Consider the following 55128-nt stretch of genomic DNA (forward strand, 5'->3'; position numbering starts at 1 on the left):
GCGTCGGCCGCCCCCTCGACGCTGTCGGCGCGTACGTATGCGAAGGGCTTCATGGGATCACGTCCTCGACGGCTTCCACGATGTTCGGGTAGGCGCCGCAACGGCAGAGGTTGCCGCTGAGCCGCTCGCGGATCTCGTCCCGGCTCAGTGTTACGGGTGGCCCGGAGGGGGCGCCCGGATCGGTGACGTGGGAGGGATGACCTGCCTCGGCCTCGGCGATCGCGCCGACGGCGCTGCAGATCTGCCCCGGGGTGCAGTAGCCGCACTGAAAGGCGTCGCGGTCCAGGAAGGCGCGCTGGAGTGGATGGAGTCCCTCGCCGTCCCCGCCGAGTCCCTCGACGGTCGTGATGTCGCCGCCGTCGAGGGCGACGGCGGGCAGCAGACAGCTGTTGGCACGGCGGCCGTCGACCAGGACCGTGCAGGCGCCGCACTGGCCATGGTCACAGCCCTTCTTGGCACCGATGAGGTCGAGGTCCTCGCGGAGCACGTCCAGAAGCACCGAACGATGGTCGACGGTGAGCGTGTGCGGTTTGTCGTTCACCCGCAGAGTGACCTCCGAGTGGTACCGGTCGCGCCGGGCGGAAGTGCCGCGCGCGGGGTCGTCATGCATGGAAGACCTCCGGTGGATGTGGGTACAGGCCGGTGGACGGGGCGTTCGGGGAGGCAAGTCAGCAGCGCTACGGGGATACGTCGTCGTCCTCGTCCGGGATTCGATGGACGGCCGCCTCTTCCGCGGAGGCCGCGCCACCGTCGATGCCCACATCGCGGGCGAGCAGGCCGCTCTCGGTGTCCTCGTGTGCGCCCTCGTCCGGGGAAACCAGCCGGCCCGCCCGGTCCGCCCCCACCTCGCTGTCCAGTGGCTCGCCGGCCCCGCCTGCGAGGTCCCCCGTGGCGTCGTCCGCGCCCGGCTCTTCCAGCGCCGGATCCGCAAGCTCCTCAGTCAGCCTCTCGTCCAGGCTCTCGCCCTCGCGCTGCTCACGCGGGGTCGTGCCCTGGTGCTCCACCCCGAGCGGACGCTCGGGCGGTGACCAGCCTTCCTCGTAGGGGTCGCTGCCCCGGTCGGTGAGCGTGTCCTCCGGATCGAGGATGCCCTCGTCCTCACGGTCCTCGGGGCCTTCGGGCTGGTAGACCTCGTCACCCGCGACTTCCTTGTAATTCCCACTTCCCATGATGCGTGTACCTTTCGGATGGATTTAGGTGCCTTAAGTCCGCGTATCCAGGTCGGCCCGGTCCACACCTCTCGGCCTGCCGGAGCGTGGAGTGTGTGCGGGAGGCGAGGCGGGTACCCGGCTGTTCCCAGGGGGGAGGCCTGGACACCAAGGAGGCTCGTATGACCAGCACCACCGAAAGCGGCGGCCTCACGGGTACGCCGGACAAGGATTACAACCTGGTCTGGTACGTGGAGGCGTGCTTGAACAACGCGCTGCGTCTGGAGAAGTACATCGCGGATGCGGAGCGCGACAAGGACGCCGAGGTCGTGGATCTGTTCCGCAAGGCCCAGGCGGACAGCCGCAAGGGGGCCGAAATCGGCAACCGGCTGTTGCGTTCGCGGCTGGAAGGCGTCTGAGGAGTCCACGCGGCAAATTGACGGGCGGGGCGCGGCTCTTGCTTGTCCTTAGCCGACCGGGTCCGGCCATGAAACCGGTTGCCGATAAGGGTCGACTTCCTGATGCCGGGCGCGGCCCTGGGATGAGCCCATTCGGCTGTGGAGACTCTGACGCTGGAACCAGACCGGGCGGATGTGGCCCCCTTCCCGCTTGTTGAAGCCGATGGTGCCGCCGGAGCATGTCCCGCCCAGCTGAAATCGCCGCCGTCCAACGTGACAACGGGGAGCCGGGGGAGCGCCGCACAAAGCCCGATCGCCCTCGCCCAGTGTCCTTCTCGGACGCCGTGGCGGCGACGAGCGCGCCCGCACAGACCCGGCCGGGCAGTAAAGCCATCTGCTCCGTCCGCGACAGGGCCACGAGGACTGCCGGGGGAGCGCGTGCTGGGTGGCGGCGTAGGCGATGAAGCCCGGCCGCGCTCGGCGTCCTGCTCGGAGTCGGGGGCGTCGGCAGAGCGCGTCTGCCGCTGCCTTCCGCCCATCGACATCGAAATCGCACTCACCACCGAATGCTTGGCCCAGGCGCCTCGGAGGTGGTGCGGAGCGCGCTGTGGCCGTCGTGCCAGGCCCGAAGGAGTTCCGTGCTGAGCCGGTCCTCCAGCAGACTGGTCGCCTGGACGCCGAAGACGATGTCGGGCTCGAGGCGGGGCTCGCTCTCCAGGAGTCCGCCGATCACGTCGTGGCGTACGACTTGCTCGTGGACGGCGTCCGCCTCGACGTGTTCGTCGTAGAACCGTTCGGCGGCGGGGCCCGCGCCCAGGCGGCGCATGGCCTTGGCCAGTCGGCGTGAGCCCGGTGAGGACGTCACCTCGACGGTGGCGAAGTGCCCGACGAGCGCGCCGCGCAGAGCCCGGTGCAGCCCGAGCAGGGACATCAGATTGACGGTCGCGAGTGCCTCGGCGGGGGCTGCGTCGAGGTAATGGCCGTAGGCGGTCTCCAGACCGAGGTCTTCCATGAGGTCGGCGAAGAGCCGGGCATGGATGTCGTCCGATCGCCCGGCGCCGAACTCGTCGAACTCGACCGCTACCATCGCCGCTTTGGCACGGCCGTACAGGCGGGGGATGACCCAGGCGTGCGGATCCGCCTCCTTGAGGTGGTAGAGCGAGCGCAGCGCCGCATACTCCCTGAGCTGGCGCAGTCCGCCCTCGCGCTGCAAGTAGTGCGTGACACTCGTGCCGGGGTCGCCGACGGGCTCGACCAGCAGTTCGTCGAGGGCCTGCCGTGCCGGCATCGGGCCCGGGACGTCGGCGCGCAGGGCGGTGAGGAAGCGTTGTTCGAGTGTGCGGCGCAAGGTCAGGAGGTCCGGGTCCCACTCGCGGCTGTCGTGGACGCCGTCGAAGCCCTGGTAGTGGAGTTCGTACAGGACGTAGAGGGCGAGCTGTACGTCGTCCCCGTAGGGATCGGCACTCGCTGTCTCCTGCGGCGGCGGCGCGTCTCCATTGCGCAGTGCGGAGACGACAGCGGAGGAGAGCACGCCGCGCGGCGAGGGCAGGGGCGGGCTCTTGAGCCGGGACTCCTGGTGGGCGGACATCACACGGTTCCTTTCGCCACGGGCCCTGTTTCCTCGGCGGCGGTCTGTGCGGCGACGGCCGGAGAGTGGCACGTCCCGCCGCCGGGCTCCTGGCTGTCCGGCTCCCGACCGCCCGGCTTCTCGCGTCGGCGGTGACTGGTGTCGCACCAGGGGTAGGTGCGGCTGCGTCGGCAGGTGCAGACCGCCACGGTGAACCGTCGTGAGACGGTGACGCTGCCGTCGTCCGCGACCACCTCGACCGGCCCCTCCACGAGCAGCGGCCCGTCGGGGTCGACCCTGACGCGGCGCGGACGCTCAGGCGTGTTCGGCACGGATGACCACCACTTCTTCCAGGTCTTCGTCGGTCAGTAGCCCTTCGCGGCGCAGCCAGGGCAGCCGGGACCGTAGGACCGGTCCGAACGGGATCAGCGCGCGATCGGTGACCGTCGCCGCCATCCCGGCCTTCGCGAGCCGTTCGAGAGTGGCTTCGGCGTCGCAGAGGCCCGAGTGCACGACGAGCAGGACACCGGAGCGCCGCAGCGCCGAGGGCGCTGCGTCACAGATCCGGTTAACAAGCGCGCGGCCGTCGCGCCCCGCGTCCCAGGAGCGCGCCGCGCCCCGTCGGGGCAGACGGTCGAGCGGGGAGGGGACGTACGGGGGATTGCTCACGATCACATCGAAGGAGTGGCCCGGGACGGCGGCCGTCAGATCGCCGCGCCGTACGGCGACGCGCTGCCGGGAGAGCGTCGCGTTCACGCGTGTTGTCAGCACCGCGCGCCAGGAGATGTCCACGGCCGTCACCCGCGCTCCCCGTCGCGCCGCCGCCACGGCGAGGGCCCCGGTCCCTGTTCCCAGATCCAGTACCTCCGATCCGGGCGGCAGGCCCTCCCGGTACAGTGCCCGCACCAGGAGCCGGGTGTCGTGCTGGGGCCGGTACACGCCGGGCGGCGCGATCAGACGGGCCGGGGCAGGGAGCGGGAGCGTTTCGGCGGTCATGCGCACCTCCGTGTGTGAGCACCTCGTGTGACGACTCGCTTCACTCCTGTCCCACCCTTCGCTCATCAGGAGCCCTCACCATTCGGTCCGTGGCGTCGGGTGATCAGGCGGAGACAATCAGGAGCGGGCGACGAGGCAGTGGCCGTGGTGATGCGTTACGCGTAGAGGGCTTCGGCGTCGCAGGCATCCCGTGAGCAACTCGGATCTCCTTCCGCACCAGTGTCTGGTGTGCTCCGAGTGCCCTGAAGCCGGTGATCCAATCGGTGATCCACCCCTTGTCCGGACCACAGCGGGGGTGGGCGCGCGAGGACAGGGGGAGCGACGCCGCTGTTTGCAACGCCCTCTGTCCGGTCGCGCACCTATGACGCCTTCTGTGCCGCGATCCTCCACGGCGAGGTTCTGGAGTGGGCTTCGGCCCGGTTCGGGCGCTGCGAAGACCAGCGCGTCGGGCGGGAGGCCGTACTGCGGAGCCGGGGAGACGGTGGCGTCGTCCCCGGCCCTGCGATCGGGGCACCACGGTGATTCGCCGGTCGTGCCCTCGCTGCCTGACATGGCGCTGAAGCCGCGGGACGGGCGTGACATGGATTCTGTCCCTGTGGGAACTCGGAAACCTCCGAAGCCATGACGCATCAATAGGCCCGTCGGCCGGTGTAGGCGCTGCACCGCGGTGGCCTTGAGCACCGCACCTCTTCTTCGAAGGGCACGTCGAGATGCACTCGTCCACGGATCGGTCGCGAGCCGCCGTGATCGACGGTCTCCCGAAGAGCCGGTTCATGCCCGAGAAGGGGGTCGGCGGTCCAGCGAAGAACGAGAAAGGCAATGCCCATGACGGACACCGGTCACCAGAACCCTGTCGAGCGTCATCCTCGGCCGGACTTCCCGTCGCAGGACCAGCAGCATCCGGGGTGGACCGGCCCGATGGATCCGCCGCCGGACCACGGCGAGGACTCCTATCAGGGCAGCGGGCAGCTGGCGGACCGGAAGGCCGTCCTGACCGGCGGCGATTCGGGCATAGGGCGGGCCGTCGCCCTCGCCTACGCACGCGAGGGCGCGGACGTCTTGTTCACCTACCTGCCCGAGGAAGCCGAGGAGGCCCGCCAGACCGCTCGCCTCGTTGAGGAGGCAGGCCGTAAGGCGATCGCGGTGCCCTGCGACATCCGGGAGGAGGAGGAGTGCCGCCAGCTTGTCGAACGCGCGGTGGCGGAGTTCGGGCACATCGACATTCTGGTCAACAACGCCGCGTACCAGATGTCGCAGTCCGAGGGCATCGGCGCCATCTCCACCGAGCAGTTCGAGCGGGTGGTGCGAACGAATCTCTACGGCATGTTCTGGCTGTGCAAGCTGGCCCTGCCGCACATCCCCGCGGGCGGCTCGGTCATCAACACCACGTCGGTGCAGGCCTATAAGCCGAGCCCGCACCTCCTCGACTACGCAATGACCAAGGGTGCGATTGTGACGTTCACTCAGGGCTTGGCGCAGATGGTCGCCTCCGACGGGATCCGCGTGAACGCGGTGGCCCCCGGCCCGGTCTGGACACCGCTGATTCCCGCGACCATGCCTGACACCACCGAGTTCGGGAAGCAGGCGCCGCTGGGTCGGCCTGCCCAGCCCGCCGAAATGGCCCCCGCCTATGTCTTCCTCGCCTCCCAGCGAGCGAGCTTCATCACCGCGGAGATCATGAACGCCACTGGGGGCACGCCCCTGCCCTGACGCCACCGGCGGCACGTCCCTGCCCCGCCCGCAGACGGACACTCTGACGGCGGCCATCCCCCGCCTCAAGAAGGCCGACCGGACGCTGCGTTCGCAACACGCGGCCGAGCGACAGGAGGCGCGCGCAACCTTCGCCGCCTACGCCAACCCCATCCAGACTCTGAGCCTGCGAAACGCCGAACTCGAAGCGGAAAATGCCCATTCCGGCGGCGGCATTCGAGGCGTCACGGGGAGAGAGGCCACGAAGCCGCCGTGGTGGAGAGCTTCGCGCAGGGTTGAACTCGGGCGCCTGATCGGGGTGCCAGTCGGGCGCGAGGACGGTGGTGTAACGGCCGGTGCTGCCACGGCAAGCGCGGACAGATCATGCAATGAGCGTCGCAGCTTCCGGGGCGGGTGTCCGTCTGGGGTGCAGGGCCGGCGATCTGCGGCTGCGCCATATGGGCGGGCATGACCGGAAGCGATGCCGCGTGCAGGCAGCGGCGGGGATCGAGGGCCCCGGTTGCGTGCCCGCCGGGATGGTGTGTCAGAGCACGGCGAGTCGGTCCACCAGGAGCTCCACCCTCTGTTCGGTGTCCTCCGGCGGGAGCCGTCCCGCCCGGGTCAGGGTCGCAAGACCGTGCAGGGACGCCCAGAACACCTCGGTGAACAGCCCCGGGTGGACGCCGTCCCCGGCGACCTCGCCCAGGCTCTCCAGCAGCGCGGCGAAGGCGTCCTTGAGAGGTTCCGGGGTGTCCTCGTCCGCGAACGCCAGGCCGCCGTCGAGCTGGAACATGGCGTCGTAGACCGCCGGATGCCGCTCGGCGAAGTCGAGGTAGGCGCGGGCGAGGGCGTACACCCGGGCGCGCGGGCCGTCGGCGGCGGCGGTCGCGGCCCGCACCGCCGCGGCCATCTCGGTGGCGCCCTCTAGGGCAACGGCGCCGATGATCTCCCGTTTGCCGCGGAAGTGGCTGTAGAGGACGGGCTGGCTGTACTCGATGCGCTCGGCGAGCCGGCGAGTGGTGACCGCTTCCCAGCCCTTCTGCTCGGCGAGTTCGCGGGCCGTCGCCACGATGAGGCGCTCGCGGTCCGCCCGTTCGCGCTGCTTGCGTTCCTGTACCGACATAACCCGATCCTAGCATCGCTAGACAATCGAGCGGCAGTAGTACTAGCGTAGCCTCGTCAGCTAGCAGCGCTAGATCCTGGAGGGGTCGGCATGCTCAACGCATTCGAGGTCTTCACCACCGTGGTCGTCGGCCTGATGGTGGGGGTCGAGTTCTCCGTCGCCTTCGTCATCAACCGGATCCTCGACGCCCTCCCCGAGGACAGTGGCCAGCTCGGCCGCGCCCACGGGGGCCGGATGCTCGGCGCCCTGATGCCGGTCTGGTACATCGGCTCGCTCGTCCTCGTCGCGCTCTGGGCCGTCGCCGGAGGGGACCGCCACGGCGCCGGCCTAGTCGTCACCGCCGGCGCGCTTCTGATCCTCAGCGTGATCATGTCGCTCCTGCTGCTCGTCCCGATCAACAACCGGAACAAGACGTGGACCCCCGAGAACCGGCCCGCCGACTGGAAGCAGCAGATGAACCGCTGGGACCGCTTCCACTACGTCCGCGTCGCCGTCATCATCGCCGCCTTCGCCCTGCTCGTCGCCGCCCTCGCCTGAGCCCGTGGGATCAGACGCCCAGTGCTTCGGTGCCCGCGACACCCACTGACCGATAGCGAGAGGAAGTACCGAAAATGGCCAAGCTGCAGAGTCTCGACCCGCACACGCCGATGTTCGCGCAGTTCAAGGAAAAGACCGGGCCCGTTGTCCTGGCCAACACCTTCTTCGTCCCGAAGGAGAGGACCGAATCGTTCCTGGCCCTCTTCCGGAGGCAGGCCGAGTTCATGAAGGCTCAGCCGGGATTCGTCTCCCTGGAGATGCACAAGGGAACGGCGGACAGTCAGCTGCTGATGAACGTCGCGGTCTGGGAGTCGACCGAGGCGCTCGCCACGGCGTTCGGCAGCCCGGAGTTCCAGCGCATGGCGGCCGAGTTCCCCGACGACATCGTGTCGTACCCGCACATCTTCGAGCAGATCGACGCGTGAGACGGCAGCTGTAGCCGGGGGAGGGCAGCCGGAGAAGCCCCTGCCCTCCCCCGGGCAGTCACGCATCCGCACCCTGCCGGGTTGCCAAGACCGCCGACCAACCCGCCGCATACGGCATGTCCCCGACAAGGAGTTCCTATGGCCGTGGAACTGAATCACACCGTCATCCCAGCCCTTGACCCGCAAGCCTCGGCGCAGTTCCTGGCGGGCATCCTCGGCCTGAGTGTCGATCCGCCGGTGGCGCACTTCACGCCGGTCACGCTGGCCAACCAGGTCAGCCTGGACTACGACCAGCTGGACGACTTCGAGCCACACCACTACGCGTTCATGGTCAGCGAGGAAGAGTTCGACGCCGCCCTCGCCCGTATCCAGGACGGTGGAATCACCCACTACGCCGATCCCGCATGCCAAGAGGACGGGCAGATCTACCGCGGCGAGCGCACCGAAGGCCGCAGGGGAACCTACTTTCGCGACCCCGACGGACATCTCATGGAAATCCTCACCCCGGGCGGTGCCAGGTCGTGAGGCCGGTGGCGGCTCAGCGGATCACGCCCTCGTTGGTGATGGCGGTATTGCGTTCGCAGCCGCGGTGATGCGGCGATGCCGGTCAGCCACGTCAGTGTCCGTTCTCCCCGTCTCCAGGGCAGCGCTGCGAAGCGCTTCTGGTGTGCGGGTCTACGGATGCCCCCGAGTGTGGCGGTTTTGTCCGGCCAGCCCGCACCGGTCCGCGTCATCTGGCACGTCACGGGCCGCCCCAGCCACGCCCGCCACATCCGCCACATCCGCCGCGTCCGCGGCTGAACCCCGCCCCACCGAGCCCCAACGTCCAAGGAGAAGAACCATGTCGCTGAAGAACGTCAACACCGTGCTGGCCACCGCCATCACCCTGTTCGTCCTCTATCTCGGGCTGTCCTTCATCCTGACCCCCGAGACTTCCACTCCGGGCGTCGGCCTACCGGACTGGCCCGCCGGCGACGGCGGCGGCTTCCTTGTCATGAAGGGCATCCGCGAATTCGCGATGGGCCTGGTCATCGCCATCCTGCTGGTGACGGGCCACCGCCGCGCCCTGGGCTGGGTCCTGCTGATGGAGGCCGTCGCCCCGTTCGGCGACATGATCAACGTCCTGGCCCACCACGGCTCCATCGCCGCCGCGTTCGGCATACACGGCCTGACCTCGGCGCTGATCGCGATCACCGGCCTGCTGACCCTCCGCGAGACCCGCAAGGCCGACAAGGCCCCCACCCCAGCGCCCGCCGCGCAGCCCGCCTGACAGTTGCATGCCCAACGGGGGTGGCCCGGTCTCATGGCCTGGCCGCCCCTTATCTGTCAGCGCCCGCGGGGAAAGGCCAGGCAGACGATCCTCTTCCAGTAAGCGACGGCCTGACGGCTGAGGCGGCCTGTCCCAAGGTGCCCCGGCTCGCCAAGCTCCTGCGCGTGACCGCCCCCGCCGCCTGCGGGCCCTGCCAGCCGTGGCGCTCCGGCACCCCGGTTCCGCTCGTGCTGGAGACCGTGTACTGGGACGCTGGCACGGCCCGTCTGCTGCCGAGACAGCTCAAGGCCGCGCCCGAGGCCCGGTGTTCGTCGCCCGCCGCCGCCCAGGTCCCGGCAAAGTGGTCGGCCCGCGCGACGTCTGCCCGTACACCGGCCTTGTCCGGCTCTCCTACGGGCAGGTCCGCACTGCTGGACGAGCACACCGCGGTCCACGAGCCCGGGACGGGCTGGGACCTGCACGAGTGGCGCCACTCCGGGCTGACGCACCTCGCGAAGCCGGGGCGAGCCTGCTGATACTGATGGCCAAGTCGAGGCACAAGAAGACGAAGAACGTCCGCCGCTACTGCTCGCACCTGGCACCAGCGTCCGCTGAGCGCAGGGGACGGCTTCGTGGGTCCGACGCCCGGCACCCCGGATCATCCGACGATGTCGCGGAGGATCGCTGACTTTCGGTGCTGTCCGCCGCGCGTCCTGCTCAGCTGGTCACAGGCCGTTGGTGGCCGCCAGGGCGAGGACGGCGGGCAGGTCGTGGGCGGGGCGGCGGGCGGCGATGTAGCCGTCGGGGCGGATGAGGACGAGTTCGTCGCCGGTGACCCGGTAGGCGTGGTGGGCGAGGTCGTCGGTGTCGATGACGGTGTCGGCGCCGGTGGCGGTCGGGTCGGTGGTCACTCGGAAGGTGCGCGGGCTGTCCGGGGTCTGCTGGACGGTGGTGCTTCCGAAGGAGAGCAGGGTCCACTGGGGGCCGCGCAGCAGGTCGAACAGGCGGGTGGGGCGGCCGGTGTCGGCGTTGCGGCAGGGTGCGTCGGGGGATCGGACTCCGGCTCCGGGGCCGTGGGTGAGCGGGCTGTCGGCGTAGGCGATGCCCAGGCCGGTGGTGTGCTCGTCGGTGAGTCCCTGCTGGGCGGAGGGGCCGTGGTTCTCGCCTGCCGCGCGCATCACGTTGCCGAGGCGGGTGGTGCTGTCGTCCAGGACGTTGCGGGCGACGGGGCGGCGCTCGTGCTCGTAGGTGTCGAGCAGGGCCGGGTCGGCGCCGTCGAGGAGGGCGGCGAGCTTCCAGCCGAGGTTGTAGGCGTCCTGGATGCCGGTGTTCATGCCCTGACCGCCCGCCGGGGAGTGGATGTGGGCGGCGTCGCCGGCCAGGAGGATCCGCCCGGAGCGGTAGTGGCCGGCCAGGACCACGTTGATCCGGTAGAGGGAGAGCCAGGCGACGTCCTGGATGACCACGCCGGGTACTGCGGCGCGCTCGGCGAAGATGCGGCGGAACAGCTCCAGGGACGGCTCCTCGGGCTCGGCCCGGTCGGCGGGGATGGACGCCTGGAACTGCCACAGGTCGGTGCCGGGCAGGGGGAACAGGGACAGCAGGCCGTTCTCCTTGCTGGTCCACAGGTGCTGGCAGTGGCGGGAGAGGCCGGTGACGCGGACGTCGCCCAGATGCCAGCGCTGGTCGGTCAGGGAGGTGCCGTGCAGTTCGATGCCGGCCAGTGTGCGGACGGTGCTGCGTCCGCCGTCGGCGCCGACGGCGTAGCGGGCGTGGACGGTGCGGCCGCCCGCGTCGGGCTCGGCTGTGGTCTCGATGGTGGCGGTGACGCCGTCGTCGTCCTGCTGGAGGTCGGTGACCTCACTGCCCCAGTGGATGGTTCCGCCGAGCTCGGTGAGGCGGTCGCGCAGGATCTGCTCGAACCGCGGCTGGGAGAGCCAGACCGGCGGGTAGGGGGCATCCGTGGTGTGCACCCCTCCGGCGAGCTCCACCGCCTCGGAGACCACCAGGTCGCGGTCGTAGCGACGGGTGGGGACGTTCACCCGGCCCTCGGTCAAGACGCGCACGGCCACGCCGAGGTCGTCGGCGACCTCCATGGTGCGGGGCTGGATGGTCTTGGCGCGGGAGGCGGTGCTGGGCGTGGTGGAGCGTTCCAGGAGGAGGAAGCTGACGCCGCGTCGGGCCAGGTCGCAGGCCAGGGTCAGGCCTGTGGGGCCAGCGCCGATGATCAGGACGTCGGTCGTGGTCACGTTCGCGGTGGTGGGAGTGGCCTCGTTCATGGCGTTGATTACCTACCTTAGGTATCATGTTTGACGACAGCCCGATCTCCTGCGAGGTCGGCTTCCGGGAGAGATAATATACCTACGTTAGGTATCTATCAAAGGAGTGCGGACATGGATCCGCTCAGCGATGCGACCACCGGGCTGCTGCCGCACCTGCTCCAGCTGCGGACCCTGCTCAACCGCGGGCAGCTCTACGAGCAGGCCGTTCAGGACGCGGGAGTGGCACTGGACCGGCCCGCCATGACGATCCTGGTCATCCTGGACGCCGCCGAACGCCCGCTGCGGGTCGGCGAGATCGCCACCCGCATGCAGGTCGTCGGGCCCCACGTCACCCGCCACCTCAACAGTCTGGGAAAGCGGGCGATCATCAAGCGCGTCCCCGACCCCGAGGACCAAAGGGCCCGCTTGGTCGCCCTGACGCCCTCCGGGCAGCGGATCGTCCAGCGGTACACCACCGTCGTCAACGGCTGGTTCACCGCGGCGCTCGCCCAGTGGCCCGACCAGGACCGCAGCGACCTCATGCGCCTGCTCGCCCGCCTGACCGGTGACCTGACCACCCAGTTCGACGCCGTCGCCGCGGGCAGCACCCCGACCGAGGGCGAAGGCTGACCTGTGCGATATCCCGTGGGTTCGCCGGGCTGCTTACCTTCGAATTGGCTGCGTTGCCCCAGGTCGGCATGGCACTACGGCGCGGATGGCCCACATGGATCATGCCGGTTCTTCGTGATTCCTGAAGAACCGGCATGATCCACATGCTGTGGCGCGGGGACCGGTGACCGCGAAACGCTCTTCCCTCAGGACGAGTTGCACCCCAGTCAGGATGAACCGCCGGTACTGTCACAGGGCACCCCACGTCCAGCATGTCCTGACCGCCATGGCCTGCAACCTCACCCGAATCGCGGACTGGATCGCCGAGCCGACGACCACCCACCGCCGGCCAACCCGCTTCCATGCCCTCTGCACCGCGGCCGCCTAACCCCAGAAGATCACCAGCAGAGTCACGGCATTGAGACTAGATTTTGATCGAGTACCGCCGCACGGGACCGTGTTCGGTGTTCCGGACGCCCTCGAAAACGCCGCCCTGGTGCTCGATCGTCTTCACCGAGGCAAGGTTGTCGGCTTCGCAGACGATCAGCACCCGGTCCAGGTCGAGCGTCCGCGCCTCGTCGAGTATCCGGCCCAGCGCCCAGGTGGCGAGCCCGCGCCGCCGTGAGGACGGCCGGATACCGTAGCCGATGTGGCCAAACTGCAGCACGTAGTCGTTGAGTCCGTGCCGTAGCGCGATCCCGCCGTGCACCCGGTCGCCCTCGACGATCCATCGGTACGTACAACCCCGGCCGGTCTCCACCGCTTTCGGACCCGACTCATCAGCCAGCAGCATCACCCAGGCCGCGAACCCGTCTGGGGAGTCGACCTCGTCGGACGGCCCCAGCCCGAATCCGTCCTCGTGGAGGCCAGGACCCCACTCATCACGCGCCTCGCGCCAGCCGGCATGTAGACGGACGGTGGGCGCGATCAGTTCAGGCATACGGAAACGATACTGATCCAGACCATCACGATCTACGGCTGGAGTACGAGCGGCCGTCGACGCACGGGTGCCTCCCCTTCGGTGCGGTGATCACCAGCTCGACCAGGGCCCACCGCTCGTCGGAAAAGTGCGTCGGCTGCCGCTTGCGCTCACTCACCCGCTCAGCCTGGCATTCCCAGCGTCGGAGACCGGCCGAATCCGACCGACCCCGAACCATCAAGTGACGACGAACAGTCGTGACATGAGGTTGACGAACTGACGTCGCTGGGCGGCCGTCAAGGGTGCCAACACAGCCTCTTGGACCTCGTCGATCATGGCGTCGAGGTCAAGGAGGACGTCGAAGCCTTGGGGCGTAATCGTCACGATGTTTCGACGCTTGTGATCGGGGTTGACCCTGCGTTCGATGAGGCCGCGGGATTCGAGCTCGGCGAGTGCCGCGGTGACGTCGCTTCGGTCGATCCCGGTATCGCGGCCGAGATCGGCTTGGCTCGCGGGCCCCCACTGTTCGAGTGCGGCGAGCAGCCGGTAGTGGTACCCGCGCAGGCCGTTGCCCTTGGCTTCGAATCCGGCGGCGAGCAATGCCGCGGAGTGCGCATAGGCCTGGCTGATGAGCCAGGTTGGGCGGTCCTTGAGCCGGTCCGCCGTACGGCCGGGCTGAACGGGATGCGCAGGCATGCCTTCAGATTACCAATTGTGGGGACGGCCAACATTCACTATGTTGGACATGCCAACATTGGCTGAGCCAACATAGAAGTCGGCGCAGCACGCATCCACCACCTACTCGCCACGTTCCCGTCACCGGCGGCTACGAACAGGTGGCCGGCCTACACCTCGACCAGCCACGGCTCGTGGCCGGTTTTGAATCCATCATCGAGGAGATCTGACGATGAACACCACGCCCACCAACGAACCCGGTCGGATCCTCGTGGTCGGCCGCAGCCCCAGCGTCCTTGTCGCCACAGTCGACATCTTGCGCGCCAAGGGCTACACCGCCGATGCGACCAACCAGTTCGACCGTGTTCTCGACGACTACGACGTCACCGCCCTCGACGTACTGGTCTTCGGCGGGATGGTCCCGGCCGACACCAAGCAGTACATCCGCGAGGAAGTCTCCAAGCGCAACCGGCAGGTGAGCTTCGTCCAGGGACTCGCCGGCATCGCCGGCGTCATCGCCGCCCAGGTCGAGGCCGTCAACTCCGACGAGCGACGAGGCCCGGACGGCGTCGAGATTGCCTACGACGTCGTCCGCCGGTGCGTACAGCTGACGCTGAGGGAACCCGCGCACGTCAGCGTCGAAGCTCTATGGGTCACCTCATTCATGCCTCCCGAGCCCGAGAGCACCTCGATATGGGTCTTCGAGGGCAATCCCGAGGCCGGGTTCCACGTGATCCCGCTGCCCGACCGGGTGCCGTTCGAAGCCTCCTTCATCACTGTCGCCGTCGACGACCTGGTTCGTGTGTTCACCGTCGGCGCGATGCCCAACGCGGTCACACGGATGGTCCCTACCTCGGCGAACGACAAGCGACTCCCCGAAGTCGGCAAGGTCACCACGAGCAGCAATGACCACTGACGCAGGTGTGGGCAGTTCAGGCTCCCGGCCCGAGCCGCGGGCCCGGACGATGCCAGGACAGCGCCTGGTGAACCTACTGGTCCGAGGCCTACTGCGAACGCCAGGCCTGTCGCGGATCATCGGCACTCGACTGGTCACTCTCTACGTTGTCGGTCGCAAGTCGCGACAGCGCTATGCGATCCCAGTCGCCTACATGGCTCAAGGTGACGATCTCCTGATCGGCACCTCCTTTGGATGGGGACGCAACCTGCGTACCGGCGAGCCAGTCGCGATCCGGCACAGAGGCAAGCGTTGCTGGGCCGATGTGCAGATCTATAGCGAAGAGCCTGAAGTCGTCTCGGCCTACGCCCACATGGCGCGGGTCAACCCGACCTTCGCCAGGTTCAACAGCATCCGCCTCGGCGAGAACGGCGAGCCAGACCGGGACGATCTCCGGCTGGTCTGGCAAAGCGGGGCGCGAGCGCTCAGACTGACCCCGCGATGACAGCAGCCAAGACTCAACAGCACCAACTGCCTTACTAAGACGGTGTCCTACGTGGTGAGACGGACGAACCGTTTGTAGTAGCAGAGGGCGGCGGCGAGTCCGAGGAGGGCCAGGTAGTTGCGGGGATGGCGCTCATAACGGGGTCTGAGTCTGCGGTAGCCGGACAGCCACGACATCGTCCGTTCGATCACCCACCTGAGGCGGCCCAACCGTTAACTGGACTGGAGGGCTTTGCGGGCGATGCGTACGCCGATGCGCTTGCCGCGTAACCATTTTCGCAGGTGGGGAATGTCGTAGGCCTTGTCGGCGTGCAGGTGCTGCGGCTTGAAGTAGCGGCCTCGGTGGGGGTCGTGTCTCCTTACGTTGTTCCTGGGGTTGATTCCGGTCACTCGTAGGATCGGAAGGCCCAGGGATGCTGGGTGTGGCTGCGTGTCTCCAGCCCGGTGGTGGCTTCAAACGATTCGCCGCCCGGCATCCCGCGACGACTCGGCCACTCATTGGGATGCGCGGCAAAAGATCGCTTGGTAAGGACACGCTGGCGAGGTCGTCTGCTGGGACGGATTAAGGAACGACTTCGGAGGCGGCCGTGCCCCAACTGTGGGCTGGTGTGGATGCAGGCAAGGCCGAGCACCACTGCGTGGTCCTCCGTGCTGACGGCAGGCGGAAGCTGTCGCAGCGTGTGGTCAACGACGAGAATGCATTGCTCAAACTGATCAGCGATGTGCTGGAGTTGAGCGACGGTGAGGCGGTGACGTGGGCGATCGACCTCAACGCCGGCGGAGCTGCCCTGATGATCGCGCTGCTCACCGACAACGGGCAAAGGTCCTCTACATCCCCGGCCGCACCGTCCATCACGCCTTCGGCTCCTACCAGGGCGATGGGAAGACGGACGCGAAGGATGTCTTCGTCATTGCGGGGGATGACCAGCGCGACTCCGGCGGGGCGTTTCCAGCGGAAGGGCTCCTCTTCCCGTACGCAGTGCAGGCCATCGAGGTCAAGCGCCGCCGCACCGCCCGCACGACGTACTAGACCACCATCAAGACGATCTACGCGGTCACCAGCCTCGCTCCCGAGCAGGCCACCCCGCAGCGGATCGCCGAACTGATCCGCGGACACTGGCAGGTCGAGGCCCTGCACCGATATTGAAGCCTGAGAACACATCAACCCCGCTGGTGCGACCTCTACCGCCCACCTACTGGGTTCCAGTAGGTGTGGATGCAGGACGGCCGTTCGCACAGTGGCTACTGCTGCTCCCACTGTTCCTTGGTGATCTCGTACCGCACGCCCCCGTGCTCGGAGCCCTCGACCATCTCCATGTCGGGGGGAGTGGGGATGGTGTCCGCGAGCGTCATTTCGAGCTTCTCCATGATGTTGCGCGAACCGTGGTTCACGGCCATTGTCTCAGCCCAGACCATGCGCACACTGAGCTCTGTGAACGCCTTGCTCAGCAAAGCCCGCGAGCCTTCGGTGGCAAAACCCTTACCCCAAGCCGCCTGCCGCAGCCGGTAGCCAAGTTCGGCCTCATCCAGGCGGCCCTGCGGCTCGGGACGCAGGCAGAACCAGCCGATGAACGCACCGCCGTCCTTCTCGTGCGCGGCGAAGAGTCCAAGATCGCCGCCCCACCTCTCGTAGCCGGCGATGATGTTTGGCAGGTGGCGTTCCCGGACAATCTCCGGGGCGGTCGGATTGCCCCCGGTCAGATAGCGCATCACCGCGGCGTCGCTGTCCAACTCGATCAGCAAGTCCGCGTCGTCGGTAGTGAAACGGCGCAAGGTCAGGCGCTCGGTCTCCAGGTAGGTGTCCACAGAGTGGATCATGCCTAAGCGCGGCGGACAGTTCAAAAGGCTTTTTCAGCGAGATGGCCGGTGCCCTGCTGCTGGCACGCGCCGTCGCCGATGCAGCCCTCGCCCTCGCCCTCGCCGACGAAAACCTCGACAGCACGCGCGCCGACCTGCGCAGCCGTACCAATACCGCGTAGGGCCGTGATCCGTGGTCTTCTCTCGGTGTTTCTGGCCCTCAGCGAGGGCTTTGGCGTCTCAGCGGATTACTGCCCGGCGTCGACCAGTTCTTGGTGCTTGACTGCTGCGTCGAACAGCGCCGCGGCTGCTGCGCGGGCGGTCGTCGCTGCGGACGGGTCGCGGTCCATGCGCGCCGAGACTCCCGCGCCGTCGTACAGCAGGTGCAGTTGCCGTGCCAGGTCTTCGGGGGCGGCGACGCCGGCTTCCCGCGCCAGATCCGTGAACAGCGTCCGCACCCAGAGCCGGTAGCGGTCGGCGGCGCCCTCGACCGGACTGCCGTGCCGCACCTCGGCGCTGGCCGTCATGTGCGCACAGCCGTTGAAGTCGGGCTCGGTGAACAGCTGGCCCTGCGCATCGAAAACCCCCAGCAGCCGCTCACGCGGCGTCCGGAACCGAGTCAGGACCCGCTCGACCTGCTCACGGGTATTGACGCGGCGGGCGTCGAGATAGGCCTCGACCAGCTGCTCTTTGCTGCCGAACAGGTTGTAGAGCGACGCCTTGGCCACGCCGGCCTTCTGCACGATGCGGTCGATGCCGACGCTCTGCACGCCTTCGCTGTAGAACAGCTCGTCGGCGGCGGCCAGCAGGCGCTCACGTGCGGACGGTGTCGAGGCGTTGACCTTGCTGGGCATGGGGCATGAAGGTGACCGCCGACGCCAGCGTGTGCTGTGGCTTCGCGAACTGCGCCGAGGTCTGTCCGGAGGTCTTCGCCCTCGACCGGAAATCAGCGAAGGTGTGCGTGCTGAACACGGAACCGCCCGCCAGGGTCGAGGTCCGGCTCGCCCAGTTCCTTGGCTACCACGCCCATCTCGAAAATCTCCTGGATGAAAGCGCGGTTCTCGATGGTCGCGATCGCGCAGTCACCGGCCACGCCCAGATGCGAGCGCTTCAGCACGCCACGATGGTTGCGGCCGATGCGGTTGTCGTCGTGCGGGCCGGGTGCACGATCTCGCCGCCCAGCTCGCCGTTCCGGCCGTGCAGGACGTGCCAGTTGCTGAGCACGTACGGTGTGCCGTCGGCCTTGGCGAACACGATGCAGCCGAGCGTGTCCGGCGTCACCGTCACCGCCCCCACGCTGACTCCGGGCTCGATGGGGTCCAGACGGGTTTTGCGCACCGGGCTTTCGACCTCGGCCACGGTGCGGAACTGCGGCTTGTAGCTGCGTTCGATGACGTCGGTGGGCACCTCGGTGCCGTCCACCGTGGTCGTCCCGGGGATCGGGGTGGTGCCCAGCGCCTCCAGCTCATCTGGCTCGGCCTTGCTCTCCACGGTGAACTGGAGCACCACCTGCTTGCCCCGCCGGCCGCTGGTGACCTTGCGGCCGATGCCAACGGAGGTCACGTTCGGATCCTTCAGCAACTCCTGGCCGCGGGTGGGGATGTAGCGCCGCAACGACCCGATCAGCTCATCCTCGGGGGCTCAGTGTTCCTGGACGGCGAAGTGGTCTTCTTCTCGCCCTTGGTGGCCATGACAGGGTCGTCCCTTCACCAGAGGAGACGGCGCATGCAACGCGCTCCGCGACCCGGCCGACGGCCGGCACCGTGGCCGCTTCAACAGCACCCGATGGCTACAAATAGCAGCCATCCGTAACTCGCTGTATACGAGAATGGTGGCGTCCGGTACGGCATACCCCAGGCCGACTCAGGTCACCAGCTGGTCACCGTCGTCGTCTTGGAGCATGTGGCGGCGTTCCTGTTCGCGTTTGGAGTAGGCGGCTGCCCGGATCGCCTCGTCGCTCTCCAAGCCTGATCCCAGCGCGCCGCCCACCGTGGCGACCGAAGCGACGAACCAGGACAACGTCCAGTATTCCGCGGCATGAAGCGGGCTCCGTGTCGTGGAGGCGAACACTTGGCCGTTGAGGATGAACAGGGCCCACACCAAGTTGATGACGATCAAACCCACGTAGCAGACGAGCACCCCGATACCCACGGTCATGACCGTCGAGGCGTTGTAGAGCCTCGCCCTTTGCCTTGCCTCAGACGAGTGCTCTGCCGTTCGATGCCACAGGTTCGCGTCCACGATCAGCCAACCGATCATGAGCGCGACAGACCCGACCGTGGCGATCACGAGGCGCGGCGCGCTCAGGGACTCGGCCAGGCTCCAGATGGTGGAGTTCACGGTGGCGACGGCTCCCGTGGCGAGTGCGGCCGCCAGGGCTTTCGACAAGCCCGGCACCAAGCGCCACGGCCGGTTGGCGCGGACCATACCGAGGAGCACCCTCAGGTAACCGCGCGGCCCGCTGACGACGTACCGCAGATCAGAGGTCTCCTCCTCACTGACCTGGCCCGGGTGAATAGGCGCGAAACGACTGACAAAGGGAGCCAGCAACGGCTGACTCCGCGGAGATCCCTCCAACCCGGTGGCCCGCGGGCCCGCCAAGCTGAGCACGGCTTCTTCCACGGTCCGCCGGGCCCTCGTCTGCAGGCGCAAGCCCCCCAGCGTAGGAAGAGACAGCAGCGCCAAGCCGTGTTCGTGACTCAGATCCACAACGAGCTTGCGCCCGTGTGAGTGCAGCGGAAGGTCGGTGAGGGCCACGACGATGTCCCAACTCTCCGCTCTTGCGCGGTCCATGATCCGGCGCATCAAGGTGGACGGGTCCTCGGTGCTTGCGGTGAAGGGCTCACTGACCACCTCGACATCGAACCGTCGTCCCTGGCCTGACTTGCCGGCGAGCCGAGCAGGAAGTATCTGGGCCATGCGGTGCGCAATCTCCGTGGGCGCGTCCGGATCCGCCAGGAGAGCCACGACCGTAACGCCCTGAGACGACACCCGCATGGCTCCTTCTCGTCGGCCTGCCCCCGCGATCGCCCGTGCCCACAGGATGCCCCCGAGGCGGAACGCCGACGCTGCGTGACACGCTGGCCCCTGCCAGCAGGTGCAGGCGGTACGGTCAGGTCTCCTCGTCCTCCCCGCACAGGGCCCTGCTCCACCACCGGGCCACGGTTGCGTGCGCCACTGCGAACACCAGCTCCGCGCCACCCCGGGCACCGCGACGAGATCGATCGGCAGCAGGCCGCCGCCGGTTCAACCTCGTCCCGTTATCACCTTCATGGGCGTCACTGCCTCTACGCCGCGCTGGTCCTGCTCGTCCATGTCACCGCGGCGTTCCTGCTCACACCACAGTCGTTGCGTCCCCTCGTCCGACACCAGCACGATGCCGAGTGCCTCTCCATGGCCCGCCACCGGCCGGGCCTTCGTGGCCCCACGGTGCGGAACAGGTTGCCCTTCTTCTCCCGGTGCTCGTGCACAAGGCGGATAGCCATGGCACCCTCACCGGCCGCCGAGACCACCCGTTTGACCGAGCCGCTCCTGACGTTGCCGGCGACGAAAACCCCGGGAAGGGTGGTCTCCAGCAGCGACGCCACCTTGTCGGCATCCGCCAACAGCGGAGTGTGCGCCGCCTAGGAGGCCGTATATCGAAAATGGATCCGGGATACTCCCGAAGCTCGTGTGAGCGGAGCCCGGTGATGGCGCCTGTCGCGCGTTTCCCCGCGCGATCAGGTAATCAGGAACGGTGAACAAGGACGCGACCGACCCCTTCGTGCATGTCCGGGGCGCCAGTGAGAACAACCTGCGGAACATCGATGTCGACGTTCCGCGGGACGCGATGGTCGCCTTCACCGGCGTCTCCGGTTCGGGCAAGTCCTCGCTCGCGTTCGGCACGCTCTACGCGGAGGCCCAGCGGCGCTACTTCGAGTCCGTAGCACCGTACGCCCGAAGGCTGTTGCAACAGGTCGGCGCACCGCACGTGCAGGAAATCACCGGACTGCCACCGGCCGTGGCCCTGCAGCAGCGACGCGGGTCGCCCAGCTCGCGCTCGACGGTCGGCACCATCACCACGCTGTCCAATCTGCTGCGCATGCTGTACTCCCGCGCCGGCACCTATCCGCCCGGGGCCGCGCGGCTGGAGGCCGAGTCGTTCTCACCCAACACCGCGGCCGGTGCCTGCCCGGAGTGCCACGGACTGGGCGTCGTGCACGACGTCGCGGAGGATCTGCTCGTCCCGGACCCCTCGCTGAGCATCCGCGAGGGGGCGATCGCCGCCTGGCCGGGGGCCTGGCAGGGCGCCAACCTGCGCAGTGTCGTGAGCGGCCTGGGGATCGACATCGACCGGCCGTGGCGCAGGCTCAGGAAGAAGGACCGGGACTGGCTGCTGTACACGGACGAGCAGCCCTCCGTGTACATCGAGCCGGAGGAGGACCGCGTCGACTACGGCTACCAGGGCAAGTTCTGGAGCGCCCGCAAGCACGTCATGCACGTCCTCGCCGACTCCAAGAGCGAGAAGATGCGCGAACGGGCGCTCCGGTTCGTCAGGAGTGTGCCCTGCCCCGAGTGTCACGGCAGCGGACTGCGGCCCGAGGCGCTCGCCGTGACCTTCGCCGGACGTTCCATCGCCGAGATCAACGCGATGCCGCTCACCGAGGTCGTGGCGCTGCTGCGGCCCGTCGCGGGGCGGTCCGAGGCCGACGCCACCACGTCGACCGCCCGATCCGGGGAGACGACCGAGGTCGCGGTCCGGATCTGCGGCGATCTGGTCGCGCGGGTCGACGTACTGCTCGACCTGGGCCTCGGATATCTCAGCCTCGGGCGCCGCTCGACGACCCTGTCACCCGGCGAGGCGCAGCGCCTGCGGATCGCCACCCAGCTGCGCTCGGGTCTGTTCGGCGTCGTCTACGTCCTCGACGAGCCCTCCGCGGGCCTGCACCCGGCCGACGCGGAACCGCTCCTTGACGTGCTGGACCGCCTCAAGGCGGCGGGCAACTCGCTGTTCGTCGTGGAGCACGACATGGACGTCGTACGGCGGGCGGACTGGGTGGTCGACATCGGCCCCGGCGCGGGTGAGGGCGGCGGACGCGTGCTGTACAGCGGTCCGGTGGCCGGTCTTGAGGAGGTCGAGGAGTCGGCCACGAGCCAGTACCTGTTCGGGCGCGCCCAGCCGCTCGATCACCGCCCGCGCACACCGCACGGCTGGCTGCACCTGAGCGGCGTCTCCCGCCACAACCTGCACGACGTGTCCGTCGACGTACCGCTCTGCGTACTGACGGCGGTGACCGGCGTGTCCGGTTCCGGAAAGTCGACGCTGGTGACGCAGGTGCTCGCCGAGGTCGTCCGCGGCCACCTCGGGCTCGTGCCGGAGGAGCCCGACGAGGCACAGCTCGAGGTCGACGTGCAGGACGCGTCGGGGCTGGAGTCGTTCGACCGGCTGGTCCGGGTAGACCAACGGCCCATCGGCCGTACACCCCGGTCCAACCTGGCCACGTACACGGGGATGTTCGACGCGGTCCGCAAGCTGTACGCGGCGACGGACGAAGCCAGGGCGCGCGGCTACTCGGCCGGGCGGTTCTCCTTCAACGTGCCCGAAGGGCGGTGCGAGACCTGCCAGGGCGACGGGTTCGTCGCGGTGGAACTGCTCTTCCTGCCCGGGACCTACGCACCGTGCCCGACCTGCAACGGCGCCCGGTACAACGCCGAGACGCTGGAAGTGACCTACCGCGGCAAGAACATCGCGGAGGTGCTGGCGCTGTCCGTCGACGCCGCCGCCAAGTTCCTGTCCGCCGTCCCGGCCGCCTCCCGCAGTCTGGAGACGCTGCGCGAGGTGGGGCTGGGGTACCTGCGGCTGGGCCAGCCCGCGACGGAACTCAGCGGTGGTGAGGCCCAGCGCATCAAACTGGCCACCGAACTGCAGCGGGCCCGCCGCGGGCACGCGCTCTACCTGCTCGACGAGCCGACGGCGGGGCTGCACCCCTCGGACATCGCGCTGCTGCTGCGACAGCTGCACCGGCTCGTCGACGCCGGAAACACGGTCGTCCTCGTCGAGCACGACCTGGACACGGTCGCCACCGCCGACTGGGTCATCGACCTCGGGCCGGGCGGCGGTAACGCGGGCGGGCAGGTGGTCGCGGCGGGCCCACCGGCCAAGGTGGCGAGGGCCCGCCGCAGCGCCACCGCGCCCTATCTCGCGGCCCGGCTCGCGCGCTCCTGACGACGGCTCGAGGGCCCGGCCAGGCGACCAGCCGTGCTGAAACGGCGATCGCGAATCCCCGAGCGCCTGGGGGCGCCCCGGGCCTCGGTGAAGGATTCCCAGTCCCCACCTTTCGCTCCCCGTCCGGCATCTCTGTTCAGTCCTGCGACACGCACCGGGGCTCGACTGCTACAGCAGCCGGTCGAACACCGCGGTCACGCCCTCCCAGTGACTGGTCTGCGGGTTCTTCACATCCGGATCCATGATTTTGAACGTCTCGGCCAGGGCGATGCTGAGACCGCCGATGATCTCGGGGTAGCGCTCTTCGGCCTCCTGGGTGGGTGTCCTGTCGAGGGGAGGGTGCGCGGCGAGCTGTTCCAGGATCGGCTTCAGCTCGACCTCCTCGTCGAGCCGCCGGAACTGATGGATGCTCTCCTGGAGGCCCTTGGTGATCGGTAGGTCCCACGGTTCGACGGTATCCCTGCCGTTGGCCCTGGCCGACGCCTGGCCGACGACCAGCAGGTCGTAGCGCTTGGAGTCGACGAAGTCGCTGTACCGCTTCAGGTCGTTCCTGTCACATCGAGGCTTGCGGCGGCGCGGAAGAACCTCTCGAACTTCGACACACCAGGCCTCCGAGACCGAGACAGACCTAAGGGAGTCCTACTAGGGCTCTACTAGTCTTCTGAGTCAGGAATTCTGTTCAGATGTGTAGGCTTGCTTTATGGTGCGGACGGGGCGGCCGAAGGCCGAGTTGACGCTGTCGGACGAGGAGCGGGCCGCTCTCGAGGGATGGGTGCGACGCCGTTCGACGCCGCAGGCGTGGGCCCTGCGATGTCGGATCATCCTGGCCTGCGCCCAGGGTGCCTCAGGGCAGCTTCACCGACGCCGACAGCCTGGCCCACGCCTTCGAGGGTGCCACCCAGGTGCTCATCGTCTCCGTCGACAAGATGGGCGACGAGGCCGTGCAGCGGCACCGTGCCGCGATCGACGGGGCCGCCGCGGCAGGCGCCCGCCGCATCCTCTACACCAGCCACATGGGCGCCAGCCCGTCGTCGCACTTCCAGCCCTGCCGCGACCACGCCGCCACCGAGGAGGCACTGCGTGCCTGCGGCGTGCCGTCCACCTCGCTGCGTAACGGCTTCTACGCCGCCAGCGCGGTGCAGTTCCTGGGCCACGCCATGCAATCCGGCGAGGTCGTCCTCCCCGCGGACGGGCCGGTCAGTTGGACCGCGCACGCTGACCTCGCCGCCGCAGCCGCCGCCATCCTGGTGGACGAAGGCCGCTTTGAGGGCCCCACGCCGTCGCTCACCGCGGCACAGGCGCTCACCTTCGACGAGATCGCCCGCATCGCCACCGACATAACTGGCCGCACCATCACCAGGATCACCGCACCCGACGACCAGTTCCGGGAGCAGCTAGTGGGCCGCGGCGTCCCCGCCGAGGCGGCAGACCAGCTGCTCGGCATCTTCGCCGCCAGCCGCGCCGCCGAATTCGCCGCCGTCGACCCAACACTGGCCACTTTGCTCGGCCGCGAACCCACCACCCTGGGCATGGTGCTGCGCGAACAGCTGCCCAGCGACTGACCTCGGTCAAGCCCTGCTCATGCAGTAATAACTTCGCTGCTCGGGAGGCTTGAGGAGGCGTGCATTAGACACGTCACCAGGGCTTGATCAAGTTCCGTAGGTGTCCGGATCGTTGGTGATGCCCAGGATGGGGAGTGCTCGTTGGGGCTCGTCGCGGATCGCCCGGGTGGTCTTGGCGATGTTGTCGGCTCCGAGGGTTTTCAGCACGCCGATGGCGAGGTTGCGGAGGGTCGCCACGGCCCGTGGTGCGGTCCGGCGTGGACGTTGGACGCGTCCTCGGCGAAGGTCACATCCCTGATGTGGTGCGAGGAGTTCTCCACTCCCCAGTGCCCGCGAATCGCGTCGGCCAGGTCGGCGGGGCCGGCTTGGTGGGCGTCGAGGCTGGTGACGGCTTAGACACTCCCACGGGTCTCGCGTGTGGGCGGCGGTGGACGCGGATGGCCAGGCGGGCGTGGGGAAAGGCGATTCCGCCGAGTTCGTCGGCGATACCGCAGGTTTTGATCGAGCGGGACTCGCGGCGTCCGTGTCCGGTCCCGGAGGCGGTGTGCTGGACGGGGATGCCCCGCCATGGCAGGGCCGCGAGCTGACGGTGGTCGGTGGGCTGGTTGGCCTTGATCACGGCGATGTAGTGGGCCTTCTTGGTCTCGACCAGCCAGGAGATGTTCGCCTTGACCGAGTGCAGGGCATCGAAGGTGACGGTGGTGCCGGTCAGGACCAGTGGTGCCAGCAGCGGACGGAAGTGTGTGATTTCGTTCGTCTTCGCGCTGACCTCCACCTGGGCGAGGGTCACGACGGTGCCGTGAGTTGCCGCGGAGAGCAGATGCCGGCGCGTCGCGGTGAGACGGGCTGATCCCTTGAGTGCTCTGCCGTCGACAGCGATTACGCGCGGACGCCCGGATGCGGGGGGCGACGGCGCCGGGGCGGGCTCGGTGGCGGCGCGGTGCCGGTTGGCCAGGTAGGCGCCTACCGCCCGGTTCAGGGCGTCACCGTCAACAGCCCCCAGCACACGGCAGATCGTGGCCGGCGACGGAGTCCGGCGCCATCTGAGTAGGTGGCGCCGGATCCCGAGCACTGACAGGAGTGCGTTCGAGGCACGCTGGCCCCACTCGGCGAGTTCGTCGATGCTCCTCGCTCCCGAGACGACCGCGCAGGCGCACACCAGCAGGATCGCGGTCAGCGAGTACCACCGGCCCCGCCGTGCGCGCGGATCGGGTACCGAGTCGGAGTAGGGGCGCAGGTCGGCGATCCGACCTGTGTCCAGCGGACCCAGCTTCACCAGCACGGCAGGAATGGGAGAGGACGCAGCAGCAGGCACGGGCCACCTCATGATCATCGGGCTTAGACATCGCAATGATCACGAAGCCCGTGCCTGCGCTGTTATGCGCCCCAACCGGTCATAACCCGACCAGCCGCACAACCCCGGAACTTGCAACCGCCCTGCATACGTGCGCGGAGTTAGCACCCGTCTCCGCGCTGCCCGAGCCTCAGTCAACCCGTTCATGCATTAACAACTTTGCTGGCCAGCGGAGGGAAAACTGACAATCCAGCCTGCTTCGGCCGGACTGACGTCTCGCGGACATTCTTCGATGACTGAAGCAAGCCGACCCCGGCGAATGTCCGTTTGTCTTCCGTCGAATCGGCGCGAGCAGGATGATGACGGCCATGGGGGGATGGAGAACCGGAACGCGGAACGTGGGCGCGGTCTACGTGGTCCTTGCGCTGGGCGGGATAGGAGGTGCACTGTGGTTCGCCCGTTACTTTCAGCTGGGAGCGGCTGCCACTGCGGCGTCGCTGCTACCCACGCTGGCTCCGTTGTTCATGTCCTGGGTGACCTTCCGGGCAGGCGCGGAACGCGGGGCCGAGCTGCCTCTGGATCAGATCGCGGAACATCTGGCCCAGGCCGTGCAGAGTCAGTGGGAGGCTGAGGCCCGGGTACGGCGCGTCAACGACCCCTACCCCATGGCAGTGGGGTGGAAAGCTGCCCCGGAGGATCTGGTCGAAGAGTGGTCGCTGTTGCGGGCCACGGCTGCCGACTGGCCTGGAGGGCTGCGTGCTGTCCCTGAGGAATGGGCAGCCTCTCCTGAGCAATTGGAAGGGACCGGGGCAGAAATCACACGCACATTCACAGAAAAGGTACCCACGAAGCGGTTGCTAGTGCTTGGAGCGCCTGGGGCAGGCAAGACAGTTCTTCTCTTACGCCTCTTACTGGGGTTGCTCCACAGGCGTCTGGAGAGCGCCGCAACTGGTTCTGTCGCCGCCGTTCCAGTTTTGTTTCCGTTAGCGACATGGAATCCTACGAGACAGGACCTCTACGCCTGGATGTCTCAGCGACTTGCGGCCGACTATCCCAATCTGGCCGACTCCGCCCCCGCACGATTCGGGAAGATTGATCGCGCTCGTGCACTGCTGGATAACCGTCTGATTCTTCCCGTCCTGGACGGTTTCGACGAGATCGCTACTCCTCTCCGGAGTGCCGCTCTCAGTGCGATCAACGAAGCGCTTCCGTTCGGCCATCCTGTCGTTCTCTCAAGCCGTGTTGGGGAATACCGCAATGTGGTGCGTCCCCGTTTCGGGTTTCCGGTGAGGCTGGCAGGAGCAGCAGGTATCGAACTGCGTCCACTAGAGGTCGACGATGCCGCAGCCTACTTGCGCCGTGACGCGGGTGGGAGTGGTTATTCCGCAGACCGCTGGGAACCTGTCACTGCTCGATTGGATACCACGACACCGGTCGGCACAGTGTTGCGCACGCCACTCATGCTGTTCCTGGCACGCACCATCTACAACCCCCGCGTCGGCGAGGGCTACGTGGACCTGCCCCACCCTGGAGAACTTTGCGACACTTCCCGATTCCCCACTCGCGCTGCCATCGAAAGGCATCTGTTCTCCGCTTTCATTCCAGCCGCCTACCGACCCCATCCACGCCACCCCAGCCAGTGGACCCCGCAACAGGCTCAGAGAACTTTTGTCTTCCTGGCGCGTTACCTTCACCTAGCCCTGAACGGCACACCTGATCTGTCCTGGTGGCAGCTGCCGCGAGCTACCCAGCGCAGTATTCCCGCCTTGGTTACTCAGGCCGTATGCTTACTCCTCGGCACGGCTTTCGCAGCCATCGGCTTCATCTTCGCGGCGTCGTCCGATATTCTCACCAAGATCGTGGCCCCGTTGACAGGCGTCCTCCTCGGAGTCATCCTCGGGGTCGTCCTTGTAATGCCAGGCTGGTTGGCCTTCGACACGGAGTCACGCCGCCCCACGTCCGGGCTGCGTTGGACGCCGAACTGGCTCTGGCTGGCTATAGGGACGGTCGCGACTCTTTTCCTGACGAAGGCTGTTCAATTGTCCTTTCCCATGGCCGGAACGGTGGGACTAGCCATCTTCATCACCTTCGGGCTGGGGGCTACAGCCGCTGACACTGCCTTGGAGGTTGGCCCCATGGCACTCTGGTCGCGAGACCGACGCATCTTCTGGGCTCTCACGCTGGCAGTCACCACTACCGCGGGTCTCGGTATCTGGGTGCCCCTAGCCGTGAACGGTGTATCTGCAACCGGTCAGATCACGGCTCTGGGGATCGCATTGTGGCTCGGCTTGACCGTCGCCTTCACGAAGACCGCCTGGGGGGCATTTGCATCAGCTCAGTACCATCTTGCCCTCCGCCACCGCCTGCCCCGCAATCTCATGGCATTCCTGGCTGATGCCCATCAGTACCGGGGCGTGCTACGCCAAGTGGGAGCGGTTTACCAATTTCGACACATCGATCTGCAACGCCACCTCGCTAGTACTCCGGATGGTGACTGATCGCGCAACGGTGCCGCTGCCTATAAGGCCTGTCCCGTAAGTGATGGGCGAGGCATATCGGGCATGACCGCTCCCGTCCGCTGGTAACACAGGTGCGGTGGCAAGATGACGGCTTCGACCATCCTGAGAGGCCACCCTCGTGTCCACGCCCGCCGACTACCTCGCACTGGCGCATACCGAGAAGGACAGCTCCGTCCTGCAGCATCTCGCGCAATGTCCGTACCCCTTCGTCTGGCATGCCCTGGCCACCAATCCCCACACCCCGCCCGCAGCTCTCCTGGAACTGAGCGCAGCCCGCGACAGCGCCTGGAACGACAACAAGCTTCTTCGCCTGCTGGCAGACCATTCCGCTGCGAACCCCATTGTCCTTCGAGCTGTCCTCGATGCCGTGGCAGCGAAGCTCGAGGAGGGCGAACGGCCGTACGCCGCTGTGCTTGCCCTCGCGGACCGTCTGGAACTTGAAGTGGAGGAGGTGAGGAGGCTCGGGGCTCTTCGCGGGACCTCTGGTCGCATACGTCGCCTGCTTGCCCTGCGGCTGAGCTCCCGCATCTGAGCCATCTCGCCGGTCGCGGTGCGATGATCTTGGTGTGGCTGGTGTGATCACGGCGTCGGAGCCGTCCTGGATAACCCGGTTCACCGGGCTGAACCCACGCTCCTTCGGGAAGTTGGTGACCGCACTGCGCCGCGAGGGCGCGGACGCGGCACGACGGGGCCGGCCATGGGGTCTGCCGTTGGAGGATCGAGTACTGCTGGTCGCGGCGTACTGGCGCACAAACTTGACGATGCGCCAGCTGGGCTTACTGTTCGGCGTCTCGAAAGTCGGCCGCGGACCGGATGATCGACCAGGTCGGCCTCTTGTAGATGCTGCCGTGATCGGTGGTCACCGTCTCGGGGGCGAAGAACTGCCGCCCGGCCACTGGGTGCCCAGCCCCCAACGAGGTCCGCGACCTCACTGTTGAGCCCCTGGCCGCGCGCTTCCCTCCAATCCGCGAGGCGGTGCTGCTTCCGCCTCCGCAGCGGGACTGGCTGCTCCCCACCACCCACCGCTACTGCCCGCACCGCGTCCACGGCTACAGCACACCGCAACTACGCTGTACCGAACCGAGATCAGCGGAAATCAGCCCATTGACCCCGGTGGGCGCTATCGTGCCCTTCCGCGCTCAACTGGCCAGGTAAATCGCTCAGTCACCGGAGCTGAGCTGAAGCGCGATGGTTGTCACATGGACAGGCTTGTTGTCACTTCGCGGTGGTGCGTGGCTCTGCAGGGTCGCGGCTCTTGCCTCGCAACTGGCAGGATGGCCGGTTGAGTTGTGCGGCTGAGAGAGGAATCCCGATGTCCGTTCGCTACCAGCTGGTGATCGACTGCGCCGATCCCGGCCGGCAGGCCAACTTCTGGGCCGCCGCACTGGGTTATGAAGTCGCGCCGCCCCCATCCGGTTTCGCGGCATGGGACGACTACTACCGTGACCTGGGGCTACCGGAAGAAGCGTTGACCGGGGGTCCGGACCGGATCAGCGACCCGCAGGGCGGTGGACCGGCCATCTGGTTCCACGTGGTTCCGGACGCGAAGGCTGTGAAGAACCGGCTGCACATCGACATCCACGCCAGCGGCGACCGGACAGACCCGATTGAGACGCGGAAAAAGCGAGTGGACGCCGAGGCCGACCGCCTCGTGGGCTTGGGCGCCACCAACACCGTTGTCATGTACGAAAAACGAATCGACCACTACGCGGTCGGAATGAAGGACCCCGAAGGGAACGAGTTCGACATCAACTGACCAGAGCTCGGTGACAACCAACATGCTTCGCCATCCCACAACGGCCAGGTCACCAGGTCCCGCAGGTGCCAACTGAGCAACGGCTCAGGAGCTCGGCGCCCGCGGGCTCGGCCGCCTCATCGCCTGCAGCACCCATTCTGTGAGTGAGCGCCTACTTGGCTACTGAGTGTGCTACTTGGCCGTGATGCTCAGGTGACGTCGAGCGATGGTTGGCGGATTTGATCCGTAGTTGGCAAGCCTGGTGCTGGGAGCCGCGGCTTACGGTCAGGTTGGGGAACCGCTCCGATGCGCGGGCTGGACGAATTGCTGGTCCCGTACGAGTTGGGCGACGGGCTGGGACGCAGGCTGTCGCTGGGCGGTCCATGGCCGGGCTGGCAGTCGGTGGCCGTCGGCCTCAAAAACCACCGGGGAGCCGTGCTCAGGCAGCCCTTTCGCCGGCCTCGAGGACGGCCTCGATGTCGACCACGACATCGACCATGGCGCTGACGACGACTCCGCCCCGGTCGACCACGTCGTTCCAGCTCACCCCGAAGTCATGGCGATTGATGCGGGTGGTGGCCGTGAAGCCGGCGCGTCTCCTGGGGCCGAGGTTTCGGCCGTCCTCCCACCAGGGGGTGTCCCACTGTCCCAAGTAGGTGACGTCGAAGGTTGCGGGATGCGTGACGCCCCGTACGGTGAGTTCTCCGGTGACCTCGAATTCGGTTGCGCTGACCTGATGAACGCGTGACCCGATGAATGTCCACGTCGGGTGGTGCTCGACGTCGAAGAAATCGGCACTGCGCAGATGGGCGTCACGCTTGGGCTGACCGGTGTACACCTGGGTCGCGTCGATGGTCGCCTCGACGCGGGCCCTCTCCGGGTCTTCGGGGTCGACCTGCAGTCGGCCGTGCACGTTCTTGAGCTGTCCGCGGACGTAGGTGACCATCATGTGCGTGGTGCGGAACTCCGCGCCGGTATGGCCGGGCTCGAAGAACCATTTAGTCGTGGCCATATCGACTCCCCTGGCACCATTGCCCCTGGGGCGGTGAGTTGATCAGAGTCGCAGCATTCGGCGCCAAGGGCCGAGGGCAGTGGCGGCGGGTCCCCGGTGTTCGCTCATGCCCTCGGCGATGAGGGAGATGCCGACGCCCAGCATCCAGACGTCCTTGGCCAGTGGGGTCCCCTGTTCAGTGGGGCGCAGACTGCGTTCCTGACGCACGCCCGGCGTACGCAGGTAGAGCCCGAGAGTGCCGCAGGAGAATGCGGTGAGCGCAGCCCCGGCGACAGCGGCAGGGATAACCGGCAGGAGCAACGCGGTGGCGACGGCGATCTCCCCAGTGGACAGCAGCCGGGCGAACTTCTGGGCGTCGAGCTTGCCCAGGAATGGGTAGGTGGTGGTGGCGAACTGATGGAGCCGCTCAGCGGTGGCCTGGTCCGCCTCGCGTTTCGACAGTCCGGAGTGGAGGAAGAACGCGCCGACGGTGAGCCTGAGTGGCAGTTGCCGCGCTGCGGAACGCCATGCTGAACCCGATGCCACGCCGAGCCTCCCAACTGTCGCCCCCGCCTACCACCATGCCACCCGTCAGAACCATGTCAAACGGGGAGTAGTCGCGGCTGGTGGCGCCTATCCGGGCGGGTGGCAGCCACGCAATCGCGCCTATTACACCTCCCAGGCTGCTCTTGCCGAGCACACGCTTACCTCCGATTCCCCCTGTCGGGTGGCGGAGTAGGAACTCCTATTGGCAATGACTTCAGGCGTCGCCAGCAGATGAGTGCGCATCCGAGGGTGAGGAACGGTTCGTGGATGTCGTCGCGTCACCGGACTCCGGATGCGGAGGCCTGCTGCAACAGGTCGTCGAGGAACTTCGTCCTGATGACGACGGAGAACGACACGGCCAGCCGGCGGCGACGCGCGGCCTCGTCATCGGACAGAGGCGACGAGGAGAGCCACAAGCCGCCGGCGGCGGCGAAGGCCTGTGCCAGTGGGTCGCGGAAGAGTACGTTCTCCCGCTCGGTCTCCAGCGCCCGCACCCTGGCCATCCCCAGCGCCGTGGCCCGCACTCCCGACGGCAGCACCCGCTCCCGCTCATCAGACACCGCGCCAGCCTCGATGATCGATTCCAAGGGCCTGATGAGTGGAGCTAGCTTCATGCGCGGCCAGCCAGTCATGCGCGCACTGACCGCCTACGACGACTAAAACCACCAGTGGGCGAAGATCAACAGTCACCCCATGTAGGCGGCCCCCTCCACTCGAGCACTCGAGTGCGTAGCGCCTGGTGGCGCACTCCTTTGACAGCGAAAGGAGTCGCCTGGCTCGACCAGGGAGTTCGGCCCGCCCAGCACTCCGTAGTGCCTGAGCGACGACCTCGGAGCCGTCGCCACCGCACCGCCCTGAGCTGCCCGAGGTTTGTAGCGGTCGTTCTTGTGTGTTTCAGGCTGCGTTCGGGGTGGTCAACGTTGTCCCGGCTCAGCCGGCTTTCGCCTGAGCGGATATGCCTCCGTCGACCGGCATCGCCACCCCTGTGACGAAGGATGCGCGGGGGCTGCAGAGCCAGGCTGCGGCTTCCGCGATCTCCCGAGGTGCCGCCATGCGCTTTTGGATCTGAGGGGCGATGAACGCCTGCTCCAGGTGCGGGAACTGACGCACGGCCCCATCGATCATCTCGCTGCGGGTGGTGCCGACCACGAGTGCGTTCACGCGGATGCCCTTGTCCCCGTACTCGGCCGCAGACGCACGGGTGATGCCGAGTATGGCGTGTTTGGCGGCGACGTAGGGAACGGACGCGCCCGTTGCGTAACGACCTGCCGTACTGCTGGTGTTGACGATGGACCCGCCCTTGCCCGAGGCCAGCATCACGGGCAACTGGTGCTTCATGCAGTTCCAGACACCACGGACGTTGACGTCCATCGTGCGGTCGTAGACCTCGTCGTCGGTCTCGTGGAGCGAAGCCTCAACGGTGGCGTAACCGGCATTGTTGAAGGCGCAGTCGAGGCTCCCGAACCGGTCCACGGTTGCCTCGACCACCCGGCGGACATCACCGGACTGAGTGACGTCGCCCGGGACGGCCAGTGCGTGGCCGCCCGCGCCGGTGATCTCCGAGGCGAGAGCTCGCAGCCGGTCCCCACGGCGCGCCATCAGGACGACCGCGGCGCCCTCCTGCGCGAACAGCCGTGCAGCGGCCTCACCGATACCGCTGGACGCCCCCGTGATCATCGCCACCTGCCCTGCCAACAGGCCCTCGTGGCGCCCCTGTGTGATCGTCTGTTCGGTCATCCGCGGAGCATACGCCGTGAGGTCCTGGCAGGTCTGGAGATTGCCCGGGGCTCGAAGGCCCCTCCGCCTGCTGACGCGAAGGAGGGGGCCCAACGTTCTGGGCCGGGAGACCGCCCAGCGCATCGCCCGCCACCTCCTCACCTACGTCAACGAGCCGGACGGACAGGCCCGGTTCGCCGAACTGTGAGCGCGGGCCGTGCAGAGTCGAGCCCGGCACTGTGGGAAGCCAGCGTCTGGTCCTCGGTCACCCGGCGGTGATCTGACTGAGAAGGCACGCTCCCACCGGTTGCGGGCCACCATATGTGCCTTCTCCACACGGGTCGTGCCCGACGAACCCGCCCTACCCGGCACTGCACCAACAGGGCCTCCGCTGCCGGTCCCCGACCAGCCGCTGCCGGACCCACTTCGGCGAAACCACCTGACAGCTGACGCGGTCCGCCTGACCGCAGCCAGCTCGATTCATGCAGCACGGGCGATCCCGCCGGGCGGTCCGCACCCGCTTGACGCAGACGCACCACGGGCCGCTCCCGCCCGGCATTCACCGCGGCGACTGGGCTGATCACGACGCCGCATCGACACCACCCGGCACCAGAAACCCCAGCAGCTGATACGTAGTCGGGATTGCCAAGGCGCACGGTGCTGCGGGACCCAGTACACGGATGCCATCTTGTTCGTGTGCAGTCAAGTGCCGTAGCTTCACAAGGAGTTGGCGTCTATCTCGCGGGGGGAACGACCGATGGGACGCACACTTCGGGGACACGGCGGTGCGGTACGGGTGTCCGTACTCGCCATTGCGACGGCGGCGTTCCTGGTCGGCGGGCTCCTCACGCCCGCGGTGGCGGCACCCTCCGATGCCGCGCGCGCCGAATTGCGCGGGATGATCGAGAACGTGACCAGTGCCAACGCTCGCCGCTACGGGGCAACCGACAGCGCCGGGCACAGCATGGACACGGCGAAGGTCATCCAGGATTCCTCCGGCGGTTACCTCGCGGTGTACCACACGATGCTCGGCGACAACCGATTCCATGCCTTTGTCGCGACTTCCACCGACCTGATGAACTGGACGTTCGCCCACGACCTGGGCACCGGTGCCTCGCAGCCGACCATCACCCAGATATCCACGGGTGGTTATGTGATGGCGTGGGAGCAGGATCCCAACAACCACATAGCCGTCCGCTACTACCCCGACCGCGCCCATCTGCTCAGCGGCAGCGCCACGAAGAGCTACGATGCCCCCCGCACACTGTCGTCCTGTGCCGAGGGAACGCCGAACATCTATTCCGTGACGCTCACGCCGGACATCGACCACTCGGTCATCGACATCGGCGGCCACTACTACGCGAACTGCGACGTCGACCGGCAACAGCGCGCCACCTTGACCAACTTCTCCTCCTGGTCGACCTCGGCCCAGTCGAATTTCGACAACGCGCTGCTCTACTGGGGCGTCAAGGGAAATATCGGGGACCGGGACGCGCTCACCTTTCGTGGCTACCAACTGGGTCTGATCGAGGGCCAGTACACGAAGAACGACTTCAGGTCCTGGCGTACCTTCGTCTACGACTACGCCACCGGTAACGCCGATCAGACCACCATTCACACCAACGGTGGCAGCACCGCCTACGCCAACCCCAGCATCACGACGCTGAAAGCGCCGAACGGCAGGACCGCGGTGCTGGTCAGCCTCTTCCTCCCCAGCGAGGGCGCCGCCGCGGGCGAGGCGGGCCAACTGCTGTACTACCGCGAGTACAGCTAGCTACTTGCGCCTGAACAAGCCCGGGTTTTCGCTGGGGTGACACCGGTGTGAGTCGTCCGCCGCCGCCACGGTGGGGGTGGGTCTTGGTGGGCCGGGGGTGGTGGCGATGTTGCGGGTTTCCGGGCCACAGGACGCGTGGTGGGAGGTACTGCTGGAGCAAGGGCGGCAGTTAGCCGCCGAACTGGCCCAGATTCACGCCTCCTTGGATAGCGAGCGGTTCGTCGCCCCGTGGCGGGCAGTGTTCGCCGAACGCCTGGGGCGGCCGCCGGTCACGGTCGACACACTTGTGCGGACGCTGTACCTCAAACACCGCTACCGGCTCGGATACGAGACGCTCTGCCGTGAAGTGGAGGACTCGTTGAGCTGGCGGCAGTTCCGCCGGATCCCGCTGGCTACCCCGGTGCCGCACCCGACCATGCTGGTCAAGCTCGTACGCCGCAGCGGCCCGCAGACCTTCGAACAGCTCAACGCCGCGCTGTTGGGCAAGCTGGTCGAGGACAGCTGCTGCGGTGCCGACAGCTGCCTTTCGACTCCACCGTGATCAAAGCCGACATCGACCACCATCGCCGTGTGTCGCGGATGGTCTCGGCGATCGGCCCACAGTTCAGCCCTGCGGCCACAGCGCGGCGGGAGTCAACTGCACACACGCAAGGGTGGGTACGCCAGAGCGGGATTTCGGTCCACTGCACCACGCGTGCTCCGTGACGATAGCGGGCTCCACCCATACCGGGATCCCCGTGCTGGCGGTAGCGCCCAGGCATTCGCTGAGGAACTCCTCGAAGCTGGTCCCTTTCAGGGCGGGCGACGTTGTATCCCCGGCTCGTCATGCTCGCCGCTTGGTCCAGGGCGAACTGCGCGACGTCACCGACATCGACGGGCTGGATGCGCCGACTGGCCGAAGCGGGGGAGAGGAAGCATCCACCACGCTTTGTCTGCTCCTACCACCATGGCAGACGCCCCACGTACTCGCCGGATCCGGGAATCACCCCCGGGCGCAGGGGGACTGCCGAGTCCCCGAACGGCTCCGTTACCGCACGCTGGAGATCCTTAATGGTGAGGGTTCTTGGCCTGATGACGGCTGATGATGACGCTCCTTGAATTTCCCCACCCCTCGCTCTCAGGTGGGACAGACCTGCTTACCTTGATTCCCCAGCCGCATCGCCTGAACCGCGGTGGAGGGGGCAAGGGTGAGGCCCTTGAGGATGCCCTAGCCGGGGATACTGTCCGCGAGCTGGTCGGCGATGGCGCGGGGTTCACGGCCGAGGAGTTCCCCCAGCAGGGGGTCGACCCCCGCGAAGCGGCCTTCGCGGGCGGCCTGGAAGGTGGCGAGCGTCATCCGGGCCATCACCTCCGGCGTGCCGGCCGCGACCTTGGCGGCGGTCCACTCCTCATCGTCCATCACGGCCCGCTTGATCCTGCGTCCGCTGACCTGGGAGGCCAGTGCGGCGACGTCGTCGAAGGTCACGGCCTGTCGCGCGGTGAGGGTGACCGGTCCGTCGAAGGGGCGGTCACCGGCGAGGATGACGGCGGCCGCCTCGGCGGCGTCGGCACGGTCGGTCCAGGAGACCGGGCCGTCCGCCGGGGTCGTGATCGTGCCGGTCTCCTGCCAGGGGCCGAGCAGCCAGCCCAGGCTGTGGGCGTAGAAGCCGTTGCGCAGTGAGGTCCAGGCGACGCCGGATTCGGCGAGGAGCTGCTCGGTGGCGGCGTGGTCGCGCGCCGGGTGGAAGGGGCTGTCGGCGCCGGCGCCCTGGTGGCTGGTGTAGAGGATGTGCTGGGCTCCTGCCTGGACCGCGGCCTCGATGCCGATGCGGTGCAGGGCGACCGCGTCCGCGTGCGGGTCGTTGGAGGACACGAGTAGGACCTGGTCGGCCCCTTCGAAGGAGTCGCGTAGCGTGGCCGGGTCCTCGTAGGAGCCCTGGCGTACGCGCACGCCGCGGTCGGCGAAGTGCCGGGCCTTGTCGGTGCTGCGGACGCTGACACCGATCTGGTCGGCCGGGATGCGCCCCAGGAGGTTTTTGACGGTGGCGCCGTTGAGGGCGCCGGTCGCACCAGTGATGACGATCATGCTTGTCTTCCTTTCGTACCTGCCCCGCGTGGTCTCGGGCAGGCTGATCTCAGCTGCTGCGCAGCAGCGGTAGCAGGATGTCGTCGACGAGGTGTTCGACGAAGCGTTCATCGCAGCTCTCACCGGCGACGACGATCCGGTGCACGATGACGGCCGGGGCGACCTCTGCGAACAGCTCGGCGGCCCGAGGCGCCAACTGCTCGCCGTGCTCGATCGCCCGGCGCAGCGGCTGGTCGGTCATCGCGGCCTCGTCGCGGCGCAGGATGCGGCGCATCTGCGCCGCGAGCTCGGGATCGCTGCGCATGCCGGCGAACAGCGCACCCAGGAGCCCGATCTCCTGCTCGGCGATCTGCTGCGCCAGCCACTGGACCACGGCCAGCAGGTTCCCGCGCAGGTCTCCCGAGGAGGCTTTCGGTGGGGTGCTGCTCGACCGGCACTCGACTGCGGCAGCCACCAGGGCGGCCTTGTCGCTGTAGCGGCGGTAGATCGTCGTCTTGGCTACCCCGGCGCGGGCGGCGATCGACTCCATGGACAACTGGTCGTAGCCGACCTCGATCAGGAGCAGAAGCGCAGCATCGAGGATGGCCACGTCACGGTTCACATCGCGCGGCCGGCCCGTCGCAGACGTCTCGTCCGAACCAGCGGCACGCGAGCGGGCCAGTGAACTCATCGGCGACCACCTCCTAGTTTCGATACGCTACGGTTGCGTATCCAAAGTAAGCCCGGGTGGTCGGCCGGTCAAATGGCCGCAAACGGTTGCCGCCCGCGCCCCGGCCACGGCCCGCAGTGGGGTCTTCTTGCGTGCCGATCCTGCTACCAGAGCCCACCCAGTTGTCATCTACGAAGCCACCGGCCGGACACTCTGGAGACGGGCGGCTCCGGCGTCTTGATGCGCGTTCAAGGGGTCTGCTGCACGACCGGGGGACATCTTGACCTGCACCAGCCCCTTGGCCAGGCTGGTTGGCACCGCCCTCGCTCGTCTATGCCAAGATTCGCGGGTGGAGATGGCCGACGTCACGCGTGCGATCGCGGCTGCGACTTCGGTCGCCGCATCGCTCGACCTGCCGACCGACGACGCGATCGTTCTCCACAACTCGAACAAGCTGGCACTGCGGCTGACGCCATGCGGCGTCCTTGCCCGGGTCGCCCCTGTGGGACAAGAGGTTGCACAGTTCGAAGTCGAGCTCGCTCAGCGGCTCACCGAGGTCGGATGCCCAGTGTGTCCCTTAGAGCCTCGGGCGGACCCGCGTGTGTACACGCGCGATGGCTTCGCAGTGACGCTGTGGACCTACTACGAACCCGTGACACCTCACACCCCACCAGTCGACTACGCCAAGGCGCTGGAACAGCTGCACGCCGGCATGCGCAAGGTCGATATGCCGAGCCCGAGGTTCACGGACCGGATCACGGAGGCGGAGGAAGTTGTCGCCGACCCGGCTCGCTCGCCGGAGCTCGCAGACGCAGACCGCGTTTTCCTCAGCGGCAGGCTGGCAAGCCTGCGACGAGCGATCGACGACCGCGGCGCCGTGGAGCAGCTGCTCCACGGCGAGCCGCATCCAGGCAATGTGCTCAGCACGAAGAACGGCCCGTTGTTCATCGACCTTGAGACGTGCTGCCGCGGACCCGTCGAGTTCGACCTCGCCCATGTTCCCGAGGCGGTCTGCGAGCATTACCCGAACGTCGACCAAGGGCTGCTGGACGAGTGCCGCCAGCTCGTCCTCGCGATGGTCGCCGCGTGGCGTTGGAAGCTTGGCGACCAGTTTCCGAACGGGAGGCGATTCGGAGAAGAACTCCTGCGCGCACTGCACGACGGTCCTCCTTGGCCGAACCTCGACACAATGAACAAGCGACTGGGCGGCCTGTAGAAATCGCCGAAGGGCACGCGCAAGCGGCAAGGGCGGAACCTCGCCGAGTCCCTGGAGAAGACGATCGGCGCCCACCACAGCTGCATCCGGGCCGCGTTCGCGGCACCCTGGCCACGAAGGAGCCCGCCGCCGGAGACCTGGTCACCGCGGAACCGTCCATTGCCGAGAGCATCCCGTTCGTTCCGCCGGACGGGACCCTCGACTTCGCGGGCCGCCCACGGCGCCTGGTGGCCCGCACCACCGAACGTTACGAGGCCGTGCAGCAGCGGCTGGCCGAGGGCAAGACCCTGGCCGCGATCCGCCGTGAACTGCGGCTCGACCCTTGGCATCCCCACCATGCGTGGTGATCGATGAACCCACGAAGGTGGGCTGCCGCATGGCCCTCAACCAAGATCGAGAACAGGTTTAAGAAGCGTGCGTCAAACGCCCTTCAGAACACGATCAAGTGCTGCCCGGCCTGAAGGTCCCCAGTGCGGCTTGCCGCCGGGAAGGCCCCGATCTCCGTTCTGCCCCATGAGCATCAGGAACAGGCTCTTCATAGCGGCCAGCTCGCGGGCGCGCCGGATCGCCGCCTCGTCTGCATGCGCGTACATGTCGAAGAACCGTGAGGCGGTGCCCGCGGGCAGCAGCACCCATGCGGCGGCGAGGTCCCACGCCGGATCGCCGGCGAACATGGCACCGAAGTCGACGACGCCCGAGAGCGTTCCGTCCGAGACGACGACGTTCGCGGGATGGAGGTCGCCGTGCACCCACACCGGCGGGCCCTCCCACGTGTGGGCCGCAACGGCGCTGTCCCAGACGGCCCGGACGTCGGCAGCGATGTCGTTGGGGCCAACGGCCTGGAAGAAGTTCTCGAAGCCGTCCGTGCAGTTCCTGGGATGGGCACCGAAGTCCGTAGAGATCGGCGCCTCGGCGGGCGCCTCCACATGGAGCGCCTGGAGGAAGCCCGCCAGCGTGTCGGCCGCGTGGTCGCCGCGGCTGATCGAGCCGTGGTCCAGCGGCTCGCCGGGAACCCACGTCATCACGGTCCAATGCTTGGGGAAGCGCTCGGACGGTTCGCCGAACCGCACCGGGAGCGGCAAGCGCGGGGCCAGTACCGGTAGCCACCGCCGCTCCTTCAGCTGGAGCTCCGGAGTGGGGTCCATGCGCTGCATGCGCACGGCCAATTGGTCCCCGAGGCGCCACATTTGGTTGCCCCAGCCGCCCGCCACCTCTCGGATGGCCAGCCCTGCAAGGTCTGGATATTGCTCCTGCAGTAGGTCGCGGACCAGGTCTGCGGTGATCTCGATCTCGGTGTCGGTCATGCGAAGTCACAGTACGGAGGCGGCAGGCGGAGCAGTTCTCGCTCTCCGGAACATCTCGCTGTGGTCCCTCTGGCATCACCAATTCGGTTTCAAAGAGCTGCAGATCAGAGGCTTTGGGACGGCACGGCCCCAAAGTTCAGAGAAGCCTGCGTTCGATGCTCGATGCTTCGCCCCGACCCTGCCCAGAAGCCGCGGTTGAATGAGATCCGCGACTACCTACGCGACCGCATCGCGGAGGCCGAACGCGAAGGCTGGCTCGGGGAGATCGAGGGCCTGCAGGTGAGTCTCACCGGCGCCGAGGAGAAGCTCTCCCAAATGAACACCGACCTGGCCCGCCGAAAAACTGTGGCTGATCTCGGCATGCCGAGCTTTAAGGTCCTGATGCCGCCTTCGGCGGCATCAGGCATCTGACCGAACGCTTCGCGGTCGACGCTGTTCGGGTTTCCGGCCTCGAACGAGCAGGCCCGGTGCATGTCGCCCATGTAGGCCACAGCCTTGCGGCAGGCCAGCAACGCGTCCCGGGCACCGAACTCGTCGCCCTGACCGGACTTGTGGAAGCGCGTGACCCTCGCCCCGCGCTTGAGCGGGTCGCGGGAGTGCATGAACTGCTCCAGCCGGTGCCCGAGCACGTGGGCGGCGGCACGGGCCCTGGGCACCGCCCGCCGCAGGCGGCTGCCGTCAGGGATGCCGGTGCCGCGGGAGATGTCCGCGTAGGACAATTCGCGGCCCGCGTTGGGACCGAACCACAGCAGAACATCGATGGCGTCCTGCTCCAGTTGGGAGGGGGTGTCACTGTCGCGTTTGGGACTCACCGAAGCTTCTTCTCACTCTCGTCCAGGAACGCTTGCAGAACCTCGTCGTTCAGCGCCGTGTAAGGGCCGGCGGCCAGGTCACGGATGAAGGCGATGGCCGCTTCGGGCACGGCGCACAGATCGGTGATGGCCCGGCTGCGCTCCCCGGTGAACTGCACCTGGTGAAGCTGCAGCAGCGACAGCGCCCGCAGTGTGGCGAGGCGGACCTCGGTCATCTCGGTGAAGTCCTGCAGGGCCACGTCGGGCTCGGAGGGTTCGCGCGACGTGGTGCGGACGGCCCGCTCGACGTCCGCGGCCTCCTCGTCCTGAGCCCGGCGGCCCGGGGGCGCTTCCTCCACCTCACACTCGCCCTCCCCGGCCGACTGGACAGCTGCCCTGCGGGGTCCGCTCGTGCCTCGCGCCGCTCGAACTCTGCCAGCGCTTCCCGGGCGGCGTCACGGGTGGTGGCATCCGCCAGGATCGCGGTCTTCAGCGCCTTCGGCTGCTGAGCGACGTAGACCGGGGAACCCGGCTTGATCCCGACCCGCTCGGCTTCCTCCTCGATCGCCTGCCGTCGCTCGCCATTGTTGCTGCGAGTGTCGGCGTACGCCTGAACGTGGCCCTGGCAGGATTTTCGTGAAGCGGGGCTGTGCCACCGTGCGCCGATGACGCTCCGTCACGGGTAGCGGCGTCGGAGGTGGGCCATGAGGACGACGCGGTGGCGCAGGAGCGGAACGCCGGCGCGGCCGGCCATGATCCGTTTCTGGAGCTTCAGGTCCGTGATCCGGCCTTCGTTGGCGCCGGAGTTGAACGGGGTGGTGATGCCCTGCACGACTGCGGGCTGGTCCTCGCGGATGGCCTTGGCCAGGCTCGCCAAGGCAGACAGGCCAGAGGCCGCGAGTTGGTCGAGCCAGGCCGGCAGCGGGGCGGCGTCGCAGGCATCGAGCATGGCCGCGAACTGCCCTACCAGAGTGTGGGTTTGGTCGAGCTCCGGGCAGTGTTCAAGCAGCCGACGGAGTGCCTCGGTGGGGTGCAGGCCGCGCTTCGGCGGTGTGGTAGTGATCCACCGGGCGACCTGGCGGGGCGATGGTGGCCGCTCGCGCGGTGTGTCGATCGGCAGACCGCGGCGTAGCGGCGCGATGGCCATCTTGACCCGCTGGTAGTGGCCGCCGTAGCCCTTGGCGACAATCTCCTGGTGCAGCACGGTCGCGGTGTGCTCGCCTTGCTCCCAGCGCTGCCTCAGATACTCCAGATACGGGTCGAGGCTCGTGGACCGGCGGGGCGGAGTGCGCCGTACGCACTCCTGCCAACAGGCAGCGCGTGCGTACTTGGCCACGGTGCGGCGGTTCAAGCCGAGCTCGCGGGCTATCGCACTGAGACTGCGGGCCGTGCCGGCGTACTCCTGGACGGTCTCGAACAGTCGCTTCGCGTGACGGAGGGCGGGAGTATCGGCCGCCTCGCACGGTTCGTCCGACGGCGTTGGGGCCGGTTCGGGTTCACGTACTGCCGCGGCCAGGCAGCCGCGGTGGGCCGCAGCGATGTCCGAGACCCGCCTCGACAGCCCCTGCCACAGGTGAAAACGGTCGCTGACCTGTACCGCGTCCGGGGCCCCTCGGCGATGCACTGCCGGTAGACCAACGAACCGTCCCGGCACACCACCTCGACGCCGGGATGCGCACGCAGCCAGGAGGCCAGCTGCTCGGCATCGCGCCCGGCCCACAACTCGATCGGCAGCCGCGTGTCGGCATTCACGAGCAGCGTGCCGTAGACGTCCGCGTACAACGCGAAGTCATCCACGCCCAGCACCCGCGGCGTCGCGACCGACGGAAGTCCCATGCGCATCAACTGGAACAGCACACTCGTCCGCGACAACGGCGTCTTCAAGATGCACAGAAGCCGGGCCCCGCCACGGCCGGCGAGCAGCACCCCGGCCATCTCGACCAGATGCTGCAGCAGCGGACTGCGACGCTGATAGCGCACCGTCAGTCCCTCCACCTGCTCGGCAAACGTCGGCCGACCGCAGTCCGTACTGTCACAGAACAACCGCCGCATCGTCAGACTGATCAGCACCGGGCGGCCCCCGGCAGCGACATCGGCCAGCGTGCGGGAATACCGGCTGTGCACCCGCGCCGACTCGCACTGGCAGTCCGGACACGCAACCATCAACTCGCGGGTACGGGCAGCGATACGGACCACGCCGCCCGCCAACCACCCTCGTTCCACCCGCACCGCATCGAGGTGCGGCGACACAATTCGTACGAGGTCATCACACTCACCGAAGATCCCGCTATCCGTGACGGAGCGTCATCGGCGCACGGGGGCACAGCCCCGCTTCACGAAAATCTTGCCAGGGCCACTTTTCTCAGTACGCCGACGGCAGGGTGAGCGTGGCATGGTGTCCGCGTTGTGGCAGCCCAGTTGTGGAGCATTGAGAACAACCTCTCGGGCGCGAACATGGACTTCGAGGAGTTCGCCGGCGCCGTCGACGAGGACGGCGTCTTCCTAGGCTTCTGAGTCACTGGCCGTTGGGCGGTGTCAGGCTGCGGACGCGCTGGGGCGTCCGCCCCGGCGGATGCCCGTGCTGTGCCACCCCCGAGACGACGGTTGCCTTCGGTGCCCCCAAAAGGCGAAGTTGCCCGGAACGCTTGCGTTCCGGGCTGTATGTGGGCGGCAACCGGGAAACTCCTCGGAGAGTCGCAGGTCTCAGCCGTCTCAGGCCGCGGCTGTTGGGTTCGCCGATCCGGCGGCGCGGCGGTGTTCGGCGTTGGTGCGCTGGGCTTCTTCGAGCTGGTCTTCGAGGATGACGATGCGGCAGGCGGCCTCGATGGGGGTGCCCTGGTCGACGAGCTCACGCGCGCGGGCGGCGATGCGCAGCTGGTAGCGGGAGTAGCGGCGGTGGCCGCCCCGGGAGCGGAGTGGGGTGATCAGGCGGGCTTCGCCGATGGCGCGGAGGAAGCCCTGGGTTGTGCCGAGTATCTCGGCGGCCCGGCCCATGGTGTAGGCGGGGTAGTTGTCGTCATCGAGACGGCCGTACGAGTCGTCTGCTGTCATCGCACCTCTCTGTGGAACGCGTCGAGGGGCTCTGGTGCCGTACGGCACCAGAGCCCCGAAGGAACTGCTACACCATCTGCCGACCCCGGTACTGCGTCGGCCTTCTGTTTTCGCGGACCCGACCGAGATGCTGTCGGGGGCGCGGGGATCGCGGTTGCTCGACCGGAGACCACCTCACTATCGATGTCCTGCGGTACCCGGGCTCATTACGTCCGCCCGGGCGATCCTGATGGCGCTCGGCCCCTCCGTTCTTCCCTCGGTGATCAACTACTTGCCAGGCTAGGGATTGCGTACTGCTGGTGATGCGAACTGCTCAGTGGCCAGTGACAGCGCCACTCTTCGGCAGCCAGCCCCGTTGCCCGTCCTGCCTCTGCTCTGGCTTGGAACCCCACTGCCGAACCTCCCGGCACGCGCGCCCGCAGCCGACGCCTTCACCGAGGTACTGCTCACTGACTTCACTGCTGGGTACTACGCACTGCACTTACCGGTACTGCGACAGCGTTAACCGCGGTGCTGCTCACGGCGGCCCCTGATCACTACGGGCCACCCGGTCCGGTCGTCAGCCCCGTCGCCGTCCTGTAAAACCTTGGCTTCGGAACTCCACCACCGCACCGTCCTGCGTACTGCAACTGCGTGTACTGCTGGCCGGCAGTTCGTGTCTGCCAGGCCCTGTTGATCTCGGCTACGAGAGAAACCTTAGCCACACCGCCACCCAATGTCTACTCTGGCCAACATAGATTTCCGCCCATCCATCAGTGGGATAATCGACCTCAACCAGCGACAGGGGCAAGGGCGAGACTGGGCGATGGGCATGGTGCAGCTGATGGTCATGACCTGCGGCCGCCGCAGGCGAGGGCGCGGTCTGCACTTCGCTTTGCCCCGGCGACCCTCCTGAGCGAAGCGGTCGGCCATCAGACCCGCGCGTACTACCCGTTGTCGCCGTGATCAGCCGCGCATCCGAACGCCCCGGTCAGCCCTCGGGTGCGGGCCAGCTGCCGCAGCTCGGTGCGCGCCGCAGGCGCCGAGGGGCGGTCATCCAGTAGGGATGCCACCACAGGCGTACGGACAGGAGCAGCAGGCGGCGGCGCAGGTCCGTGGTGTCACGGGGGCAGGTCGCGGCGAGTGCGTCGTAGGCGGCGTTCCAGGCGAGCTGCGTCTGGACCAGATCGTCGGGGAGGTCGGTGGAGTCCATACCTTAATTAGATCGCTTGTTCGAAGTATCCGTCACGCTGGACACGTCCGGATGCGCTGACCAGCTGCGGTCGGGGCTGAGCGCGGCGCGGCCGCACCCGCGGTCGGGCCTCCGGAGTCGTGGTCGCCCCGACCATGACGGTCAGGAGGCGCGCAGGACCGCGCCGGCCGACCGATCGCGTCGGGCCCAAACTTGGCGCGGACTCGGTCGACTGCCTCCTCCATGACCAGCCGGGCTTCGCGGCCGTTGCAGGCCGTGCACGGGCTGCCGGTGTCGAATCGGGCAGCAAGGTCCAGCTCCACCACCCGGCCGTACGCAGTGAGACTGCGGGGCCATCAGTTCTTCCTGGCTGATGCGGGAGCGCTCGGCGTTTCCAGGCATGCAGCCGTCCTTCTCGCGCGGTGTTCGGGCACTGTCGGCCCTTGACCGAGCGATGGGGTTTGCGTGCGTGTGTCCGGGCAGGCGCATTGCATGCGACGTTCCCACCGCCGTGATGCACGGCAGGGCGGCACGCAAGATTCTTACTCTGTGGTGCGCGCCCCGGAACCCGAGACCACACCCCAGCCCGAACGTGAGGGTGCCGCTGCTGCCTCGCGGGAACGGCTGGAGCAGGAGCTTCAGCAGCTCAGGCAGGCCATGGAGAGCCGTCCCGCGATCGATATGGCTCGCGGAGTGCTGGTGAAGGTGTTCCGCTGCCCGCGCGAGGAGGCCTGGCGGATCATGGTGAGGGTGTCCCAGAACTCCAATGTGAAAGTGCGGAACGTCGCGGAGGTTCTGCTGGAGACGGTGCAGGGCGAACCCTTCCCGGACGACCTGCGTCCCCACCTTGTGGCCGCAGTCCAAGCGGTGTGCGATCTTGACGCGTCGGACATGAATGGCTCGACGGTCGACGGTCGAAGGTCGGCGGGTAGGCGGCGGAGGCTGGTCGGGGATGCGGTGAAGTGCCTGGGGAGGTCGACTGCCGCATCCCCATCGGGGCGCCACAGTCACGGTCGCCTCGGGAGGGGGTTGGGTGAGGGGATTTGAAGGTCCTGCTTGACCTGGGCGATCACTGTCGGCCGTCGAAGCAGGTCGCTGGTGACGGTGGCGGCAACTCTTCGTCCTGCGCAAGGGTGTGGATCGCGCTGACCTTCTCCTGCGGGGTGGCCCCCTGCCCGAGCGGCCGGGCACGCATTTTCTCCGTGCCGGGCAAGGCGTGGGGGTGACCGTACTGGATACCCGAGCGGCAGCGCGTATCCACCCATCTTCGGTCTGTGCGGGACGTGTTCGCGCAATTCGCCGCAACCTTGTGTGGCCTCGAACACGTTTGTTGGCCCCAAGGGAACGCCACTGATGGCCCCAGTTGAAAAATCTTCGATGGGAAACGTGACCGAGTCTACTGGCCCCACCTCCGAAGGCGTGGGCCCGTGGCAGAATGCCGACATGGTTCTGATCCGAAAGGGCGATGCCGCGTAGGCACCCGAAGGCCGTCCGCGCTGAGCGGTGGCGGCCACGCAAGCACATGCCGGTCCGTCGGATTTCGGGCGTATCCGCTCGGACCCGGGCAGCGGTGCGACGTGTTGAGGCCGAGTACCTGTGGCCGGACGCCGTTGCTGATGCGCTCAGCTGGTTCGAGTGGGCTTTCAGACAGCCGGGACGATATCTGACGGGCCCCTATGAGAGTCCCGGCATCGAGATCGAAGACGGCCGAGATGACCTGGAAGTGGCCCTGCAGCGCCTCCCGAGAGGGGCTCGAGCTGATCTGGGCCGCTTGGTGGAGCGGATCGACGTCGAGTACGAACGGCGTACTCTTCCGAACCCGGGTTGGGTGAGCGAGTGGACGGCGGGGCGCTGGTGGTGGCGCATTCGGGAACGGTGACACCGGTGGTCAGGAGCCCGCAGTGGTCTGTTGGCGGGCTCTGGTGTGGGCGAGGCGGTAGGAGTCGCTGCCGGTCTCGATGATGTTGCCGCCGAAGGTGAGGCGGTCCACGATGGCTGCGCGGAGCCTGGGGTCGGTGAACGTCTTGGTCCACGAGGAGAACGACTCGTTGGAGGCGATCGCCACGCTGTTCTTTTCCTCACACTCCGTCAGAACCTGGAACAGCAGCTCGGCTCCGCGCTGGTCCAGCTCCATGTAGCCCAGCTCGTCAATACAGAGACGATCGACCCGTCCGTAGCGGGCGATTGTTTTGGTCAGCAGTTTCTCGTCGGCGGCCTCGACGAGCTCGTTGACGAGTTTGGTGGCCAGGACGTACTTGACCCGGAAGCCGGCCATCGCGGCCTCGGTGCCCAGCGCGATCAGCAGGTGCGACTTGCCGGTGCCGCGGTCGCCGATGAGACACAGGGGCAGCCCTTTGCGGACCCAGTCGTAGGAGGCCAGGGTGTGGATGGCCGCCGGGTCGATGGCGGGGTTCGCGTCGAACTCGAAGGTGCGCAGAACTTTCTCGCGGGGGAAGCCCGCGGCTTTGATCCTGCGCTCGGAACGGCGGCGGTTGCGGTCGTCGCACTCGGCCATCAGCAGCTCGGCCAGGGACCCGCGGTAGGTCATCTGGTCGCGGGCTGCGGCGTCGGCGAGCTCGGAGAACTGGCCGCGCATCGTGGGCAGCCGCAGGTTGCGGCAAGCGGCGTCGATGGCTGCGTCGGCAGCCGGTTCGGTCAGTCCGCGGTGCCGGGTGACGCTCATGGCGGGACTCCTTAACTGGTGGGACGCCCGGCCGTTGGCCGGGTGTGACGCAGGAGTTGGTCGTAGGCGGCCACCGACGGCAGCGGACGCGAGTTGGGTGGTAGTGCGGCCAGGCGGCGTTCGGTCAGCGAGATCACCGGGGAATTACAGCCTCGGCAGCTCATCGGCTGGATCTTCAGCGGGACCTGGCCGCAGGCCGATGTGCCCTTACTGCCTCCGCCGGGATCGTGGTTCGGGGTCGTACGCCAGGCCACCCAGCTCGATCCCGCCCGCCGGCCCCAGGACACGGCGGCCCTCCTCGACCTGGTCGACCGTGAGACGGATACCGGAAGCGAGCTGCCCATCGTGCGCGCCCAGCGCCTGCTGGAGGCGGCCGACAAGAAGAACGACACCGCTGCGGCCGCTCAACTGCTCACTCTCGCCGCCGATCAGCCCGGCTCCGATGAGTTGTACCTGGACGTGTTCACCAGGCTGAAGGTGACGGCCGCCAGGAAGGCGATACTCGACAACCTCGCGCAGGCGGTCGCCGTGGTGCAGGCGCTGACTGAACATGCCGCGGCCGACGACTGGCCCAGCTGGGAGGAGCCCGACCGGGCCGTGTGGTGGCTGCTCGGTGTCGCCCGCCTGGCAGCGCGCGAAAAGCAGTGGCCATTGCTCGACGCGGCCGTTCAAGGCATGTGTGACTGGGACAGCCGCCTCGATCGGCGGAAACCACGAGACGACATCAAGGACTGGATGCGCGAGCTCACTGGGCACGCCGCGAGCATCGTCGCCTCCGCCCTGCGCGCCCAACCGGATGGAGCCCGCCTCCTTGGGTGGAGAGATGGATCGAGCAGGTGTGGGGCCCGTCAGGTGCGGTGAGGGCTCCGGCGGGCGAGAGCCGCCATGGCCGGGTTGTAGTTGATCTGGCCGTACCACAGGAGGGTGGGGTGGGGTTCGCTGTGACGCCGGACTGCCTCCGCCAGGGTGCGCCATCCGACCTGGGGCAGTGGGATGCGGTAGCGGACTCGGGGCAGTTCCGGTGCCAGAGGTTCGTCATCGCGGATCAGGGCACGCAGGACGGGGTCGCGGTCATCAGCCGGGCCGCGGGGGACCAACTCCAGCGATACGGCCTGTGCGGTGTAGTACACGGCGATGCCGGCCACCGATTCCCACTGGATGACCTGCATGGCATGGCCGTTGTGCACCCACAGTCCCGTGTGGTCCGCGGCGATCTTCTGATGCCGTTGCCGCCATGCCACCACCAGCATCACCCCGCCGAGCGCGGCGACCCCCACCATGACCGCTACCGCAGTGCTGAACCGCCCCGTCACCAGTCCGGCCACTCCCGCGACCCCCAGGAGCAGTGGGATGGCAGCCGCAATCAGGAGGCCTCCGAACCAAACACCATCGCCAGGACAAAACGCTCTTTAAGGAGCGGCAACGACGCAAGGATGCGGGCTGCTTCAGCTGAGGTGTCAGTCTCAGGGAGCGGCGACGGAGTGCGGGGGCGTGGCTGTGTGCGTGAGTAGCGACACCGTCTGTCGGTCAGCGGCGGCAGCACCCGCTCTTGCCGGGAAGCGGTATCGCTGAGTTTTGACACCACTTGAGTGCTTGCGGTGGGAGCATCGAAGTGCACCGCGTGGTGAGGGGGCATGGATGCCGCCGAAGTCCAAAGTCGATCTGTACGCGGCAATCCGTCGTGATTCCCGGGCCGGGCTGTCGAATCGAGCTTTGCAGCACAAGTACGGGGTGGGTTTCCGCACGGTGCAGAAGGCTCTGACCTCGGTCTGGCCGGAGCCGCGCAAGAAACTTCCGCCGCGCACGACAAGGCTGGATCCTTACAAAGGGCTGGTCGATGAGATGCTGCGGGCGGATCTCACCGCGCCGCGGAAACAGCAGCACACCGCGAAGCGGATCTTCGACCGGCTGGTTGCCGAGCAGGGTGCGGACGACCTCACCTACGGGATCGTCCGCGCGTACGTGGCGGAGCGCCGTGAGGAGATCCGGATCGCGGCAGGCCGTGGCGTCGCGAAGGCGTTCGTGCCCCAGTCCCACCGGCCGGGAGCCGAGGCCGAGGTCGACTTCGGAGACGTGACGATCCGTCTGGCCGGCGAACAGGTCAAGTGCAGCCTCTTCTCCTTCCGCCTGTCGTACTCCGGCAAGGCGGTGCACCGGGTGTCGGCCTCCGGCGGCCAGGAGGCGTTCTTCGAAGGGCACGTCCACGCTCTCAGCGTGCTGGGCGGGGTGCCGACCGGCAAGGTTCGCTACGACAACCTCAACTCGGCCGTCGCCCAGGTGCTGGGTTTCAACCGGGCCCGGGTGGAGACCGAGCGGTGGACCGCGTTCCGCTCGCACTTCGATATCGAGGTCTTCTACTGCCGTCCCGGCATCGAAGGAGCACACGAGAAGGGCGGAGTGGAAGGGCAGATCGGCTACTTCCGCCGCAACCACTTCGTCCCCGTTCCCGAGGTCGGCTCGCTGGCCGAGCTGAACGCTATGGTCGACCGCTGGGACGAGGAGGACGACGCCCGGCGGATCCGCTCCCGCCCGCGGACGGTCGGTGAGTACTTCGCCGCGGAACGGCCGTTGCTGAAGCCGTTGCCGCCCGAGCCGTTCGAGACGGGCCGGCTGTTCGCACTGCGGGTGGACCGCTACGGCCAGATCAGCGTCCGCACGAACCACTACTCGGTGCCGGTGCCGGTGCGGCTGATCGGGAGACGGGTGCGGGTGATGCTGCACGCTTCTGAGCTGGTGGTCTATGACGACGGAGTCGAAGTCGCCCGGCATGAACGGCTGATGACCAAAGCCGGGTCGCGTCTGGTGCTGGACCACTATCTGGAGGCGCTGGTCCGCAAACCGGGAGCCCTGCCCGGATCGACCGCGCTGGAACAGGCCCGCTCGGCAGGGAAGTTCACCCCGGTCCACGACGCCTGGTGGGCGGCGGCCTGCAAGGCCCACGGTGACCGGGACGGCACCCGGGCACTGATCGAGGTCCTGCTGCTGGGCTGGCACATGCCCCACGAACACCTGGTCGCCGGACTCGCCGCAGCCTTACGGGCGGGAGCGATGACCTCGGACGCGGTCGCGCTGGAAGCCCGCAAAGCAGCGGAGGCCGACGACACCCCCGCCCCGGCGGTGCTGCCGGAAGGGCCGGAGGCCGACCGGTTCGGGCAGCCGAAGGTCACGTCCCTGACCGAGCGGAGACTCGCGCACCTCCCGCCCGACACCCGGCCGCTGCCCTCGGTGGCCGTCTACGACCAGTTACTGCGACGACGCCGGCTGGGTGGCCGGCCCAACCCCGAGGGAGAAGAGCCGTGACCGTCAAACGCCACCGCGGACTGACCGAGCAGGCCGCCGACGCGGCCATCGAGGCATCCTGCAAAGCCCTGCGACTGCCCACGATCCGGGGCCAGTTCACCGACATCGCCGAAGACGCGGCCAAGAGTCAGATGACCTACCGCGGGTTCCTCGCGGAACTGCTGCTGGCCGAGTGCGACGACCGTGCCCGCCGGCGTTCCGAGCGCCGGATCAAGGCCGCCTCATTTCCCCGGGAAAAGTCTCTGCGGCAATTCGATTTCGACGCCAACCCGAACATCGACCCGGCCGTTATCCACACCCTCGCGTCCTGCGACTGGGTGAAGAAGGGGCTGCCTCTCTGCCTCAGAGGAGACTCCGGCACGGGGAAGTCGCACCTGATGATCGCGCTAGGCACCGAGGCCGCGATGGCCGGCTACCGGGTGAAGTACGTCCTGGCCACCAAGCTGGTCAACGAGCTGGTCGAAGCCGCCGACGACAAGGTCCTGACCAAGACGATCGCCCGCTACGGCCGCGTCGATCTCCTCGCAATCGACGAACTCGGATACATGGAACTCGACAAACGCGGCGCCGAGCTGCTGTTCCAAGTACTGACCGAACGGGAGGAAAGAACAGCGTCGCCATCGCCTCGAACGAAAGCTTTGGAGGCTGGACAAAAACGTTCACCGATCCCCGGCTCTGCGCGGCCATCGTCGACCGGCTCACGTTCGGCGGAAACATCATCGAGACCGGCACCGACTCCTTCCGCCTCGCCCAAACCCGGGCCAGGACCGAGCAGGCACACATCGACTGACCGCAGCACCCTGAACCGCCCGAAGACTGATCGTTGCCGCCGAGGACTGATGATCAGTATGTTCGTCTCGCCGAAGGTTGGGACGGTGGGGCCTCAGGGGGTTTGATGCTGGACACGCTGGTGACAACGGCCGCGGGTGCGCTTTCCGCCACAGCGGGCGTGTTGGTCGGCGGCATCGTCACGCGCCGTGCTCAAGATCGTCAGTGGACACGTGATCAACAGCTTGCCGCCTACCAGGAGCTGTTCAGCCACTACGCCAAGTTCACGATGGAACTCAGGCGAGCGCATGGTGAACGGCGCGGCTGGGATTACGACTGGGGCGAATGGAGCGCAGCCCTGATACGCGTAAGCCTGGTCGCTCCCACGGAAGTTGCGGCCGAAATCGACAACTTCAGCCGCGCCATCAACTCCTTCCTGGACCAGGTGGAGCGAGGCGAACGCACCCCACTGCGTGACCCGCTGAGTCCGGAGGAGTTCGAACAGGCCAGGCAGGCATCCGCCCAAGCGCAGATGAAGCTGGTCAACGTCATACGACGTTCACTGAGCAGCGATCACAAAGGGCTGCCCTTCGGAATTGGCGGGTGAGATAGCACCCCGCACGGCAGGGTGCTGCTAAAATCCACCAACATTTTCGACCCCACTGATGGCGAAGTGGTGTCGAGACTCACCGACATGCGCTGCCAGTCGACATCGACAAAGCCAGGGGCGTCCGGTCCTTCCAGGGCAGGGCCTGTTCGAGGCGGGCGGCGATGTTGAGGAGAAGGTCCTCGCGGCCGTAGGGGCTGACGAGTTGCACGCCGATCGGCAGTCCGCTCGCGCTCTCGGCCAGCGGCAGACTGATCGCGGGGTGCCCGGAGGCGTTGAAGACCATGGTGAATGGCCCGTAGGAGAACAGCGTCTCCAGCCAACTCGTCACTGTGTGGTTTGGGTCGTCGTACTGCAAGGTGCCGTGTGGTGCGGGTAGTTGGCCGAGGGTCGGAGTGATGAGCAGGTCGTGGGAGGTGAAGAAGGCCGCTACCGATCGGGTCACCCGGTTCTGTGCGTCGAGACCGGCCATGAGGTCGAGTGCACTGAGGTGCTGAACCTCGTCCAGGACTTGGCGGGAAACGGCTTCCAGCCTTGCCGGGTGCGGTGGTCTGGGAGCCATGAGGAAAGGGGCGGCGACGGCGGCGATCTCGGTGCGTGCGCTGTGGATGGTGGCATCCCAGTCGACGGCAGGGCTCGCCTCGGTGACCTGGTGGCCCATCTCCTGCAGCACGCGGCCGACCCGTACCGCCGCCGCGGCGACCTCGGAGTCCACGGCTGCGCCGGACCATGCCTGCGTCGTCACCGCCACCCGCAGCCGGGGAGGCTCGGCGCCGACCTCGTCGGCGTACCGGCGGGTGGGCGGTGGTGCGGCGTACTTGTCGCCAACGCCCGGCCCCTGGACGGCGTCGAGCAGGTGGGCGGCGTCGCGGACGGTGCGGGTGAGGGCGAACTGTTCGGCCATGCCGAACATCGGTTCGCCCATGTCGGGGCCGCACGGGGTGCGGCCCCGGCTCGGCTTGAGGCCGACCAGACCACAGCAGGAGGCGGGGGTCCGCAGCGAGCCGGCGCCGTCCCCGCCGTGGGCGAGGGGTACGGCACCGGCCGCGACCAGGGCGGCGGCGCCGCCGCTCGACCCGCCCACGCCGCGTTCGAGGTCCCAAGGGTTGCGGGTCGGTCCGTGCTTGACGGATTCGGTGGCGAAGCTGATCGCCATCTCTGGCACGGTGGTCACACCCAGGGTTGCCAGGCCGGCCGCACGGAACCGGGTCATCAGATCGCTGTCGTGCCCGGTGACCACGCCCACCAGGCTCCGGCTGCCGATGGCGAACGGCACCCCTTCGGCCACCGGCCCCAGGTCCTTGATCAGGAACGGTACGCCGCCGAATGGCCCGTCGCCGGCATGGTCGAGTGCTGTCGGGAACAGCGGCATCGCCAGGCCGTTCACCTCGGCGTTGGCCCGGTCGAGAGCCTGCCGGGCGACGGCTTCAATCTCGGAGGCGGTGACCTCGCCCGCCCGGATCAGCGCGCCGAGCCCGACGGCGTCGCAGCGCGCGTACTCGTAGATTTCCACGTGCCGCATGCTCGCAGCAGTCGCCCGCCCCGTCGAACGAATTACTACCTTTGCACCGTAGGGTCAGTCTTGTAAGAAGTCATCTCATTTGGCTGGGTAAGCTGCTGGTCGTGGCGAGGATCGTTGAGCGGCTGGTGCCGGATGAGTTGTGGGAGCTGTTCCAGCGGGTGGTGCCGGAGGCGCCGTCGCGGCCTCAGGGTGGGGGCCGGCGTCGGCACGGCGACCGCGAAGTGCTGGCCGCGATCGTCTTCGTGGCGACCTCGGGCTGCACGTGGCAGCAGTTGCCGACCGCGTCGTTCGGGCCGTCCGGCGCGACGGCCCACCGGCGTTTCACCGAGTGGTCGAAGGCCCGGGTGTGGGCCGGACTCCACCGCCTGGTGCTCGACGAACTCGGATCCCGTGACGAGTTGGACTGGTCGCGGTGCGCGATCGACTCGGTGAACATGCGGGCCCTGAAAAGGGGGAGCTGACAGGTCCGAATCCTGTAGACCGGGGTGAGTACGGGTCAAAGATCCACTTGATCACGGAGCGGACGGGACTGCCCCTGTCCATCGGTATCCCGGGCGCCAACACGCACGACAGCCAGGCACTGATCCCCCTGGTGAAGGGCATACCGCCGATCCGATCCCGCGGGGGACCCCGGCGACGCAGGCCCCACAAACTCCACGCCGACAAGGGTTATGCCTACAACCACCTGCGGCGGTGGTTATCTGGCCGAGGAATCCGGCACCGCATCGCCCGCAGGGGCATCGAGACCTCGCAACGGCTCGGCCGCCACCGTTGGACCTTCGAACACACCATGTCCTGGCTCGCCGGATGCCGACGCCTGCACCGCCGTTACGAACGCAAAAGCCGACCACTTCCTGGCCTTCACCA

54 protein-coding genes and 10 pseudogenes (2 of these 64 cut by a window edge) are annotated in these 55128 nt (G+C 67.7%); 27 read left to right on the forward strand and 37 right to left on the reverse strand.

From position 1 onward, the window contains the following. The 3 genes from ACIPC1_RS12965 to ACIPC1_RS12975 form a co-directional block, all read right to left on the reverse strand. A protein-coding gene (locus ACIPC1_RS12965; RefSeq protein ID WP_402516159.1) for an FAD binding domain-containing protein crosses the window boundary here: on the reverse strand, positions 1-53 show its start. The gene continues 943 nt to the left of window position 1, outside the view; the window shows 53 of its 996 coding nt (coding positions 1-53); its start codon is at positions 51-53; its stop codon lies off the left edge, out of view. After that, positions 50-610 (reverse strand): 2Fe-2S iron-sulfur cluster-binding protein, encoded by a 561-nt coding sequence (locus tag ACIPC1_RS12970; RefSeq protein WP_384387953.1) that lies wholly within the window; start codon positions 608-610, stop codon positions 50-52. The genes ACIPC1_RS12965 and ACIPC1_RS12970 overlap by 4 nt, the downstream gene beginning before the upstream one ends. A 67-nt stretch (positions 611-677) precedes the next feature. Then, positions 678-1169: a DUF5709 domain-containing protein gene (locus ACIPC1_RS12975; protein WP_402516161.1), complete on the reverse strand. Its 492-nt coding sequence runs from the start codon at positions 1167-1169 to the stop codon at positions 678-680. Between the two features lie 161 nt (positions 1170-1330). On the opposite strand from ACIPC1_RS12975, the gene ACIPC1_RS12980 reads away from it, so the two are divergent. Beyond that, positions 1331-1567 (forward strand): hypothetical protein, encoded by a 237-nt coding sequence (locus ACIPC1_RS12980; protein ID WP_402516163.1) that lies wholly within the window; start codon positions 1331-1333, stop codon positions 1565-1567. 535 nt (positions 1568-2102) lie between these two features. Here ACIPC1_RS12980 and ACIPC1_RS12985 read toward each other — a convergent pair. The 3 genes from ACIPC1_RS12985 to ACIPC1_RS12995 are packed head-to-tail and all read right to left on the reverse strand — an operon-like array spanning position 2103 to position 4109. After that, on the reverse strand, positions 2103-3134 hold the full coding sequence (locus ACIPC1_RS12985; protein ID WP_402516166.1) for an iron-containing redox enzyme family protein: 1032 nt from the start codon (positions 3132-3134) through the stop codon (positions 2103-2105). Further along, the gene (locus ACIPC1_RS12990; protein WP_402516168.1) at positions 3134-3445 is read right to left on the reverse strand and encodes a CDGSH iron-sulfur domain-containing protein; all 312 of its coding nucleotides are present in this window, start codon (positions 3443-3445) and stop codon (positions 3134-3136) included. Before ACIPC1_RS12990 ends, ACIPC1_RS12985 begins: the two co-directional genes overlap by 1 nt. Next, positions 3429-4109 carry a HemK2/MTQ2 family protein methyltransferase gene (locus tag ACIPC1_RS12995; protein ID WP_402516170.1) on the reverse strand — a complete coding sequence of 227 codons (681 nt, stop codon included), beginning with the start codon at positions 4107-4109 and terminating at the stop codon, positions 3429-3431. Before ACIPC1_RS12995 ends, ACIPC1_RS12990 begins: the two co-directional genes overlap by 17 nt. An 825-nt stretch (positions 4110-4934) precedes the next feature. Here ACIPC1_RS12995 and ACIPC1_RS13000 point away from each other — a divergent pair. Beyond that, positions 4935-5819 (forward strand): SDR family oxidoreductase, encoded by an 885-nt coding sequence (locus ACIPC1_RS13000; protein WP_402516173.1) that lies wholly within the window; start codon positions 4935-4937, stop codon positions 5817-5819. A 523-nt stretch (positions 5820-6342) separates the two neighbouring features. Here the strand turns inward: ACIPC1_RS13000 and ACIPC1_RS13005 are convergent. Further along, the gene (locus ACIPC1_RS13005) at positions 6343-6921 is read right to left on the reverse strand and encodes a TetR/AcrR family transcriptional regulator (protein WP_402516176.1); all 579 of its coding nucleotides are present in this window, start codon (positions 6919-6921) and stop codon (positions 6343-6345) included. 90 nt (positions 6922-7011) lie between these two features. Between ACIPC1_RS13005 and ACIPC1_RS13010 the strand changes: the two genes are divergently transcribed. The 5 genes and pseudogenes from ACIPC1_RS13010 to ACIPC1_RS13030 all read left to right on the forward strand — a co-directional run. Beyond that, positions 7012-7458: an anthrone oxygenase family protein gene (locus ACIPC1_RS13010; protein WP_402516179.1), complete on the forward strand. Its 447-nt coding sequence runs from the start codon at positions 7012-7014 to the stop codon at positions 7456-7458. Between the two features lie 74 nt (positions 7459-7532). Next, entirely contained in the window at positions 7533-7883 is a 351-nt protein-coding gene (locus tag ACIPC1_RS13015) for an antibiotic biosynthesis monooxygenase family protein (RefSeq protein WP_402516181.1), read from the forward strand. A gap of 138 nt (positions 7884-8021) precedes the next feature. Continuing rightward, complete coding sequence (locus tag ACIPC1_RS13020) at positions 8022-8408, forward strand: VOC family protein (RefSeq protein WP_402516184.1); 387 nt, start codon at positions 8022-8024, stop codon at positions 8406-8408. Positions 8409-8724: 316 nt separating this feature from the next. Continuing rightward, positions 8725-9153: a DUF4267 domain-containing protein gene (locus tag ACIPC1_RS13025; RefSeq protein ID WP_402516187.1), complete on the forward strand. Its 429-nt coding sequence runs from the start codon at positions 8725-8727 to the stop codon at positions 9151-9153. A gap of 227 nt (positions 9154-9380) precedes the next feature. Further along, positions 9381-9820: pseudogene (locus ACIPC1_RS13030) on the forward strand (site-specific integrase); the annotation flags it as partial. 37 nt (positions 9821-9857) lie between these two features. Here ACIPC1_RS13030 and ACIPC1_RS13035 read toward each other — a convergent pair. Further along, positions 9858-11411 (reverse strand): FAD-dependent oxidoreductase, encoded by a 1554-nt coding sequence (locus ACIPC1_RS13035; protein WP_402516190.1) that lies wholly within the window; start codon positions 11409-11411, stop codon positions 9858-9860. A gap of 114 nt (positions 11412-11525) precedes the next feature. Here ACIPC1_RS13035 and ACIPC1_RS13040 point away from each other — a divergent pair, with 114 nt between their 5' ends. Then, the gene (locus tag ACIPC1_RS13040) at positions 11526-12023 is read left to right on the forward strand and encodes a MarR family winged helix-turn-helix transcriptional regulator (protein WP_402516193.1); all 498 of its coding nucleotides are present in this window, start codon (positions 11526-11528) and stop codon (positions 12021-12023) included. Between the two features lie 403 nt (positions 12024-12426). On the opposite strand, the gene ACIPC1_RS13045 is transcribed toward ACIPC1_RS13040, so the two are convergent. Together ACIPC1_RS13045 and ACIPC1_RS13050 are read right to left on the reverse strand one after the other, a co-directional pair. Next, complete coding sequence (locus ACIPC1_RS13045; protein WP_402516195.1) at positions 12427-12942, reverse strand: GNAT family N-acetyltransferase; 516 nt, start codon at positions 12940-12942, stop codon at positions 12427-12429. Positions 12943-13158: 216 nt separating this feature from the next. Then, complete coding sequence (locus tag ACIPC1_RS13050) at positions 13159-13617, reverse strand: MarR family winged helix-turn-helix transcriptional regulator (RefSeq protein ID WP_402516197.1); 459 nt, start codon at positions 13615-13617, stop codon at positions 13159-13161. 211 nt (positions 13618-13828) lie between these two features. Between ACIPC1_RS13050 and ACIPC1_RS13055 the strand changes: the two genes are divergently transcribed. Next, a complete protein-coding gene (locus ACIPC1_RS13055) occupies positions 13829-14512 on the forward strand; it encodes a hypothetical protein (protein WP_402516198.1) in 684 nt (227 codons plus the stop codon). A gap of 67 nt (positions 14513-14579) precedes the next feature. Further along, positions 14580-14996 (forward strand): hypothetical protein, encoded by a 417-nt coding sequence (locus ACIPC1_RS13060; RefSeq protein ID WP_402516201.1) that lies wholly within the window; start codon positions 14580-14582, stop codon positions 14994-14996. Between the two features lie 47 nt (positions 14997-15043). On the opposite strand, the pseudogene ACIPC1_RS13065 reads toward ACIPC1_RS13060, so the two are convergent. Continuing rightward, positions 15044-15352, reverse strand: a pseudogene (locus ACIPC1_RS13065) (transposase); the annotation flags it as partial. Positions 15353-15582: 230 nt separating this feature from the next. Between ACIPC1_RS13065 and ACIPC1_RS13070 the strand changes: the two are divergent. After that, positions 15583-15911, forward strand: a pseudogene (locus tag ACIPC1_RS13070) (transposase); the annotation flags it as partial. A gap of 326 nt (positions 15912-16237) precedes the next feature. On the opposite strand, the gene ACIPC1_RS13075 reads toward ACIPC1_RS13070, so the two are convergent. The 6 genes and pseudogenes from ACIPC1_RS13075 to ACIPC1_RS13100 form a co-directional block, all read right to left on the reverse strand. Continuing rightward, entirely contained in the window at positions 16238-16801 is a 564-nt protein-coding gene (locus tag ACIPC1_RS13075) for a GNAT family N-acetyltransferase (protein ID WP_402516203.1), read from the reverse strand. A gap of 239 nt (positions 16802-17040) precedes the next feature. Continuing rightward, positions 17041-17646, reverse strand: coding sequence for a TetR/AcrR family transcriptional regulator (locus ACIPC1_RS13080; RefSeq protein ID WP_402516205.1), 606 nt, complete (start codon positions 17644-17646; stop codon positions 17041-17043). Positions 17647-17738: 92 nt separating this feature from the next. Further along, positions 17739-17909: a hypothetical protein gene (locus ACIPC1_RS13085; protein ID WP_402516206.1), complete on the reverse strand. Its 171-nt coding sequence runs from the start codon at positions 17907-17909 to the stop codon at positions 17739-17741. Continuing rightward, positions 17903-18355, reverse strand: a complete 453-nt coding sequence (locus ACIPC1_RS13090) for a hypothetical protein (protein WP_402516208.1) — start codon at positions 18353-18355, stop codon at positions 17903-17905. The genes ACIPC1_RS13085 and ACIPC1_RS13090 overlap by 7 nt, the downstream gene beginning before the upstream one ends. A 300-nt stretch (positions 18356-18655) precedes the next feature. Then, positions 18656-19789, reverse strand: coding sequence for a hypothetical protein (locus ACIPC1_RS13095; protein ID WP_402516210.1), 1134 nt, complete (start codon positions 19787-19789; stop codon positions 18656-18658). Positions 19790-20079: 290 nt separating this feature from the next. Continuing rightward, positions 20080-20370: pseudogene (locus tag ACIPC1_RS13100) on the reverse strand (hypothetical protein); the annotation flags it as partial. A gap of 158 nt (positions 20371-20528) precedes the next feature. Here ACIPC1_RS13100 and uvrA point away from each other — a divergent pair. After that, positions 20529-22997, forward strand: a complete 2469-nt coding sequence (uvrA, locus tag ACIPC1_RS13105) for an excinuclease ABC subunit UvrA (protein ID WP_402516212.1) — start codon at positions 20529-20531, stop codon at positions 22995-22997. A 168-nt stretch (positions 22998-23165) separates the two neighbouring features. Here uvrA and ACIPC1_RS13110 read toward each other — a convergent pair whose 3' ends face one another. Beyond that, positions 23166-23540 carry a DUF1931 family protein gene (locus ACIPC1_RS13110; RefSeq protein WP_402516321.1) on the reverse strand — a complete coding sequence of 125 codons (375 nt, stop codon included), beginning with the start codon at positions 23538-23540 and terminating at the stop codon, positions 23166-23168. Positions 23541-23836: 296 nt separating this feature from the next. On the opposite strand from ACIPC1_RS13110, the gene ACIPC1_RS13115 reads away from it, so the two are divergent. After that, positions 23837-24559: an NmrA family NAD(P)-binding protein gene (locus tag ACIPC1_RS13115; protein WP_402516215.1), complete on the forward strand. Its 723-nt coding sequence runs from the start codon at positions 23837-23839 to the stop codon at positions 24557-24559. Between the two features lie 87 nt (positions 24560-24646). Here the strand turns inward: ACIPC1_RS13115 and ACIPC1_RS13120 are convergent, their stop codons facing one another. Together ACIPC1_RS13120 and ACIPC1_RS13125 are read right to left on the reverse strand one after the other, a co-directional pair. Next, positions 24647-24796, reverse strand: a complete 150-nt coding sequence (locus ACIPC1_RS13120) for a hypothetical protein (RefSeq protein ID WP_402516218.1) — start codon at positions 24794-24796, stop codon at positions 24647-24649. Between the two features lie 49 nt (positions 24797-24845). After that, a complete protein-coding gene (locus ACIPC1_RS13125; RefSeq protein WP_402516220.1) occupies positions 24846-25841 on the reverse strand; it encodes an ISAs1 family transposase in 996 nt (331 codons plus the stop codon). Positions 25842-26518: 677 nt separating this feature from the next. Between ACIPC1_RS13125 and ACIPC1_RS13130 the strand changes: the two genes are divergently transcribed. The 4 genes and pseudogenes from ACIPC1_RS13130 (at position 26519) to ACIPC1_RS13145 (ending at position 30128) form a co-directional block, all read left to right on the forward strand. Beyond that, on the forward strand, positions 26519-28351 hold the full coding sequence (locus tag ACIPC1_RS13130) for an NACHT domain-containing protein (RefSeq protein ID WP_402516324.1): 1833 nt from the start codon (positions 26519-26521) through the stop codon (positions 28349-28351). Between the two features lie 139 nt (positions 28352-28490). Then, complete coding sequence (locus tag ACIPC1_RS13135) at positions 28491-28904, forward strand: hypothetical protein (RefSeq protein ID WP_402516223.1); 414 nt, start codon at positions 28491-28493, stop codon at positions 28902-28904. Positions 28905-28938: 34 nt separating this feature from the next. Then, positions 28939-29203 (forward strand): annotated as a pseudogene (locus tag ACIPC1_RS13140) (transposase family protein); the annotation flags it as partial. 481 nt (positions 29204-29684) lie between these two features. Beyond that, positions 29685-30128, forward strand: a complete 444-nt coding sequence (locus ACIPC1_RS13145; protein WP_402516225.1) for a VOC family protein — start codon at positions 29685-29687, stop codon at positions 30126-30128. 418 nt (positions 30129-30546) lie between these two features. Here ACIPC1_RS13145 and ACIPC1_RS13150 read toward each other — a convergent pair whose 3' ends face one another. The 4 genes and pseudogenes from ACIPC1_RS13150 to ACIPC1_RS13165 all read right to left on the reverse strand — a co-directional run bounded on the left by ACIPC1_RS13150 (position 30547) and on the right by ACIPC1_RS13165 (position 33381). Next, positions 30547-31119 (reverse strand): YceI family protein, encoded by a 573-nt coding sequence (locus tag ACIPC1_RS13150; protein ID WP_384393808.1) that lies wholly within the window; start codon positions 31117-31119, stop codon positions 30547-30549. Positions 31120-31161: 42 nt separating this feature from the next. Then, positions 31162-31644, reverse strand: a complete 483-nt coding sequence (locus ACIPC1_RS13155; protein WP_402516228.1) for a hypothetical protein — start codon at positions 31642-31644, stop codon at positions 31162-31164. A gap of 281 nt (positions 31645-31925) precedes the next feature. After that, a pseudogene (locus ACIPC1_RS13160) lies at positions 31926-32168 on the reverse strand (class I SAM-dependent methyltransferase); the annotation flags it as partial. A gap of 406 nt (positions 32169-32574) precedes the next feature. Then, positions 32575-33381, reverse strand: a complete 807-nt coding sequence (locus ACIPC1_RS13165; protein ID WP_402516230.1) for an SDR family NAD(P)-dependent oxidoreductase — start codon at positions 33379-33381, stop codon at positions 32575-32577. A 736-nt stretch (positions 33382-34117) separates the two neighbouring features. Here ACIPC1_RS13165 and ACIPC1_RS13170 point away from each other — a divergent pair. Both ACIPC1_RS13170 and ACIPC1_RS13175 read left to right on the forward strand, forming a co-directional pair. Further along, the gene (locus ACIPC1_RS13170) at positions 34118-35134 is read left to right on the forward strand and encodes a hypothetical protein (protein ID WP_402516233.1); all 1017 of its coding nucleotides are present in this window, start codon (positions 34118-34120) and stop codon (positions 35132-35134) included. A 106-nt stretch (positions 35135-35240) separates the two neighbouring features. Beyond that, positions 35241-35695, forward strand: a pseudogene (locus ACIPC1_RS13175) (transposase); the annotation flags it as partial. Positions 35696-36341: 646 nt separating this feature from the next. Here the strand turns inward: ACIPC1_RS13175 and ACIPC1_RS13180 are convergent. Next, a complete protein-coding gene (locus ACIPC1_RS13180; RefSeq protein WP_402516234.1) occupies positions 36342-37199 on the reverse strand; it encodes an SDR family oxidoreductase in 858 nt (285 codons plus the stop codon). A gap of 49 nt (positions 37200-37248) precedes the next feature. Further along, positions 37249-37869 (reverse strand): TetR/AcrR family transcriptional regulator, encoded by a 621-nt coding sequence (locus ACIPC1_RS13185; protein WP_402516236.1) that lies wholly within the window; start codon positions 37867-37869, stop codon positions 37249-37251. A gap of 334 nt (positions 37870-38203) precedes the next feature. Between ACIPC1_RS13185 and ACIPC1_RS13190 the strand changes: the two genes are divergently transcribed. After that, positions 38204-39064, forward strand: coding sequence for a phosphotransferase (locus ACIPC1_RS13190; protein ID WP_402516326.1), 861 nt, complete (start codon positions 38204-38206; stop codon positions 39062-39064). A gap of 419 nt (positions 39065-39483) precedes the next feature. Here the strand turns inward: ACIPC1_RS13190 and ACIPC1_RS13195 are convergent, their stop codons facing one another. The 6 genes and pseudogenes from ACIPC1_RS13195 to ACIPC1_RS13220 form a co-directional block, all read right to left on the reverse strand. Beyond that, complete coding sequence (locus ACIPC1_RS13195; RefSeq protein ID WP_402516237.1) at positions 39484-40368, reverse strand: aminoglycoside phosphotransferase family protein; 885 nt, start codon at positions 40366-40368, stop codon at positions 39484-39486. 212 nt (positions 40369-40580) lie between these two features. Beyond that, positions 40581-41180, reverse strand: a complete 600-nt coding sequence (locus ACIPC1_RS13200; protein ID WP_402516238.1) for a hypothetical protein — start codon at positions 41178-41180, stop codon at positions 40581-40583. After that, a complete protein-coding gene (locus ACIPC1_RS13205) occupies positions 41177-41518 on the reverse strand; it encodes a hypothetical protein (protein WP_402516240.1) in 342 nt (113 codons plus the stop codon). The genes ACIPC1_RS13200 and ACIPC1_RS13205 overlap by 4 nt, the downstream gene beginning before the upstream one ends. 317 nt (positions 41519-41835) lie before the next feature. Then, entirely contained in the window at positions 41836-42495 is a 660-nt protein-coding gene (locus ACIPC1_RS13210) for a hypothetical protein (RefSeq protein ID WP_402516242.1), read from the reverse strand. Between the two features lie 29 nt (positions 42496-42524). Next, on the reverse strand, positions 42525-43229 hold the full coding sequence (locus ACIPC1_RS13215) for a hypothetical protein (protein WP_402516330.1): 705 nt from the start codon (positions 43227-43229) through the stop codon (positions 42525-42527). A gap of 21 nt (positions 43230-43250) precedes the next feature. After that, positions 43251-43322, reverse strand: a pseudogene (locus ACIPC1_RS13220) (hypothetical protein); the annotation flags it as partial. A gap of 243 nt (positions 43323-43565) precedes the next feature. Between ACIPC1_RS13220 and ACIPC1_RS13225 the strand changes: the two are divergent. Then, entirely contained in the window at positions 43566-43673 is a 108-nt protein-coding gene (locus ACIPC1_RS13225) for a DUF6924 domain-containing protein (RefSeq protein WP_402516245.1), read from the forward strand. Positions 43674-43871: 198 nt separating this feature from the next. Here ACIPC1_RS13225 and ACIPC1_RS13230 read toward each other — a convergent pair whose 3' ends face one another. Together ACIPC1_RS13230 and ACIPC1_RS13235 are read right to left on the reverse strand one after the other, a co-directional pair. Then, entirely contained in the window at positions 43872-44210 is a 339-nt protein-coding gene (locus ACIPC1_RS13230; protein ID WP_402516246.1) for a MerR family transcriptional regulator, read from the reverse strand. A gap of 970 nt (positions 44211-45180) precedes the next feature. Next, entirely contained in the window at positions 45181-45402 is a 222-nt protein-coding gene (locus tag ACIPC1_RS13235) for a hypothetical protein (protein WP_402516248.1), read from the reverse strand. A gap of 471 nt (positions 45403-45873) precedes the next feature. Between ACIPC1_RS13235 and ACIPC1_RS13240 the strand changes: the two genes are divergently transcribed. Next, entirely contained in the window at positions 45874-46428 is a 555-nt protein-coding gene (locus ACIPC1_RS13240; protein WP_402516249.1) for an ANTAR domain-containing protein, read from the forward strand. A gap of 841 nt (positions 46429-47269) precedes the next feature. Here ACIPC1_RS13240 and istB (ACIPC1_RS13245) read toward each other — a convergent pair. Beyond that, positions 47270-48064 (reverse strand): IS21-like element helper ATPase IstB, encoded by a 795-nt coding sequence (gene istB / locus ACIPC1_RS13245; RefSeq protein WP_402516252.1) that lies wholly within the window; start codon positions 48062-48064, stop codon positions 47270-47272. Between the two features lie 93 nt (positions 48065-48157). Between istB (ACIPC1_RS13245) and ACIPC1_RS13250 the strand changes: the two genes are divergently transcribed. Further along, positions 48158-48925, forward strand: coding sequence for a hypothetical protein (locus ACIPC1_RS13250; RefSeq protein ID WP_402516332.1), 768 nt, complete (start codon positions 48158-48160; stop codon positions 48923-48925). On the opposite strand, the gene ACIPC1_RS13255 is transcribed toward ACIPC1_RS13250, so the two are convergent. Continuing rightward, positions 48913-49389, reverse strand: a complete 477-nt coding sequence (locus ACIPC1_RS13255; protein ID WP_402516254.1) for a hypothetical protein — start codon at positions 49387-49389, stop codon at positions 48913-48915. The genes ACIPC1_RS13250 and ACIPC1_RS13255 overlap by 13 nt on opposite strands. A 313-nt stretch (positions 49390-49702) precedes the next feature. Here ACIPC1_RS13255 and istA point away from each other — a divergent pair, with 313 nt between their 5' ends. The 3 genes and pseudogenes from istA (at position 49703) to ACIPC1_RS13270 (ending at position 52739) form a co-directional block, all read left to right on the forward strand. After that, on the forward strand, positions 49703-51364 hold the full coding sequence (gene istA / locus ACIPC1_RS13260) for an IS21 family transposase (protein ID WP_402516256.1): 1662 nt from the start codon (positions 49703-49705) through the stop codon (positions 51362-51364). Next, positions 51361-52154, forward strand: a pseudogene (gene istB, locus ACIPC1_RS13265) (IS21-like element helper ATPase IstB). The gene istA and the pseudogene istB (ACIPC1_RS13265) overlap by 4 nt, the downstream one beginning before the upstream one ends. A gap of 105 nt (positions 52155-52259) precedes the next feature. Beyond that, positions 52260-52739 carry a hypothetical protein gene (locus ACIPC1_RS13270; RefSeq protein WP_402516258.1) on the forward strand — a complete coding sequence of 160 codons (480 nt, stop codon included), beginning with the start codon at positions 52260-52262 and terminating at the stop codon, positions 52737-52739. Positions 52740-52818: 79 nt separating this feature from the next. On the opposite strand, the gene ACIPC1_RS13275 is transcribed toward ACIPC1_RS13270, so the two are convergent. Next, complete coding sequence (locus ACIPC1_RS13275) at positions 52819-54261, reverse strand: amidase (RefSeq protein WP_402516260.1); 1443 nt, start codon at positions 54259-54261, stop codon at positions 52819-52821. A gap of 95 nt (positions 54262-54356) precedes the next feature. Between ACIPC1_RS13275 and ACIPC1_RS13280 the strand changes: the two are divergent. After that, positions 54357-55128, forward strand: a pseudogene (locus ACIPC1_RS13280) (IS5 family transposase) (it continues 44 nt past the right edge of the window).

This window comes from Streptomyces sp. NPDC087263, assembly GCF_044744645.1.
Lineage (GTDB): Bacteria > Actinomycetota > Actinomycetes > Streptomycetales > Streptomycetaceae > Streptomyces.

Bases quoted from the DNA above. Each gene is read 5' to 3' on its own strand.
- ACIPC1_RS13190 (WP_402516326.1), top strand. From the start codon at position 38,204: ATGGCCGACGTCACGCGTGCGATCGCGGCTGCGACTTCGGTCGCCGCA.
- ACIPC1_RS13000 (WP_402516173.1), top strand. From the start codon at position 4,935: ATGACGGACACCGGTCACCAGAACCCTGTCGAGCGTCATCCTCGGCCG.
- ACIPC1_RS13165 (WP_402516230.1), bottom strand. From the start codon at position 33,381: ATGACCGAACAGACGATCACACAGGGGCGCCACGAGGGCCTGTTGGCA.
- ACIPC1_RS13040 (WP_402516193.1), top strand. From the start codon at position 11,526: ATGGATCCGCTCAGCGATGCGACCACCGGGCTGCTGCCGCACCTGCTC.
- ACIPC1_RS13180 (WP_402516234.1), bottom strand. From the start codon at position 37,199: ATGATCGTCATCACTGGTGCGACCGGCGCCCTCAACGGCGCCACCGTC.
- ACIPC1_RS12970 (WP_384387953.1), bottom strand. From the start codon at position 610: ATGCATGACGACCCCGCGCGCGGCACTTCCGCCCGGCGCGACCGGTAC.
- ACIPC1_RS13025 (WP_402516187.1), top strand. From the start codon at position 8,725: ATGTCGCTGAAGAACGTCAACACCGTGCTGGCCACCGCCATCACCCTG.
- istB (WP_402516252.1), bottom strand. From the start codon at position 48,064: ATGAGCGTCACCCGGCACCGCGGACTGACCGAACCGGCTGCCGACGCA.
- ACIPC1_RS13230 (WP_402516246.1), bottom strand. From the start codon at position 44,210: ATGACAGCAGACGACTCGTACGGCCGTCTCGATGACGACAACTACCCC.
- ACIPC1_RS13015 (WP_402516181.1), top strand. From the start codon at position 7,533: ATGGCCAAGCTGCAGAGTCTCGACCCGCACACGCCGATGTTCGCGCAG.
- ACIPC1_RS13275 (WP_402516260.1), bottom strand. From the start codon at position 54,261: ATGCGGCACGTGGAAATCTACGAGTACGCGCGCTGCGACGCCGTCGGG.
- ACIPC1_RS13045 (WP_402516195.1), bottom strand. From the start codon at position 12,942: ATGCCTGAACTGATCGCGCCCACCGTCCGTCTACATGCCGGCTGGCGC.
- ACIPC1_RS13195 (WP_402516237.1), bottom strand. From the start codon at position 40,368: ATGACCGACACCGAGATCGAGATCACCGCAGACCTGGTCCGCGACCTA.
- ACIPC1_RS13240 (WP_402516249.1), top strand. From the start codon at position 45,874: ATGCGACGTTCCCACCGCCGTGATGCACGGCAGGGCGGCACGCAAGAT.
- ACIPC1_RS13130 (WP_402516324.1), top strand. From the start codon at position 26,519: ATGGCAGTGGGGTGGAAAGCTGCCCCGGAGGATCTGGTCGAAGAGTGG.
- ACIPC1_RS12995 (WP_402516170.1), bottom strand. From the start codon at position 4,109: ATGACCGCCGAAACGCTCCCGCTCCCTGCCCCGGCCCGTCTGATCGCG.
- ACIPC1_RS13235 (WP_402516248.1), bottom strand. From the start codon at position 45,402: ATGGACTCCACCGACCTCCCCGACGATCTGGTCCAGACGCAGCTCGCC.
- ACIPC1_RS13050 (WP_402516197.1), bottom strand. From the start codon at position 13,617: ATGCCTGCGCATCCCGTTCAGCCCGGCCGTACGGCGGACCGGCTCAAG.
- ACIPC1_RS13010 (WP_402516179.1), top strand. From the start codon at position 7,012: ATGCTCAACGCATTCGAGGTCTTCACCACCGTGGTCGTCGGCCTGATG.
- ACIPC1_RS12980 (WP_402516163.1), top strand. From the start codon at position 1,331: ATGACCAGCACCACCGAAAGCGGCGGCCTCACGGGTACGCCGGACAAG.
- ACIPC1_RS13170 (WP_402516233.1), top strand. From the start codon at position 34,118: ATGGGACGCACACTTCGGGGACACGGCGGTGCGGTACGGGTGTCCGTA.
- istA (WP_402516256.1), top strand. From the start codon at position 49,703: ATGCCGCCGAAGTCCAAAGTCGATCTGTACGCGGCAATCCGTCGTGAT.
- ACIPC1_RS13055 (WP_402516198.1), top strand. From the start codon at position 13,829: ATGAACACCACGCCCACCAACGAACCCGGTCGGATCCTCGTGGTCGGC.
- ACIPC1_RS13185 (WP_402516236.1), bottom strand. From the start codon at position 37,869: ATGAGTTCACTGGCCCGCTCGCGTGCCGCTGGTTCGGACGAGACGTCT.
- ACIPC1_RS13080 (WP_402516205.1), bottom strand. From the start codon at position 17,646: ATGCCCAGCAAGGTCAACGCCTCGACACCGTCCGCACGTGAGCGCCTG.
- ACIPC1_RS13005 (WP_402516176.1), bottom strand. From the start codon at position 6,921: ATGTCGGTACAGGAACGCAAGCAGCGCGAACGGGCGGACCGCGAGCGC.
- ACIPC1_RS12975 (WP_402516161.1), bottom strand. From the start codon at position 1,169: ATGGGAAGTGGGAATTACAAGGAAGTCGCGGGTGACGAGGTCTACCAG.
- ACIPC1_RS13035 (WP_402516190.1), bottom strand. From the start codon at position 11,411: ATGAACGAGGCCACTCCCACCACCGCGAACGTGACCACGACCGACGTC.
- ACIPC1_RS13270 (WP_402516258.1), top strand. From the start codon at position 52,260: ATGCTGGACACGCTGGTGACAACGGCCGCGGGTGCGCTTTCCGCCACA.
- ACIPC1_RS13095 (WP_402516210.1), bottom strand. From the start codon at position 19,789: ATGCGGGTGTCGTCTCAGGGCGTTACGGTCGTGGCTCTCCTGGCGGAT.
- ACIPC1_RS12985 (WP_402516166.1), bottom strand. From the start codon at position 3,134: ATGTCCGCCCACCAGGAGTCCCGGCTCAAGAGCCCGCCCCTGCCCTCG.
- ACIPC1_RS13020 (WP_402516184.1), top strand. From the start codon at position 8,022: ATGGCCGTGGAACTGAATCACACCGTCATCCCAGCCCTTGACCCGCAA.
- ACIPC1_RS13145 (WP_402516225.1), top strand. From the start codon at position 29,685: ATGTCCGTTCGCTACCAGCTGGTGATCGACTGCGCCGATCCCGGCCGG.
- ACIPC1_RS13150 (WP_384393808.1), bottom strand. From the start codon at position 31,119: ATGGCCACGACTAAATGGTTCTTCGAGCCCGGCCATACCGGCGCGGAG.